Source organism: Desulfogranum marinum, assembly GCF_963675105.2.
GTDB classification, from domain to species: Bacteria; Desulfobacterota; Desulfobulbia; order Desulfobulbales; family Desulfobulbaceae; genus Desulfogranum; species Desulfogranum marinum.
In genome coordinates this window covers 346,029-402,500 of record NZ_CAXXRO010000005.1, presented here as the reverse complement: position 1 = coordinate 402,500, position 56,472 = coordinate 346,029, and the positions used below count along the sequence as shown (strand labels likewise).

At 45.4% G+C, this 56,472-nt stretch carries 55 protein-coding genes (2 of these 55 running past the window's edge); 19 read left to right on the top strand and 36 right to left on the bottom strand.

Features of this window, described 5'->3' with window-relative positions; genetic code table 11:
* Positions 1-1,635 carry the 3' portion of a B12-binding domain-containing radical SAM protein gene (locus ACHZCY_RS22310; protein WP_319550455.1) on the top strand. Its footprint begins 363 nt before the window's first position, so the window shows 1,635 of its 1,998 coding nt (coding positions 364-1,998); its start codon lies beyond the left edge, outside the window; its stop codon occupies positions 1,633-1,635.
* A 22-nt stretch (positions 1,636-1,657) separates the two neighbouring features.
* Here ACHZCY_RS22310 and ACHZCY_RS22305 read toward each other — a convergent pair whose 3' ends face one another.
* The 4 genes from ACHZCY_RS22305 to ACHZCY_RS22290 all read right to left on the bottom strand — a co-directional run bounded on the left by ACHZCY_RS22305 (position 1,658) and on the right by ACHZCY_RS22290 (position 6,608).
* Positions 1,658-2,845: a S1C family serine protease gene (locus ACHZCY_RS22305; RefSeq protein ID WP_205221110.1), complete on the bottom strand. Its 1,188-nt coding sequence runs from the start codon at positions 2,843-2,845 to the stop codon at positions 1,658-1,660.
* 216 nt (positions 2,846-3,061) lie between these two features.
* The gene (locus ACHZCY_RS22300) at positions 3,062-3,241 is read right to left on the bottom strand and encodes a rubredoxin (protein ID WP_205221111.1); all 180 of its coding nucleotides are present in this window, start codon (positions 3,239-3,241) and stop codon (positions 3,062-3,064) included.
* A gap of 2 nt (positions 3,242-3,243) precedes the next feature.
* On the bottom strand, positions 3,244-5,685 hold the full coding sequence (locus ACHZCY_RS22295) for a methionine synthase (protein WP_319550454.1): 2,442 nt from the start codon (positions 5,683-5,685) through the stop codon (positions 3,244-3,246).
* Positions 5,682-6,608 carry a homocysteine S-methyltransferase family protein gene (locus tag ACHZCY_RS22290; protein ID WP_205221113.1) on the bottom strand — a complete coding sequence of 309 codons (927 nt, stop codon included), beginning with the start codon at positions 6,606-6,608 and terminating at the stop codon, positions 5,682-5,684. Before ACHZCY_RS22290 ends, ACHZCY_RS22295 begins: the two co-directional genes overlap by 4 nt.
* A gap of 648 nt (positions 6,609-7,256) precedes the next feature.
* Here ACHZCY_RS22290 and ACHZCY_RS22285 point away from each other — a divergent pair.
* Positions 7,257-7,586, top strand: a complete 330-nt coding sequence (locus tag ACHZCY_RS22285; RefSeq protein WP_319550453.1) for a hypothetical protein — start codon at positions 7,257-7,259, stop codon at positions 7,584-7,586.
* Positions 7,587-7,849: 263 nt separating this feature from the next.
* Here the strand turns inward: ACHZCY_RS22285 and ACHZCY_RS22280 are convergent, their stop codons facing one another.
* Positions 7,850-8,197: a hypothetical protein gene (locus ACHZCY_RS22280; protein WP_319550452.1), complete on the bottom strand. Its 348-nt coding sequence runs from the start codon at positions 8,195-8,197 to the stop codon at positions 7,850-7,852.
* 90 nt (positions 8,198-8,287) lie between these two features.
* Between ACHZCY_RS22280 and ACHZCY_RS22275 the strand changes: the two genes are divergently transcribed.
* The 3 genes from ACHZCY_RS22275 to ACHZCY_RS22265 all read left to right on the top strand — a co-directional run bounded on the left by ACHZCY_RS22275 (position 8,288) and on the right by ACHZCY_RS22265 (position 11,720).
* Positions 8,288-9,235, top strand: coding sequence for a helix-turn-helix transcriptional regulator (locus ACHZCY_RS22275; protein ID WP_319550451.1), 948 nt, complete (start codon positions 8,288-8,290; stop codon positions 9,233-9,235).
* Positions 9,236-9,294: 59 nt separating this feature from the next.
* A complete protein-coding gene (locus ACHZCY_RS22270; protein ID WP_319550450.1) occupies positions 9,295-10,305 on the top strand; it encodes an NTP transferase domain-containing protein in 1,011 nt (336 codons plus the stop codon).
* Positions 10,306-10,430: 125 nt separating this feature from the next.
* Entirely contained in the window at positions 10,431-11,720 is a 1,290-nt protein-coding gene (locus tag ACHZCY_RS22265) for an IMP cyclohydrolase (protein ID WP_319550449.1), read from the top strand.
* Positions 11,721-12,041: 321 nt separating this feature from the next.
* Here ACHZCY_RS22265 and ACHZCY_RS22260 read toward each other — a convergent pair whose 3' ends face one another.
* The 10 genes from ACHZCY_RS22260 to ACHZCY_RS22215 form a co-directional block, all read right to left on the bottom strand.
* The gene (locus ACHZCY_RS22260; RefSeq protein ID WP_319550448.1) at positions 12,042-13,025 is read right to left on the bottom strand and encodes a Gfo/Idh/MocA family protein; all 984 of its coding nucleotides are present in this window, start codon (positions 13,023-13,025) and stop codon (positions 12,042-12,044) included.
* Positions 13,026-13,061: 36 nt separating this feature from the next.
* Positions 13,062-13,577: a hypothetical protein gene (locus ACHZCY_RS22255; RefSeq protein ID WP_319550447.1), complete on the bottom strand. Its 516-nt coding sequence runs from the start codon at positions 13,575-13,577 to the stop codon at positions 13,062-13,064.
* Between the two features lie 6 nt (positions 13,578-13,583).
* Positions 13,584-14,867: a glutamyl-tRNA reductase gene (gene hemA, locus ACHZCY_RS22250; protein WP_319550446.1), complete on the bottom strand. Its 1,284-nt coding sequence runs from the start codon at positions 14,865-14,867 to the stop codon at positions 13,584-13,586.
* On the bottom strand, positions 14,857-15,675 hold the full coding sequence (gene ccsB, locus ACHZCY_RS22245) for a c-type cytochrome biogenesis protein CcsB (RefSeq protein ID WP_205221122.1): 819 nt from the start codon (positions 15,673-15,675) through the stop codon (positions 14,857-14,859). Before ccsB ends, hemA begins: the two co-directional genes overlap by 11 nt.
* A complete protein-coding gene (locus ACHZCY_RS22240) occupies positions 15,672-16,337 on the bottom strand; it encodes a precorrin-2 dehydrogenase/sirohydrochlorin ferrochelatase family protein (RefSeq protein ID WP_319550445.1) in 666 nt (221 codons plus the stop codon). The genes ccsB and ACHZCY_RS22240 overlap by 4 nt, the downstream gene beginning before the upstream one ends.
* A 75-nt stretch (positions 16,338-16,412) precedes the next feature.
* Positions 16,413-17,102, bottom strand: coding sequence for a class I SAM-dependent methyltransferase (locus ACHZCY_RS22235; RefSeq protein WP_205221124.1), 690 nt, complete (start codon positions 17,100-17,102; stop codon positions 16,413-16,415).
* 50 nt (positions 17,103-17,152) lie between these two features.
* A complete protein-coding gene (gene uppP, locus ACHZCY_RS22230; protein WP_319550444.1) occupies positions 17,153-17,962 on the bottom strand; it encodes an undecaprenyl-diphosphatase UppP in 810 nt (269 codons plus the stop codon).
* Positions 17,963-18,034: 72 nt separating this feature from the next.
* Entirely contained in the window at positions 18,035-18,238 is a 204-nt protein-coding gene (extJ, locus tag ACHZCY_RS22225) for a selenite/tellurite reduction operon protein ExtJ (RefSeq protein WP_319550443.1), read from the bottom strand.
* Positions 18,239-18,360: 122 nt separating this feature from the next.
* Positions 18,361-18,858, bottom strand: a complete 498-nt coding sequence (locus ACHZCY_RS22220) for a TlpA disulfide reductase family protein (protein ID WP_319550442.1) — start codon at positions 18,856-18,858, stop codon at positions 18,361-18,363.
* 377 nt (positions 18,859-19,235) lie between these two features.
* On the bottom strand, positions 19,236-19,589 hold the full coding sequence (locus tag ACHZCY_RS22215; protein WP_319550441.1) for a flagellar basal body rod C-terminal domain-containing protein: 354 nt from the start codon (positions 19,587-19,589) through the stop codon (positions 19,236-19,238).
* 266 nt (positions 19,590-19,855) lie between these two features.
* Here ACHZCY_RS22215 and ACHZCY_RS22210 point away from each other — a divergent pair, with 266 nt between their 5' ends.
* From ACHZCY_RS22210 to recO, 3 genes are read left to right on the top strand one after another with little or no spacing between them, the layout of a single operon-like run.
* Positions 19,856-20,839 carry a peptidylprolyl isomerase gene (locus ACHZCY_RS22210; protein WP_205221128.1) on the top strand — a complete coding sequence of 328 codons (984 nt, stop codon included), beginning with the start codon at positions 19,856-19,858 and terminating at the stop codon, positions 20,837-20,839.
* A gap of 24 nt (positions 20,840-20,863) precedes the next feature.
* A complete protein-coding gene (locus ACHZCY_RS22205; protein ID WP_319550440.1) occupies positions 20,864-21,646 on the top strand; it encodes a helix-turn-helix domain-containing protein in 783 nt (260 codons plus the stop codon).
* Complete coding sequence (gene recO / locus ACHZCY_RS22200) at positions 21,646-22,404, top strand: DNA repair protein RecO (protein WP_319550439.1); 759 nt, start codon at positions 21,646-21,648, stop codon at positions 22,402-22,404. The genes ACHZCY_RS22205 and recO overlap by 1 nt, the downstream gene beginning before the upstream one ends.
* A 36-nt stretch (positions 22,405-22,440) precedes the next feature.
* Here recO and ACHZCY_RS22195 read toward each other — a convergent pair whose 3' ends face one another.
* A complete protein-coding gene (locus tag ACHZCY_RS22195) occupies positions 22,441-26,601 on the bottom strand; it encodes a DEAD/DEAH box helicase (RefSeq protein WP_232370860.1) in 4,161 nt (1,386 codons plus the stop codon).
* A 165-nt stretch (positions 26,602-26,766) separates the two neighbouring features.
* Positions 26,767-28,641, bottom strand: a complete 1,875-nt coding sequence (locus tag ACHZCY_RS22190) for a SurA N-terminal domain-containing protein (RefSeq protein WP_319550438.1) — start codon at positions 28,639-28,641, stop codon at positions 26,767-26,769.
* A 251-nt stretch (positions 28,642-28,892) separates the two neighbouring features.
* Between ACHZCY_RS22190 and ACHZCY_RS22185 the strand changes: the two genes are divergently transcribed.
* Positions 28,893-29,213, top strand: coding sequence for a TusE/DsrC/DsvC family sulfur relay protein (locus tag ACHZCY_RS22185; RefSeq protein ID WP_205221132.1), 321 nt, complete (start codon positions 28,893-28,895; stop codon positions 29,211-29,213).
* 92 nt (positions 29,214-29,305) lie between these two features.
* Here the strand turns inward: ACHZCY_RS22185 and ACHZCY_RS22180 are convergent, their stop codons facing one another.
* The 4 genes from ACHZCY_RS22180 to ACHZCY_RS22165 form a co-directional block, all read right to left on the bottom strand.
* On the bottom strand, positions 29,306-29,560 hold the full coding sequence (locus ACHZCY_RS22180) for a hypothetical protein (protein ID WP_232370861.1): 255 nt from the start codon (positions 29,558-29,560) through the stop codon (positions 29,306-29,308).
* 93 nt (positions 29,561-29,653) lie between these two features.
* Positions 29,654-29,935: an acylphosphatase gene (locus tag ACHZCY_RS22175; protein WP_319550437.1), complete on the bottom strand. Its 282-nt coding sequence runs from the start codon at positions 29,933-29,935 to the stop codon at positions 29,654-29,656.
* Positions 29,935-31,953, bottom strand: coding sequence for an NAD-dependent DNA ligase LigA (ligA, locus tag ACHZCY_RS22170; RefSeq protein WP_319550436.1), 2,019 nt, complete (start codon positions 31,951-31,953; stop codon positions 29,935-29,937). Before ligA ends, ACHZCY_RS22175 begins: the two co-directional genes overlap by 1 nt.
* Positions 31,954-31,958: 5 nt before the next feature.
* On the bottom strand, positions 31,959-32,144 hold the full coding sequence (locus tag ACHZCY_RS22165; RefSeq protein WP_205221134.1) for a tautomerase family protein: 186 nt from the start codon (positions 32,142-32,144) through the stop codon (positions 31,959-31,961).
* Between the two features lie 249 nt (positions 32,145-32,393).
* On the opposite strand from ACHZCY_RS22165, the gene ACHZCY_RS22160 reads away from it, so the two are divergent.
* Positions 32,394-33,848: a sensor domain-containing diguanylate cyclase gene (locus ACHZCY_RS22160; RefSeq protein ID WP_205221135.1), complete on the top strand. Its 1,455-nt coding sequence runs from the start codon at positions 32,394-32,396 to the stop codon at positions 33,846-33,848.
* A 95-nt stretch (positions 33,849-33,943) separates the two neighbouring features.
* Here the strand turns inward: ACHZCY_RS22160 and ACHZCY_RS22155 are convergent, their stop codons facing one another.
* Together ACHZCY_RS22155 and ACHZCY_RS22150 are read right to left on the bottom strand one after the other, a co-directional pair.
* Positions 33,944-34,318: a PDC sensor domain-containing protein gene (locus ACHZCY_RS22155; protein ID WP_205221136.1), complete on the bottom strand. Its 375-nt coding sequence runs from the start codon at positions 34,316-34,318 to the stop codon at positions 33,944-33,946.
* Positions 34,319-34,729: 411 nt separating this feature from the next.
* On the bottom strand, positions 34,730-35,254 hold the full coding sequence (locus tag ACHZCY_RS22150) for a hypothetical protein (RefSeq protein ID WP_205221137.1): 525 nt from the start codon (positions 35,252-35,254) through the stop codon (positions 34,730-34,732).
* Between the two features lie 123 nt (positions 35,255-35,377).
* Here ACHZCY_RS22150 and cmoA point away from each other — a divergent pair, with 123 nt between their 5' ends.
* From cmoA to ACHZCY_RS22125, 5 genes are all read left to right on the top strand, one after another.
* Positions 35,378-36,100, top strand: coding sequence for a carboxy-S-adenosyl-L-methionine synthase CmoA (cmoA, locus tag ACHZCY_RS22145; RefSeq protein WP_205221138.1), 723 nt, complete (start codon positions 35,378-35,380; stop codon positions 36,098-36,100).
* A 4-nt stretch (positions 36,101-36,104) separates the two neighbouring features.
* Complete coding sequence (gene cmoB / locus ACHZCY_RS22140) at positions 36,105-37,061, top strand: tRNA 5-methoxyuridine(34)/uridine 5-oxyacetic acid(34) synthase CmoB (protein WP_205221139.1); 957 nt, start codon at positions 36,105-36,107, stop codon at positions 37,059-37,061.
* 85 nt (positions 37,062-37,146) lie between these two features.
* Entirely contained in the window at positions 37,147-37,695 is a 549-nt protein-coding gene (locus ACHZCY_RS22135; RefSeq protein ID WP_394713464.1) for a hypothetical protein, read from the top strand.
* A 378-nt stretch (positions 37,696-38,073) separates the two neighbouring features.
* Positions 38,074-38,988 (top strand): M23 family metallopeptidase, encoded by a 915-nt coding sequence (locus ACHZCY_RS22130; RefSeq protein WP_319550434.1) that lies wholly within the window; start codon positions 38,074-38,076, stop codon positions 38,986-38,988.
* 17 nt (positions 38,989-39,005) lie between these two features.
* Positions 39,006-39,470, top strand: a complete 465-nt coding sequence (locus tag ACHZCY_RS22125) for a bactofilin family protein (RefSeq protein ID WP_205221141.1) — start codon at positions 39,006-39,008, stop codon at positions 39,468-39,470.
* Positions 39,471-39,515: 45 nt separating this feature from the next.
* Here the strand turns inward: ACHZCY_RS22125 and mnmE are convergent, their stop codons facing one another.
* The 6 genes from mnmE to rpmH form a co-directional block, all read right to left on the bottom strand.
* Positions 39,516-40,904, bottom strand: a complete 1,389-nt coding sequence (gene mnmE / locus ACHZCY_RS22120; RefSeq protein WP_319550433.1) for a tRNA uridine-5-carboxymethylaminomethyl(34) synthesis GTPase MnmE — start codon at positions 40,902-40,904, stop codon at positions 39,516-39,518.
* Between the two features lie 5 nt (positions 40,905-40,909).
* Positions 40,910-41,818, bottom strand: coding sequence for a Jag family protein (locus ACHZCY_RS22115; protein ID WP_205221143.1), 909 nt, complete (start codon positions 41,816-41,818; stop codon positions 40,910-40,912).
* Positions 41,819-41,842: 24 nt separating this feature from the next.
* The gene (gene yidC, locus ACHZCY_RS22110) at positions 41,843-43,492 is read right to left on the bottom strand and encodes a membrane protein insertase YidC (protein WP_319550432.1); all 1,650 of its coding nucleotides are present in this window, start codon (positions 43,490-43,492) and stop codon (positions 41,843-41,845) included.
* 64 nt (positions 43,493-43,556) lie between these two features.
* On the bottom strand, positions 43,557-43,805 hold the full coding sequence (gene yidD, locus ACHZCY_RS22105) for a membrane protein insertion efficiency factor YidD (protein ID WP_205221256.1): 249 nt from the start codon (positions 43,803-43,805) through the stop codon (positions 43,557-43,559).
* 14 nt (positions 43,806-43,819) lie between these two features.
* Positions 43,820-44,194, bottom strand: a complete 375-nt coding sequence (gene rnpA, locus ACHZCY_RS22100; protein ID WP_205221145.1) for a ribonuclease P protein component — start codon at positions 44,192-44,194, stop codon at positions 43,820-43,822.
* Between the two features lie 6 nt (positions 44,195-44,200).
* On the bottom strand, positions 44,201-44,338 hold the full coding sequence (gene rpmH, locus ACHZCY_RS22095) for a 50S ribosomal protein L34 (protein WP_205221146.1): 138 nt from the start codon (positions 44,336-44,338) through the stop codon (positions 44,201-44,203).
* A gap of 238 nt (positions 44,339-44,576) precedes the next feature.
* On the opposite strand from rpmH, the gene ACHZCY_RS22090 reads away from it, so the two are divergent.
* Together ACHZCY_RS22090 and trkA are read left to right on the top strand one after the other, a co-directional pair.
* The gene (locus ACHZCY_RS22090) at positions 44,577-45,410 is read left to right on the top strand and encodes a class I SAM-dependent methyltransferase (protein WP_319550431.1); all 834 of its coding nucleotides are present in this window, start codon (positions 44,577-44,579) and stop codon (positions 45,408-45,410) included.
* Positions 45,411-45,505: 95 nt separating this feature from the next.
* Entirely contained in the window at positions 45,506-46,912 is a 1,407-nt protein-coding gene (gene trkA, locus ACHZCY_RS22085; protein ID WP_319550430.1) for a Trk system potassium transporter TrkA, read from the top strand.
* A 15-nt stretch (positions 46,913-46,927) separates the two neighbouring features.
* Here trkA and ACHZCY_RS22080 read toward each other — a convergent pair whose 3' ends face one another.
* A complete protein-coding gene (locus ACHZCY_RS22080) occupies positions 46,928-48,385 on the bottom strand; it encodes a TrkH family potassium uptake protein (RefSeq protein WP_205221149.1) in 1,458 nt (485 codons plus the stop codon).
* Positions 48,386-48,622: 237 nt separating this feature from the next.
* Here ACHZCY_RS22080 and mnmG point away from each other — a divergent pair, with 237 nt between their 5' ends.
* Positions 48,623-50,506 carry a tRNA uridine-5-carboxymethylaminomethyl(34) synthesis enzyme MnmG gene (gene mnmG, locus ACHZCY_RS22075; protein WP_319550429.1) on the top strand — a complete coding sequence of 628 codons (1,884 nt, stop codon included), beginning with the start codon at positions 48,623-48,625 and terminating at the stop codon, positions 50,504-50,506.
* 16 nt (positions 50,507-50,522) lie between these two features.
* The gene (gene lgt, locus ACHZCY_RS22070) at positions 50,523-51,341 is read left to right on the top strand and encodes a prolipoprotein diacylglyceryl transferase (RefSeq protein WP_319550428.1); all 819 of its coding nucleotides are present in this window, start codon (positions 50,523-50,525) and stop codon (positions 51,339-51,341) included.
* A 10-nt stretch (positions 51,342-51,351) separates the two neighbouring features.
* Here the strand turns inward: lgt and ACHZCY_RS22065 are convergent, their stop codons facing one another.
* The 6 genes from ACHZCY_RS22065 to ACHZCY_RS22040 form a co-directional block, all read right to left on the bottom strand.
* Positions 51,352-51,630 carry an HU family DNA-binding protein gene (locus tag ACHZCY_RS22065; protein ID WP_205221152.1) on the bottom strand — a complete coding sequence of 93 codons (279 nt, stop codon included), beginning with the start codon at positions 51,628-51,630 and terminating at the stop codon, positions 51,352-51,354.
* A 221-nt stretch (positions 51,631-51,851) separates the two neighbouring features.
* Positions 51,852-52,520, bottom strand: coding sequence for a response regulator (locus ACHZCY_RS22060; RefSeq protein ID WP_205221153.1), 669 nt, complete (start codon positions 52,518-52,520; stop codon positions 51,852-51,854).
* Entirely contained in the window at positions 52,520-53,965 is a 1,446-nt protein-coding gene (locus ACHZCY_RS22055) for an exodeoxyribonuclease III (protein ID WP_319550426.1), read from the bottom strand. Before ACHZCY_RS22055 ends, ACHZCY_RS22060 begins: the two co-directional genes overlap by 1 nt.
* A gap of 197 nt (positions 53,966-54,162) precedes the next feature.
* Entirely contained in the window at positions 54,163-55,020 is an 858-nt protein-coding gene (locus ACHZCY_RS22050) for a CpsD/CapB family tyrosine-protein kinase (RefSeq protein ID WP_319550425.1), read from the bottom strand.
* On the bottom strand, positions 55,013-56,044 hold the full coding sequence (locus ACHZCY_RS22045; protein ID WP_205221156.1) for an ExeA family protein: 1,032 nt from the start codon (positions 56,042-56,044) through the stop codon (positions 55,013-55,015). The genes ACHZCY_RS22050 and ACHZCY_RS22045 overlap by 8 nt, the downstream gene beginning before the upstream one ends.
* Positions 56,045-56,091: 47 nt before the next feature.
* Positions 56,092-56,472: the end of a GumC family protein gene (locus tag ACHZCY_RS22040; protein WP_319550424.1), read on the bottom strand. 1,206 nt of this gene lie beyond the right edge of the window; only the last 381 of its 1,587 coding nucleotides appear in the window; its start codon lies beyond the right edge, outside the window — the gene reads right to left on this strand; its stop codon occupies positions 56,092-56,094.

The following is a 56,472-nucleotide window of genomic DNA, read 5'->3' as shown; positions in this document are numbered from 1 at the left end:
GATCCTGAAGAACCACTCCTTCACCTGCTGCAGGAAAAGCCGATTGGGAATATAGCCAACCTTACTTTTCGCAACCAAGACGCAATTACCACCAGCTCCCACGAGTGGCTCATAGACCAGCAACTTCTCAACACGATGTCGTTTGCCCGTATCGATCTTCTAGAGGATGCCAATCAATATTTTACAAAAATAAATGCAATATTAGGGTTCCCACTTTTTATCGGCAGGGGTTGTGTCTTTAATTGCGATTATTGCGGAGGGAGTCGCCAGGCATTCACGATACATTCTCACCGAAACCACCCTGTTTGTAGGTCAATCCCATCCATTATTAAAGATTTACACCACCTTAAAGAGGTAACAGACACTTTATATATCTGTTATGAAAACAACCCCCAATACATCATCTCATTATTTCGCGCTATCGCTGCTGACCAAAAATTACGCAACCATTTCACCCTCAACTACGGCGCATGGCATCTCGTTAGCGATGATTTTCTTGCGGCATATAAAAAAGCCTTTAACCGGCAAGGGGCCAAGCCCGTCTTTGAATTTTCTCCCGAAGTCATTGCAGACAAGAGTCGAAAAAAAATTAAAGGTGCTGCTACCTATGCTCTGGGTGATCTTATTGATAACTGCATCAAGCTCAGCAAAGAGCTGCAACATAACACGCGGATTGAACTTTTTTTCAGTCGCTACCATCCAACTGAAGCGACGAAAGAATTCCTGGACCGGGAAATTGAGCAAATATTTAGCTTGAAGCATACTTTATACACCTCAGGACACCACTCTATTCACGTCTGCTATGATCATCTCTCGACTGATGTAGCTTCCGGTTATTGGCATCAACAACCTGAACACTCCAATATTTTTTGTGATTTTCTTGTCCAAAAACAGCTTATTGATCAACAGCAACGGTATCCTTTTCCGGTCGACAATTTATGTTTGTATATGCCTCCATCACTCTCTGAAAAGGAACTGATGCACACCGAAGCACTTATTCAGTGCCTTGAGCATATCGAACAAAACTACCATGAACTTTTCCATATTCTTTTCTATTGTACCGGTACATTCTGGCTGAGGGCCCTCGCAACTATCATTCAACCCTGGGTTGAAAAACAACAGGCTGCTTTTTTTGCTCAACTACCGCTTGCGGCGTTATTGGATGAACTGGTGAAAATAATTAGAAACGAAAAAAAATATGAGCGTCTTTCGTTTTTCAATGATTTGGTAGCGTATAGTTTGAAAAAGGAGGAACTTCGTTTTTCCGGCTCCGAGCTAGCCGAATATAGCGAGTCAGATGATATCCTCTGCACCCTCAATCGACAAAGAATGAGTATACACCAGTATGATTATTCTGATTTGAGCAGTTTTCTTGACCTGCTCCAACAAATGGAGGGTAATGCTGCCATACCATATCAGCGCACAGTGTGTTTCTTTCTTCAAGATGAGGTCCTCTCCCTGCCCCACCGCAGTTATCGTCTGACCTTGCGACAATTTGAGCAATGCTTAAAGCCTTCCGTTTACCTCGAAACATTGCACAAAACAGTCCAGGTTGACGTAGCAGCACAAACTCAGATTATTGAACGCTTTAGAGAGGCCGGTGTCCTCGTTCCCTGTTATGACAACATCGAGTAAATTGATGATGGTTTGTGTCTGACTATTGTTCGTTCAAAACTCCTGGGAACTCTTCCAGTACAGTCTCAAAAGGAATGGCAAACCCGATGCCTTCCGTATTATTGATGATCATCGTATTCACACCTATAACGTGACCTTGAGCATTGATTAACGGCCCGCCACTGTTCCCGGGATTGATGGGTGCATCGACCTGAACCATTTTTTTTCCTTTAAGCGTCCTGTACCCTGAAATGACACCCGAGGTAACACTATGATGTAAACCGAGCGGACTCCCTATGGTAAATACAGAAGCTCCCTGCTTCGGGTATTCTGCAGCCTTAACTACAGGGATGGCAGGTGAATTATAGACATCAATTGAAAGCAAAGCGAGATCCTGCTCCGGACTGAGCTGAAATGTGCTCACAGCATATTCGCTCCCATCTACAAGAATAATTTTTCCGTCCTGTAGAAAATCACTCTGTTTAATCTTTGTAATCTGCTGCTCCATTTCCGTTAACTTTTGCTGATACTTGGTATATTGTTGTTCGCGTAAACCAATATTTTTCATTACCTGTTGTTTCACCCGGAGGTCGTTGACCTGTTTTAACTGCCTCCGCATCAAATCGAGATTTTCCCTTTCATTATGTAAACGATCTCGCAGAAGTTCAGCCTGCGATTCCATCCACTCTAATTGATCGACGTTATACTGAACCACGTGGCGATTGGTAATAATTGTTCCAAATCTATCGATAAAAAAACCAGAGCCGCTCCCCCATGGTGTGACAATGGAGACGGTGGCATTTCGGGCAGATTCCACGGGGCTCCCTGTCCCTGCAAAGTTCTGTGCAAGCTGACCAGCCAGCCCTTCGGGTTCCACCCCACGGCCTTGATCACTTCCCAAAAGAGGCTGTAGTCGCTCTATTTGTGCAGGTGCTGCACCTGGCCGCGGCTCCTGCGCAGCCACCAAATTGCTCTGATCAGTGCTCACCGATAACGTGTTATCGGCAGGCTTCTCCGCCTGCATCAAGTGCAATCCAACTGCGACTGACACACCAGCAACAATGACCATGCCGGTAATCAAAGAAAAAATACCTTTTCCACTTGAACGGTTATCCTGCAGAGAGACGCGTTTTTTTCTTTCCTGGAACGCTTCATATTTCTCAAAAATAATACCGCATTTAGTACATTCACGATTATCAGTTTGGATAAAGCCGCACTTTGGACATTTCATCGTATTTGCTTGACCTCAAGAAGTGGTATCCGACCTAGATTTCTTTTTGAACATGGTCATGAACAAATGCTGACACTCTCCAAACAGAAAGCCGGATGAATAAAAACAGTCAGGAAGGAAACATCATCTTTCCCGACATACGCCACTAGTTATAAGTGGATCGTATGAAGGGAAAGACAGTATGACGCGTAGCTGATGCCTCTTTAGAAAAGGGCATCAATCAAGGAGATCAAATTGGTCTTGGGTAGCATAACACATTGGGCAAACCCACGCTTCCGGAAGCTCAGCAAAGGGGGTATCGTCAGCAATGTTGTTCATTGGATCCCCCTTGGCAGGGTCATAAACATACCCACAATTTATACATATATATCTTTCGTTTAGTTCATCGCTTTCCATGGTTACACCGCAAAATATTTCGCTTGTGGATGATGAACAACAATCGCCGAGGTAGTTTGCTCCGGTACCATCTGCATATTTTCAGTAAGGCTAACACCTATTTTTTCAGGTTTAAGAAAGGCAAAAAGTGGTTTGTGTACGTCCATATCAGGACAGGCAGGATAGCCAAATCCATAACGTGACCCCTGGTATCCTTGGGTAACAACACCCTGCACATTGGTGTCACCGATCCCAAGTTCCTCCCTCATTTTGGCATGCCAATACTCGGCCAGAGCATCTGTCACTTCAACGCTAAAACCATGGAGCATTAAGTAATCATGATACGCGTCAGTATCGTAAAGCCGTGCTGTGGTCTCAGCCATTTTTTCACCAATCGTAACGACGAAAAACCCAGCGATGTCGCCACCCTCTTCTTTGGTCTTAAAATAATCAGCGATGCACAAATGAGGAGCCTCTGTCTGGCGTGGAAAGGCAAAGGGATATGTTGTACCATCGGCCTCTATGAAAACCGTATTATCTTTGGAGTAACAGGAAAAATACCCATAGGATACTTTGGGAGCAATCAGGTGTTGTTCAAGTGACTGCTCTATGAGCCCATCATAAATAGGCTGCACAGTAGTGGTTAGAAGTTCACTGTATTCCTCGGCTCCCATTTTTCCACGTCGATATCCCCAGCGCCCTCGAAAAAGAGCCTGGATGTTGACCAATGGGAAAAGTTCTTGCGGATCGATTGCTTCCACATACCTCTGCCCAATAAAAGGAGGGGTCGGCACCGGGACGTCCCGATCTATTGCGGCATCCTTCACTCCAGGTTTCATGGCCTCCACACTGGTGATACGATCAAAAACAGTGGAAGTTAAAGTACCATCTTCAAATTCCCGTACCGCTTTTAGTCCTGCAAACGCATCCCGGCAATACACCACAGGTCCATCATACCCGGGTACACAGGATTCAGCGACAAACTTAGGGGTCAATGCTGCACCGCCAAGCATGATCGGTGTTTTTAAACCGGCAGCCTTATACTGAGCCATGGACTCCTGCATCACAATAGCCGATTTCACAAGTAAACCACTCAGGCCGATCAAATCGACATCATACTCTTTGGCCTTCTCGATAATAGCTTCAGCAGGAATCTTTATCCCAATATTGTAGACCTTGTATCCATTATTGGAGAGAATAATATCGACCAGGTTTTTACCGATATCATGTACATCCCCTTGAACCGTGGCCAAAAGAATTTTGGTAGCGCTCTCTCCATCAATTTTATCCATAAAAGGCTCCAGCAAGGTTACTGACCTTTTCATAACCTCTGCGGACTGCAGTACAAAGGGGAGAAGGATTTCACCTTTACCAAACAGTTCGCCCACATGGCGCATGGCAGGTACAAGCATCTGGTTGATAATAGCAAGTGGCTTGTAGCGCTCCATCAGCACCGGCAGTATATCTTCCAGCCCATCCTTATCGCCGGTCACCACATGATGAAACAGTTGTTCTTCAGGAGTCCTGCCGCTGCCCTTCTCTTCATCGAAATCATCATCTGCTCGATCGCTGAAATGTTCAATAAATCGCATCAGCGGCTTAGGCTCCTGCCCTGCTGTTCTATCAAACAGCAGATCAAGGCACACTTCACGATCCTCTTGAGAGATCCTGGCTAAAGGCAAAATTTTTGCAGCATCGACAATGGCGGCATCCAGCCCTGCCTCAACCGCTTCATGTAAAAAGACAGAGTTCAGTATCCGGCGCGCCTTGGGTGCCAACCCAAACGAAATATTGCTCAACCCAAGAACTGTCAGGGTGCCTGGTAATTCTTTTTTTACCAGCTTAATACCTTCAATGGTATGTATGGCAGCATCGCGAAGATTTTCATCACCCGAGCCTACAGTAAAGGTAAGGCAGTCAAAAAGTAGATCGCTTGGTCGCAGGCCTAGTTCTTCCACAGCAATGGCATAGATCTCTTTCGCGATGGCCAGCTTATCAGCTGCCGTCATTGCCATTCCCTGCTCGTTGATGGTCAAAGCCACGACCGCCGCACCATATTTTTTCGCTGCACCGCAGATCCGGCGCAAATTGGCACCACCATCTTCAAGGTTGATCGAATTAATAATACATCGCCCGGGGTAGAGCTTTAAACAAGCTTCAATGCACTCAGGTGTAGTTGAGTCAATCATAAGCGGCGCCTTGACTGAACCAGCACACATTTGTACTAAAGTGGTCATGTCGGCCAGCTCATCCCGCCCGGCATAGGCTGTGCATAAATCGATGATATGGGCACCTTTAGCCTCTTGCTCTTGGGCTATTTTCAGACAGCTCTCAAAATCATCGGCCAGCAGTAGTTCTCTAAATTTTTTGGAGCCATTGGAATTGGCGCGCTCCCCTATTAAAAGTGGCGGAATTTCCTGCTGTAATTCCACTGCCTGGTACAGACTTGAAACTGAAGGCTTCATGCACTCACCTCCCTGCTCGCAGGCTTCACGTCTTTTAACTCCTTGACCAATGCACGGGTATGTTCAGGCGTTGTTCCACAACATCCGCCGACTATACTTACTCCGAATTCAGTAACAAAACGCTTCATAGCCAATGCATATTGTTTCGGTGAAAGCGGGTAACAGGTTTTGCCGTCCACAACCTCTGGCAACCCTTGGTTAGGTACGCAGGAAATCCGTCCGGCCCAATTCTGACTCAAATATCTGATGTGTGATTCCATTTCCCCCGGACCAGTTGCGCAGTTCAAGCCAAAGGAGAACAATGGAAAAGGCTCAAAAGTCACCGCCGCAGCCGCAATATCAGTGCCGACAAGCATGGTTCCTGTACGCTCAATGGTAACAGAGGCCATAACCGGAATATCCTTTTTCTCCATCTCTTCCAGAACTTGAAAACAGGTTGTCATGGCAGTTTTAATTTGCAACAGATCCTGGCAGGTTTCAATTATCAGCAGATCCACCCCCCCTCTTACTAAAGCACGTATCTGCTCGGCATGAGCGCTGGCGAGCGCGTCAACGGTTATATGGCCGAGCGAAGGCAGTTTGGTTCCCGGTCCCACAGAACCGGCAATATATGTATTAGGCTTACCGTTAATAGCTCTACGAGCGTTCTCCACCCCGGCAAGATTGATTTCTTCTACTTTCTCCTCTAGGCCGTATTCTGCAAGCACGATGCTGCTGGCACCAAAGGTATTGGTTTCTATTACCATTGCCCCGGCATCGACAAAGCCGGTGTGCAGTGCAACAATCGTTTCCGGGGAGGAAATGTTAAGCAATTCGTTACACCCTTCGCTTTCCCCCCAAGCTGACGAAGGTATATCCATCTCCTGAAGGTTGGTCCCACAAGCACCATCCAAAATAAGTATTTCGTGATCTGTTGGTTGCATTATTATCTATAGTTATTCAAAATCATCTATTAACAGTTGAAACCGCCATGAACTCGCACCTTTTCAGATGGGCATGAGGAGAGACACTGTACGCTTTACCCTGAATCAACATTCTTTTCGCTTTACCCTTTAATGGATTTATGACGGCTGCAAGTACAGCAACTTTACGCAGTGAAATGAATCATTTTCTTCGCCTACCTGCTCAAATGCATACAAAAGTATGTTTATATCCAAAAAGAGTAATCCTGGGTTCCTCTTTTCCTTTTTTACTTATTAGCGACAGCTAGTCTTGAAAACCAACAGTACAATTAATAATAAAAACAGAGAAAAACTTATCATCTTTCTGAAAATAAAGCCACATCAACAGTAACTCAGTGGGTTAAGTAAATACCCTCCAAAAAATAAAGCGTCGGTCCCAAAACCCCCTTTTGCCAGAAAATCATTGGCGCACAACCCTTTTAAGAAGCCCCCTCTTAATCTATCACCACTACGCCATAACACTTTGAAGTATATAGGTTTTTTCAACTTGACGAGACCTTCACAAGCCAGTAAGCATACGAATGGTTTCGAAGTATAGAATCTTTAAAAGTATATTTTTCATCCTTTGAGATACCCTATAGCTACATTTTGGGTGCACCAATAACTGTAATGACAAACAGTATGATCAAGGTCACCACATCCGCCATCACTATCTTAAAACGATACCTGGATAAAAAACAGGACACTCATGCTGTGCGCATTGATCTCGTTAGCTTGGGGAGTAACTGGAAATCCCTTGCACTCCGTCTCGATTCGCCAAGAAGAAGTGATCTTGTCTACCGCTACGATGAGGTCACGTTTCTGGTAGAACCAGCCCTACTCACAGCCTGCGGTTCCATCAAAATTGATTACAGCCCTTCTGATTTACGAATGAGTGAGTATCTGCAAGGTGGCTTCTCAATATCTTCCCAGACACCTCTTTCCTCCCCTCTAAAATAATTACTGCTTAACTTTCAGTAACATGCCACCAAGCCCTGGGCCTACTTGTGCGTACGACCAGGACGGATAAACGTAGCATGACTGCGGTTATCCTGCCTGAGTGTTTGCAACCGGAGCACTACTGAACAGTTAAAAATCGTGGAGGCAAGGTTATTTGTTATGTTGCTTAATAAACGATATTCCTGCCTTCCTTTTTTACAGCCTAAGCCTTGCAAAGACTCCAACAGTGCCCTTTGCGCCAATCAATCCTGTCGAGAATTCTGCTATTCATAAGCATAGGCTGCCTGCTGCGGTGATGAAAAATGGTGATAATCCATTGCCAGAGAATCGGCACCAAACCACATGGGAATCTTACCGTTACTCCCAGGTATATGGCCAAAAAAACGAGCAGCGGCAACCAGACAGGCAAACTGTTCTTTGGAAATTTTGGAAAGAGGGAGAGAGCCGGCAAGAAAAAAATCGACACTCTCTTTTTCTTTTACTATCAGCACATTGTTTTGCTCCTGCAACATTTTGTCGCTCAAAAAACGGACTGATTCCAACTGCGCCTTACCTTCAACAATTCCGTTAAATACAAACATTGCCCGACTCACTATCATTTTAAATTGCATAACACTCCTCCTGTTTGTCGTTTTTCTTGACTCTACCAGGGGAGGTTTGTCATATAGTGATCAACCCCCTTTTTTTTTGAAAAAATAATTATGAGCCTGCTTGAACGTATCTATTTTTTTCACTCTCGAATTGACAACAATGGTTTCCCCAATGCTTCCGAATTGGCTGCTGAGTTTGAAGTATCGACAGCCACGGCACATAGGGATATCAGTTATCTCCGTGACCGTCTTCTCGCCCCTCTTGCTTTTGATCAACAAAAAAACGGGTATTACTATACAGAAACCGGTTTTCGGCTTCCCTTTGAAGAAAGTTCCAAAATCATTCTTTTCCTCGGTATCCTGACTTCCATTGCCAAAGAAGCCGGCCTCTCAGAACTGCCGGAATTTGCCCAACTCAGCAATAAATTAACCTCCCTGGTTGTTCCAGGCCATCATAACCTGGAACAATATCTTCATTGTGAATGGGTGGAAACCGAACCTGTTGACCATGTTACTTTGATGTGTATAATTAATGCGCTGCTTGAGCAGAAACAGCTTGCCGTTGCATATACCAAAGAGCGTCATCTCTTGACCAAAAGAACGCTTGATCCTCTTAAGTTGCTGCATTATCAGGGCCGATGGTACCTTTATGCGTGGTGCTACCTGCGTGAATCCAGAAGGCTGTTTCATCTTTCACGAATACAAAACGCACAACTGCTTCCCCAACCTATTCAGCACCCCATGGATAAACGGGACAGGTCACTTACCGGCGTTTTCGGTATTTTCAAGGGAGCACCAACAAACACGGTGACCATTTCCTTTAAAGGCCAGGCAGCCGAAACAGTAAGATACCAGCAATGGCACCCGGAGCAGTCTGTGGATAAAAAGAGTGACAGATTACTCCTTACCCTGCCCGTTGCCGATCACCGTGAAATCATAATGAAAGTACTTCAATTCGGCAGCTTGGCGGAAATCATCTCCCCACAGCAATTGAGAGAAGAAGTCCATGTAGAATTGGGCAAGATGCTACACTTGTATGCAGCGAATCTTACTCCCTGATATATCCATTTCACGCAACGCGTTGAATTAACCAATTAAATATCGCCTTGAGGAAAAAGATGGTCCCTTTTATTACCGCTGTTGTCCTTGCCGCTGGCAAAGGAACTCGGATGAAATCCGATAAAGCCAAGGTGCTCCATGAAGTTTTTTTTAAACCCATGGTGCATCATGTACTAGACAGTATTCAACAGATTACCGTGCAACAAAGCATTGTCATTGTCGGCCACCAGCAAGAGCGTGTTGCAAGCTCCTTGAAAGAATACGAATACATCCCTGTAACCCAACAGGAACAACTGGGGACTGGTCATGCTGTACTGTGTACGGAAACAGCGTGCACAAATGCTGAACAGGTAATGATCCTCTGCGGCGATACACCACTAGTCCGACCTGAAATGCTCCAAGCTCTTCTTGAGCAACATCTGGACACCGATGCAACGCTTACCCTACTGACGACATCATTGGATAACCCCTTTGGTTACGGAAGGATAGTTAAAGATGCTCTACACAATGTAGTTGAGATTGTAGAACAAAAGGATGCCACTCCAGAGCAGCAAAAAATTTGTGAAATTAATGCGGGTATATATGTGGTCAAAAAAGATTTTCTGTTTTCCGCTCTTCATCAGGTAGGGACAGATAACAGCCAGGGCGAAGTCTACCTCACCGATATCGTCTCCATTGCCGTCAACAGCGGCCATAAAGTCCACAATTTTTCACACCCTGAGGCAATCGATGTACTTGGGGTGAATTCACGGGTGGAGTTGGCCCTTGCTCATCAAGAGCTGCAAAAACGATGTAACCACGAGTTCATGCTCACCGGCATCACTATGCTCTCTCCAGATACCACTCTGATAGCTCCCACCTGCTCAATTGGGGGAGACTGCATACTCTACCCGGGAATCCAGCTCACCGGAAAGACATCGCTTGGCAGAGGCTGCATTGTCAACACAGGGGCTGTGCTCCATGATTGCACTGTTGCCGACAGTGCTGTTATAGGTGCCCATGCAGTTCTTGAGAACTGTTCTATCGACCAAAATGAACGTATCCCGCCACTGGTCCACAGAGTAGGATAATAATCAGTGCCGATCATTTCACCACTGACTGAGTTTTCACTTTCTCAATGAGTAACTAAAGGGTAATATCCACCACTTTTCAGCGATTTCTACTCAGGCATTCAACACGACGGAGCTTCACAATCATGAGTAATATAAAAAAAATGTATTCATCTATCCTTGGCGATTCATTCCCCATGGAAATGACCATTTCCTTTGATAACCAGAAACTGGTCTATCGCAAGAAAACCTGGAACATCAAATCCGCTGACGGAACCGAGGAAGAAAGAGGTCTGCGTTATGGCGAAAACCCTAATCAGGAGGCAGCACTCTACGAACTGGTCAACGGTAACCTCGTCCTCGGCGAATGCAGCTATATTAATCCAGGTAATGGCCTGGTCAGCGCCATTACCGTAGATGATATGGTACAAGTAGGGAAACACCCTGGTAAAATTAATCTGACCGATGTTGATAACGGCCTGAACATTATCAAATACCTGGCAGATAAACCGGCTGCTGCAATACTAAAACACAACAATCCCTGTGGTGCAGCAGTGGGTGTAAATCTTGCTGATGCCTATAACAAGGCCAACCGGGTTGACAGAATTGCTGCATTTGGAGGTGCGGTTGTAACCACTCTCCCGGTTGACAGAGAGACAGCAAAATTGATGGCGGAAAATTATCTTGAGGTCGTATGCGCACCTGATTTTGAAGAAGGAACGCTTGATATCCTTGCCCAAAGAAAGAACCTGCGAATTATCAAGATGGCCGGGATTAACAAACTGGCTGATTTTGAACACCATCGTTTTATTGATTTTAAATCACTGATCGATGGCGGCATTATTGTACAGCAATCTGCTATTAACACCATCCGCACCCCTGAAGATTTAATGCCCGCAGAAACAGTGCGCAAAGGAGTGGAATATCGCTGTGAACGGCAACCCACCCAAAGAGAAATTGACGACATGCTTTTTGGCTGGGCAATTGAGCATGGTGTAACATCGAATTCGGTGCTGTATGTCAAGGACGGTTGTACTGCCAGTATTGGCACAGGCGAACAGGACCGAGTAGGTGTCGCTGAAATTGCAGTACACAAAGCCTACATAAAATATGCGGATATGCTTTGTTTTGATACGTACAATATTCCCTATGCGCAGCTGGCCCTTGAAATTAAACAAGGGAAAAAAGACAAGTCCATGCTGGAGGAAATTGACATCAAGGTCATGGCAGATAAGGCAGGCTTGTCAGGCTCTGTGATGATTTCTGATGCATTTTTTCCTTTTCGAGATGGCGTTGATGTCGGTATCAAGGAAGGAATAACGGCAATTCTGCAGCCAGGCGGCTCGCTGCGTGATTTTGAGTCCATCGAAGCCTGCAACGAAGCAAACCCAAAGGTTGCCATGATGTACACAGGACAACGTTCATTCAAGCACTAACCCGGGTTTCTCATCAATAAAGTTTTTCGCAGGGCAAGGCACAAGCCGCGCAGCAGGTAGCGAAGACTCCGGTAGTAAACTAGCGCAAGTGGTTTGTAACGCAGATCCTGCGAAAAAATCTATTGACCCGAAGGGGGAACTTTTTGATTGAAGACGAAAGACAGACTGTTAATTGCACAATTACTCTTTAATTAATAATATCAAACAATTGAGTTTAAAATCAAAAAGTTCATGAGAAATTCGGCCTAATCGTTAGACTCTACACAACCTGCCGTTCACGTACTTATTCCCAAGAAGTATTGATGGTCGGCAGGTCCCCTTTTACAGGGTCACCCATTGCTGCAGCCGGGCAGCTTCCAGACAGGCTTCACATATTCGAACAGACGCCAGCCCTTCAATCCCAGGAACAGGATTTGGCGCCTGCCGATGCAGATACTGTTCCCATTCACAGAGTAGCGGTACAATAGTACTTACAGGTTCCACCGGACTTAAGTCGGTTATTTTCTGCTGCTCTATTTTCGTGCATTTATTGTAGATCTGTTCACCTAGAAGTTGGCACTTATCGCCAACAAATTCAAACAAGCCGGACCTTGCATGGCCGACCTTGGAACAATCTACGGTACCGACCACACCGTTATCCATTTCAAGCAAAACAGCCAGTACATCCTCAAGCTGTTTATCCCCTTTTGAGCGAGTAACAGCTGCTACCTTGCCCACTTCCAGACCTGTAATGTAGCGAAGGGCATCAAAAACATGCACTGCTGTATGAAAACTTACCCCCGCTCCTGCCAACGAAGGATCTTCATGCCATTGAAGGGTGGACGGTTCCAGGCGCTGGTTGGCGGAAAAAGTGTGCAACGTTCCTACTTGCCCAATATTTTGCTTCAATGCCTGAACAACAGCATTGTAACGCAAAGTCTGGCCGGTCGTCAGTTGTAGCCCCTTTTCACTTTCCAAGGATACAATGCGGTGAGCATCCTCCAAACTACCTGCAAGTGGTTTTTCAATCAGCACCGGCTTGCTCACCCGAGCACATTCCTTTGCTATGGCCAAATTCATGGTCGGCGGCACCGCGGCTACCACACAATCAACATCACTACTGGCGATCAGATCCATCCAGTCGGCATAAAAAGAGCATCCCCATTGTTTTGCCTGACCTGCGCCTTTGGCGGCGGAGCGACGGGAGATTGCAGAAAGCTCCATACCAGGAATATCACGGACCAAATGGTTAGCATACCGGCTGCCGTGTTTTCCTGTACCAATCACCCCAACTCGAAGGATTGATGGCTTACTTTTTCCAGTCATGGCTATTCCTCCGGCATTCTCTGTTTTTGTCGTCTTTTATGTGGATCGTTTGGCAGGTACGCACAATCCCTGCCAATCCTGGGGAAGCTGATCAAGTGGGATGTGGAGTGCGCTAATAAAATCACAAAGATGCACAGATGAGCAATTAAAAGATTGAGACGCCTGTCCTGGCCGTTTTTCATTGCATTCTAGAGTCATAAACGCAATCAACGCCCGGGCAACATCCTCCCGATATATAGCAACATCAACCTGAACCCGCTTACAAAACCTCTGCAGTCTTGCCCAGTTGACTCTAGCCCGTTCCACACCTCTGAACAAGGAAAGGGAACGGTTATCTGCGGTCAAATCTCGACGAATAATTTCAAGATATCGCTTAATAACGGCTTCGTGCAATGCGCTGAGTTCTTCTTCTGTGAGCACCATTGCCGGTCCTTCACCATCACGAGTGAGATACTCCAAAGTTGAATGAAATGCTATTTCCGGTATTTCCCCGGAATCACGGATAATGAGCAATTCCTCCTCGATGATCAGCTCACGTTCTTCAGTAATCATAATGAACTATTTCATAGATTCATTGTTATCCAGGTTAAAAAGAGCCCTGACCACGGTAATTCTTTCAGTCTGATTTACGCAATGATGGTCTGTCTTGAGGTACTGCAAAGGGTGATGCATAAGTTTCTTGGCTATGGCCGATGCCATTTTTTCCATTGAACGTTTGTCACTTTCTGTGAGCCCGTTTATACGGTTAACAGTTTTTTGATACTCTCCCATAACGACCTCGTCCACCATCTTACGTAGTTCAATGATAGTCGGTGTCGTGACGAGATTTTCAAGCCATTTGGTGAACTTGAGTTTTTCCTCGGCAACAATCCGCTCAGCCTTGACAGCCTCCCTATCTCTTTCACTCTTGTTCATTTCTACGACATTATTCAAATCGTCAATATCGTAAAGGTAGACATTATCCAACTCGTTTATGCCGGCATCCAGATCTCTGGGGACTGCAATATCGATAAAAAAGAGCGGCCTGTTACGGCGCTCCCGCATGACACCACGAACGTCATCTTTGTTGAGAATAACCTCTGTTGCTCCGGTGGAACTGATGACAATATCAACTTGCTCAAGCTGGCCAAGGACTTCTTCGAGTGCAACGGCATAGCCATTAAAACAGCGAGCAAGGGTCACTGCCCGTTGTAATGTTCGATTGGCAACCACCACCTCAGCAACGCCCTGCCCCACCAAATTCTCTGCCGCAAGCTCTGCCATCTCGCCGGCCCCGATGAGCAGCACTTTTTTGTCGTGCAAGTCGCCGAATATTTTTTTAGCCAGCTCAACCGCAGCATAACTAATCGAGACGGCACTGGCGCCTATGCCGGTTTCCGTCCGCACCCGTTTTGCTGTTGAAAAAGCCTTGTGGAGCAGTTTGTTCAACACAAATCCAGAGCTTTTATGATCTGAAGCATACCGATAAGCCTCTTTCAACTGGCCTAAAATCTGTGCCTCTCCGACAATCATTGAATCGAGACTGGCCGCAACCATGAAAAGATGCTCCACAGCAGCTTCGTCCTGGTACTGATAGACATATTTTTCAAGGTCATCGCCGGTAGCCGCATCAGCAAAAAGCATTTCGAGCACCCCGTTACTGCACTCTGTCGGCTCCCGACAGGTGAACAACACCTCCACTCGATTGCAGGTGGAAAGCAGGTAGCATTCTTTAATGCCATCCAGCTTACTCAACACTTCCAGAGAATGATCATAACCCCCTGAAATGGCAAGTTTTTCTCTTATGGCCAGCGGTGTGGTTTTATGATTGACCCCCAGCAAAACAATAGTATCACGAGGCATAAGTATGAACCCCTTTCAAAAGAAAGGACACCCCCCACAAGGTAAACATGGCTGAAACAAAGGCTATAATACTGATGACGGCAATCCGTCGGCCGCGCCATCCAACTGTAAAACGCTGATGCATGACCCCGGCGTAGAGGAACCAGGTAATGAGCGACCACGTCTCTTTGGGATCCCAGTGCCAATATGCACCCCAAGCTTGCTTGGCCCAAAGTACACCGGTTACCAACCCTAAGGTAAGCAAGGTGAAGCCAACACTGAGGCAATGGTGGTTGAGTTTATCCAGTGCCTCCAAAGAAGGAAGACGGGAATAAAAAAGGCCGAAGCGTTTCTGCTTAATTTCTCTTTCCTGGAGCAGATACATAATACTACCGAGAAAGGACAGAGCAAGAAAAGCATAAGCAACCAGGGAAATGGATGCGTGAACAGGTAGCCACCAAGATTGATAGACAGGAGCAAGGGGAATAATGTGCCGGGAAGAAAATGCAGCGACCAACATTAAGACAACCACTAGAGTACTAACGAAGGTGCCGAGATTTTTCACGGTATAACGCCAGCGAAAGGAGAGATAACTCCATGCCGTTGCCCAAGCGAAAAAAGATATGGTTTCGTGATGACTGGTTATGGGCGTATGCCCAGCCTCAATATATCTGAAAAGAATATTAAGGGTATGAAGAACAGCAGCAATAAAAAAGAGCCACCGGGCAACTTTCCGAAATTTTTTTTTCTCTGAGAGAAAGAAAAAAAGATACGTAGCTGCAGATAACAGATAGATAATACAACTGACTTGAAAAAGTAGAAAACTCATAGACGGTTCTCTCTGATGTCCTTCCAGTCAACCTCAACGGTTGTCCCCAGGACGTTATTTATATGCTCTTCAACCAATTCCCATTGGTCGTTTTTTATCCAGCCGATTATATCCTGATGAAGAATTTTCTGGAATAGAATTCTTTTTTGCTGCTGCCCTTCATCTCCGGCTAAAATTTGACTCCGAATAGCGGCAACAAGATTAAGTAGAACCCCGTACTCTTCTCCAATGGTATGTTCCAGTTGTTTTCTCACCATGGCCGACATGGCTGGGCTTTTGCCGTTTGTTGAGATAGCAAGGGTAAGATCTCCCCTGTGGATAGAAGCTGGAACATGAAAGCTGGACCCTTCGGGATCATCAGCTATATTGATGAGCTGATTTGCAGCGTTGGCATCTCGTTGAATACGTTTCTGCACGGCTCGACTTGAAGTGGCGGCATAGACGAGAAAGGCACCATTTAAATCTTCCGGCTCATATTCTTTCCTCAGCCAGACGACCTTGTCCCCTGAAGCCATTCTTTGAAGTTTGGGACTAAGTGCAGGGCTTACAAGTCGAACCTTGCCTTGTTGGATAAGAATCTCTCGAACTTTGCGTTCAGCCACCCCACCGCCGCCGATGACCACACAAAGCTTATCTTTTAACTGCAGACAAACAGGATACACGTTTTTTTTAAGGCTCAGATTTTAAAAAGGTCCAGACAGCAGGCTACTCTTGGTGCCGACACTAGTGAGGTTAACTTATTTCCTTAATAAACGGGCAAGCAGGATAACTTTATCACCTTCCAGACTTTTCAATGTTCGCTTGACTACACTAATTCTAAAATCCTGCTGCGCCAGTTCAAAAAATGGGGCTATATTGCGACGGCCGGCATCATGAGAGAGCACGATAACACCGCCGGGGCGTAACGCAGTTTTAAAAATGTGAATAAGCGGCTCAAAAAACTCATCGCGATACAGAATTTCTGAACCGGCAATCACATCATACTGCCCTATATCTGATGGCTTGAACCAATCAAGAAATTCGAACCGTACTCCTGATAAATTGCTTGCCGCAGCATTTATTCGCTGAAATTGCTGAATGCGCTCTTCAAAATCAGTGAGAGTTACCTCATACCCTGCTGCTGCGGCAACGAGTCCGCTAGCTCCCAACCCTGCACCAAGTTCCAGCAAGCTCGTGCCGGGTTGAGGCTTTTGTCCTGCAAAATAATTTGCAAGAACGATGGCAGCCTCCCACAAACGTATCCACAGGGGAAAGGCGGAAACATCCTTCAAAGGGTCTTTCCCCTCTAGAATCTGTTCCAGATCTGTACACTTCAGAAGATTGAGACGATAATCCTGCACCTTGAGCGGTTCAAAAGCAAGTTTTAGTTGTTTTCTCAGTGAGGTATAGAGGGCCAGCTCTTCAGCCGGCAAGGTTTGTGGGTCCATAAAATTCACAATTACCAATCAGGTAGAAATATTTTTTGCTCAAACAAATTTTACTGCAGGGCATACCAGCTAAACCCTACAAACGAAAGACAGAGACAGTAATAACCAAACCAGTGCAACTGTCCCCTACGCACAAATCGCATTAACAATATAATAGCAAAATATCCAGAAACAAGAGAAGCTGCCGTCCCAACCATGACATGCCACATCTCACTGCTACTTGGCGGTGCTGCGATAAGCTCACTTATCTGCAATACAGCAGCCCCGAGGATAGCCGGAATAGACATGATAAAAGAAAACCTGGCGGCTGTCTCCCGATGAACCCCCAGTGCCATTCCGGTGAAGATGGTGGAACCACTTCGCGACAACCCCGGCAAAATCGCCATGGCCTGGGCTACGCCCATCCACAAGGCTCTTGTTCCGTTTATCTGTCCTTTTTGTTTTTTCAGTTTTGTCGTTAACAACATGATGCATCCGGTAACCGCAAGCATCGTAAATGTCACAAGAATATTGCTAAAAAAGTGCTCAATGGAATCTTTGAGAAACAAACCGACAAAAACGGCAGGAAGGGTTGCAAGGATGATATATATATTCCACAAAAATGACCGCTGCAGTTCCGCGTCATCCTTACGCTGGGATGGCGTGGAAAAAAGCGAACGCACCATATGCAGTAAATCTTTGCGAAAGGCTATCACCACGGCTAGCAGTGTTCCTACATGGAGAAAGACCTCAAAGGCAATACCAGGATCGTTGAAATTCAATAATTCCGACCCTATCACAAGATGGCCGGAACTTGAAACAGGTAAAAATTCTGTGAGCCCTTGGATGATCCCAAGGAGGATGGCTTTAAAAAATTCCATAGCAGGGTCAGCATAAAAAAAGAGCGGGGCGGTGAAGCACCGGCCCGCTCTAAAAAAAATGGAAAGAGTCTACTAGCAGCCTTCGATAGCTTTCTTTTTCTTGGCTTTTACAGAGACGTTGTCGCCTACTTTCAATGTATCAGCGTTTTTACAGGTCATGGTGACCGTATCGCCTTCAATTGCGCTGACCTCACAGGTAACCTTGGCAGCCAAAACAACACTGGCACTCATCACAAAAGCAGCAACCACTACAGCGGAAATAACCTTTTTCATCATATCCTCCTTTAATTAATTGGAACTTAACTCAACATCTTTACTGCAATCTTTGTAGCGAAAGGTAAGGGAAAACACACCAGTTGTCAACAACAAACCCAAGCAAATTCTTCAGGCAGAAACGTTTAAAGAATTGATTTAATATCCTTTTCCAATAGGCCGCGAGGTATGTACCCTGGATATTTTTTGACCACATGCCCTGCCTTGTTGATTAAAAAAGAGGTTGGGATACCAATAATCCCTCCAAATTTCCGCGGTGTTGATCTATCTGCCATGAGCACCGGGTAATTTATCTTTGCCTGTTCTACCAGTTCCGCGACAACCCCAGGCCCTTTTTCATCGACGGAAAGCCCGATAACGGAAAAGCCTTGCCCTTCAAATTTCTGATGGAGTTCTTTGAGAACCGGTACTTCCTGCCGACAGGGAGCACACCAGGTTGCAAAAAAAGTAACCAGTAAAACTTTGCCGGCAAAAGAGGAACTCTCTACAACTTTTCCATCTGTTACTGACGGCAAAGAAAACCGGGGCATATCTACTGCGCCCAAAGTGGTCATGGGCAAGCCGAACAATGCTATACTACAAACCAAACTCAGAACCCGCATCCTCAACCCAACACTCAACATTATTTTCTCCCTGAAGGCCTCCTCTCAACACTATCGACAAGCAGCCTTATTCCAAATAATAAATTTATGACTCTTGTACAGAAGAATGCACTGTACCATAAATTTCAAGGCCAAATGATATCTATCGCAGCTCAAGCTACTCTTTTTTAAAAACTAGAAAACTACCGCAAGATGAAAAGAAACAACGCAATGTACTTCTGATTGGCCAGTATAGGCTGATACTTCCGCAGGATCGAAACCAGGAAAAGTGCTAATCTGTTGTTTGTGAAAAAAGGTACACAGTGCATCCCCGAAAGATAGAACAAATTGCAAATAAGTAATTCAAAACTCGAATATGTCAGTCACTGACGAAACTCTATGACTATGCCCAGAGAGCGTCATGCCTTAATATCAAGAAGAGAGGCTGTCATATCATCGGCAACCTGCAGTGTTTTAAGGTTTGCATTGTAGGAGTGCTGATTGACCATCATTTGCGGCATTTCTTCGCTTAGATCAACATTTGACTTTTCGATGAGAGCCTGTCCCTCGGACGTATCTTCTATGGCATATGCTCCTGGTGTCTCAACCTTTTCGACAATTGTGCTTACTCCTTGCGGACGTTGTTCGGCCTGCAGTACTCGCCCCTTTTTAAATCCGTCTGAGTTCAGATTTGCAACATTATTTGCTGTATTAGCCGTTTGAACGCCCGCTGCGGCCAGGCCGGATAAGGCTGAATGTATTCCGCCGATCATGATTATATCTCCAAAAAATAAAAGGTATTGAATCTTAGCATAAGGATACAAAATCCGGGCCATTTTCTGTAATCTTAAAGTGGAGGCTTTTCTCTCCGAGGTCGTTTTCACCAAAAAATATTGCGCCTTTACCTCCTACCGATTAGATAGTCAGGTAATACAGTTATTCTTTTCGTAATTATTTACCGACTCTGAACACTACCGTTTTTACACACCTCGCCAAAGTCTTACATTCCAGCCAATTCTACCAACAACTACAATCATATATGACTGGGAAAAAATTCGCTCTTTTATTGTTCTTCTTCTGCTGCTGCACACCGTACAACGTACCCGCAGAACTCGTTGACCGAAGTGTAGCTATTGTCAACAATGACATTATCACGCTCTCAGAAGTCAACGAACTAGGTCAGCCTCTCTTTCAAAAAGCTGCCTCTGAGGTTCCGCCTGAGAAATTACAAGAAGTTATGGAGCAGATACGTTCAAGCGTCATCCAAAAACTCATTGATAAAAAATTACTGCTTCAGGAAGCGGGGAAAATGCAAATAACCGTCTCTGAGCAGGAAGTTGAAAATGCTCTGCAACGTATCCTCGTTAACAATAAAATTTCACGCCAACAATTCCTGGAAGAGCTCAAGAGCATGGGCATGACCGAGCCGCTCTATCTAGAAGACCTCAAAGGGCAGATATTACGTTCTAAACTCGTCAACTATGAGGTACGCTCTAAGGTTATCATCCCGGAAGAGAAAATTATTGATTATTACGATTTACATTACACCGAGCAAGTCGGAGCGGGAGGATATTATATACTGCAAATTGGTGTTTCCAAAAATACGCTGGGTGCCGACGGCCGAAAACTCAGTCAAAAGAAGGCAAAAGAAAAAATTACCAAAGTGCATAAACTTGCTCAGCAAGGGGGAAATTTCAAAGAGCTTGCTCAGCAGTATTCAGACCTCCCATCGGCAAAAGATGGAGGAGACCTAGGCATTTTCCAAGAAAAAGAAATGGCACCTTTTATGCGGAATGCTATTGTTGGTCTTAAACCTGGCCAGATAAGCAAAATAGTTGAAACTCCCTCCGGATATCAATTTTTTACTATTTTGTCTAGCCAAGAGGGGCAAATTATCACCAAAGTACCATACGAATCCGTCAAAGAAGAAATACGGGAAAAGCTGTATCAACAGGAGATGGAGTTGTTGTATAAAAGCTGGATTGAAAGTATCCGGAACAAGGCATATATAAAAATATTGTGAACGTTGACCATTGCAGTAGAAAACATGCGCGTAAAAGATAAAAATAATCATCCCACAGAACAGAAAGTCGTCGGCAGCCACCTCAAGCACCTTCGCGAAGAGCAAGGCCTCAGCTATGAAGAGGTCTCGACCGAAACCAAGATTTCCGTGTCCAACCTAAAAGCGATGGAAGCCCATGATTTTGCCAACCTGCCTGCAGACACCTTCACCCGAGGCCTGCTTACTCTATACGGCAATTTTTTAGGCATTGACGGGCAGCTTGCTGCCAACCGTTTCATCAAGGAACGTAATAATGGTAAAAAGCCTGATCGTTTTAACAAAACACTGATGAGCGGTCACTCTCTTGCTCCTAAAAAACTTGCAGAACCCTCCCATATACCTTCTGCAACGGTAGCGGCGTTTCTGTTGGCGCTGATCGCCCTCACCTTTACCGGATTTTGTCTGTATACGTCATGGAATCCGTTTGCATTTTTCACCAACACCACCAAAGATATCACCTCAACAATCATGGCAGCTTTCGACGATTCGCCCCCATCAGTAATCGAAACCATTGAAGGTGACCAAATCCTGCTCAAAGCTCATTTTCTGGACAATGCCTCGGTTGAGGTAAGTATTGATGATCAGCCGACAGTGCATCAGGAATTTATAAAAAATAAAAAGACAGAATGGCGTGCAAGCTCCCGCTTACTCTTACGATTCTCAGAGCCGGCAAGTGCAAAACTGACGTTAAATGGCAAACCATTTCCATTTGATGATGCACATTCAGGCGAATTCCAGCTACAGCTGAAAAAAGGTCTGGAAAAATAATGAATGTCTCCAGTACCCGTTGCCTGGTACTGAAAACAGCTGATCACGGAGAATCAGATAAAATCGTCACCCTTTTCAGTGAAAACCTTGGCAAGGTAACCGGAATCGCCAAAGGCGCCAAGCGCAGTAAAAAACGCTTTGTCAACAAACTGGAACCCTTCTCCAGAATTCTCGTTTCCTATAAACCATCCCGCACAAGTACCCTCCTGTTTATCGCTGAGGCCGAGTTAGAGCACGCGTTTCTCTCCCTTCGCCAGTCTTATCAAAAATATGCAGGAGCCATGTACCTTTGTGAACTCATTCTTCGATTTACAAAAGAAAAAGACCCTGAATGCGGACTTTTTTCTTTGTTAACCTGGGCCTTACACGCTCTTGACCAAGGTGATCGCCCCCTCAAGATAGCAGCACTTTTCCATATCAGGTTACTTGACATTGCCGGGTATAGGCCTGAATTGGAGTGTTGCAGTCAATGTTGCAAGCCCATATCCCCCAAAAACACCTACACCATGCAACCTGGTATAGGTGCCCTCCTCTGCAATCAATGCCGGTCGGGCAACACCATGCTCACGCGGCAGCTCTCTGTGCAGACATTGAAATTTTTAGAAAAAGCGCAAGGCGTTAGCCTCGGACACCTCAGTCGTCTGCAGCTTCCAGACAAAGCCGCCAGAGAAACGCTGTATACTCTCCATGGTTACTCGTGTTCACTGCTGCAACAAGATATCCATTCCTGGAAAAATCTCATGGCAACACTAAAATAGGAGTGTTGGAGAGCTTGCTCTTTTTGCACACCAGCCTCAAGAGTTACGAATCAGCGACAGGAGTTCATCAGCACTGATACGTGCACTCACATCCGCCCCTTCAAGCAACGAATTAGCGAGGTCTCTCTTTTCCTGATGCAGGCGAACAATTTTTTCTTCAATTGTCCCTGAGGTTACCAGACGGTAAACCGTTACCGGCCGTTTCTGACCTATACGATGCGCCCTGTCAGCTGCCTGGTCTTCTACTGCCGGATTCCACCAGGGATCCATATGAATCACATAATCGGCAGCGGTCAAATTCAACCCGAGCCCGCCGGCCTTGAGGCTGATTAAAAACAGATCACCCTCACCGGCTTGAAAACTTTCGACCTGCCGCTGTCTTTCTTTTGCAGGTGTTGTTCCATCCAGATATTTATAGGAAATATTCTGTTCATCCAGAAAAGCACGAATCAGGGCAAGGTGACCGGTAAACTGACTGAATACCAAGGCCTTATGCCTGCCTCCTAAAAGCTCTTCCACCACTTCCTGAAAAACTTTCAGCTTGGTGGAAGGAATTTGAATATTCTCATTAATCAATTTTGGATTACAACACGCCCTTCTCAGCCGCATGATCTCGGCAAGAATACGTAAATGACGTCCGTTTTTCTCTGCACTTCCCTCTATATTTTCGATTGCCTGCTGTCTCAATGCTTCATAAAACTGCAATTCCTCCGGCTGCATCTCAACTCTTAATGTAATCTCGGTTCTTGGGGGCAGTTCATCCAGAACCTGGGATTTAATACGACGCAACATGAATGGACGAATCAATTTTTTAAGGGACCTGCGTGCATCTCGATCATGGTATTTCTCGATCGGAATTCCAAATCGTGAATTAAACTGTTTATAGGTGCCCAACAGTCCACGATTGACAAAGCTAAACAGATTCCACAATTCACCCAAATGATTTTCAATGGGCGTACCAGTGGTAATCAACCTGAACCTGGCATTGAGCCGCATTGCAGCACGTGATCGCTTGGTTGCTGCGTTTTTTATGGCCTGCGCCTCATCAAGCACAACCGATTGCCACTGGACCTTTTCCAAAAGGTCTATTTCCTGTTGCAGCAGAGTGTAACTGGTAATGAGCAAATCAAACTTACCCAGGTTTTCGATGGTATCTTCTCTGTTCTGGCTTAAAAACTGATGAATCTTAAAGGTGGGGGCAAACTTAGTCACTTCTGTTTCCCAGTTCATGCACACAGAAGTAGGAGCAACAACCAATGTCGGCCCTTTGTCAGCAAGACTTAAAATAACGGTTATTGCCTGCAGAGTCTTGCCCAGCCCCATATCATCAGCAAGACATGCGCCGATACCCAGGCTGGCTAAACGGCTCATCCAAGTGAAACCATCCTGCTGATAATCCCGCAGTTCCGCCTTAATGGTTGAAGGAATCTGCGGAATTGCCTCCTGAGAATCTGCAATGGCTTTAAGTTGTCTTTGCCACCCCTCGTCGACGTTTGTTTGCGCCTGCTGGGTAAATTCATCAAGTGCAATTGCAGCAAGGGGATGAACGGCAACTTCATCATCGTCACCAAACTCACTGTTTCCAAACAGAATCAGTTCCTCCAGCCGGTTACGAAATTCTTGGGTTAAAGCCAAAAACTGGCCGTCCCCCATGGGAATAAAGCGACTTTGAGCCTCACTGACCTTTTCCAGTAATGTTTTCAGGCCAATGACCTCGTCCTGATCAATCTGCAGTTGCCCCGAAAGCGCAAACCAATCCTGTTGGCTTGTGCGAATATTAAGGTTCAACTGATTGACACTTATCTGTCGACGGATGGCAATCTTTTCGCCCTCAGGCCACTCAAGGACAACCTTGTCCTTAATTTCCTCCAGCTCAAGCAAAACCTGCAGACACTCCTCAGGGTCAAACAGGTGCCATTCCCGCTTATCTTCCTGCTCCAGATCAATTGCCAGGTCAAGCATTGGGCAACTTTCTTCAATTTCTCTGGCTTTCTCCTCTTCCAGCGACAGATTCCTACGTGTCTGCAATCGCTTGCCGCCAATTTCAGACATCAGATTGGAAACACCAACACCGGGTTTTAAATAGGGTCCTCCTTGAGAAAATGGCCTGACAAACATTTCCAACCTGAAGCCACTGCCATAGGGAATAATATGAATGTGAATCGTTGGGTCACTCTCTACCAACTCGGCCTGCTCTCCTTCACTCACCATCTCTATGGAAGAATGTACGGTCATGAAAGACGCGATATTGCCGATTGCATCAAGAACCTGCTGGCTGGCTTCAAGGGGCACATGCAATCCACTTTTCCCCGTAATTTCGGCAACTTTTCGATGTTCATCCCTGATTTTTATAATACGAAATCGGGTTGGGGTCTCTTTCCAGATGGCAATATTGCCATCGCCTATATCTTGAGAAAAATGAATAAAAAGGGTGTCCCCTTTTTGCTCGACGACAAGCTCTGGTTCCCCGTTTACGAGTTCAACGGGTGTTCGCTGTGCTTGTTCCAAAAAAACATGAGGATGGCCGACCAGCAAGGGCAGAGCCTTGTCTTTGTCGAAATCACACCCTCCATTTCGTCCTGTGACTTCGCCAACTTGGTGTATGGTTTCACACACCTGACGGTCCTGGCTTGTGAGATAGGCAAAGTCTTTAGTGTGCATCAATCGATTTAAGGCAACAGAACGCCCCTTTGTCCAACCACCGGAACTGGTTCGCTTCTGTTCCTTTGGCTGCACAACCAATTCATTAGGTTCATATCGAACAAACCACGCCAGCCTGGTTGTTCGTTCCGGTTCGCCCACCTTTCTCGTTATCTGAATCAACTCCTGCAAGCTTTGTTTCCAGGAATTTTGCGGAGAAATGATATGGGTGAGAAATCGACACTGCAGGTTTGCCGCCAGTTCATCGGCAATTAGTTTTTTCTCGTCCTGCCCGTCACCCACAGTAGCAAGCAGCTCTGCAGTTTCCATTGCCAACCAGTCAAAGGTGTTGAGCCTGGCCTGTTCATAAAGAGCGGAAAGCGAACTTTGAAAGTCAGCCGGTATTTCGACACCGATCCAATACAATGAAAGGACTGCAACCAAAGTTGTCAAGCTCCTCTCTTCAGCTGCAAGTCGATCAGTCAGTGCCATCATGTCCGGCAGGGTCCCTTCCGGAGCACGGATCACTGTTTCAAGAAAACGATACGGCACTTCTTCAGGACAGCCCTGGCAGCGCTGTAATACAGTAGCTACCGCGTTCTGAATAGCCTGTCTATCTCCCTCCTCGTTTCTTGCAAGCAGGGCAAAAATAGAAAATAATCCAGGGAGACCGAAGAAAAAAACGGGATTATCACCTGCATATTCCTGCAGCCGTTGCCGATCCTCTTCAAAAAGACGCAATGCCTCACTGACATCACCACACAAAAAAGTGACACTGCCGGCATATCCTGAACCCTGAAAGGAGTCACCATGCTTTTCAAGCAATGTATTGAGATCAGCAAAACGCCCCTGAAGCAAATAATAATTAGCAAGCAATCGATGAAAGGGTACCATCTCTATGCTGGATACCGACAAGGTTACTTCATTCTCGAGATAGGCAAGAACATCTGGAAAATGCTGCAGGCTTTCCAGGGAATGCCTTACCACCTGCTCTAGTAGGTAAAACTGCAAGGAACCAGGCAAAGTACTGAGCCATTCAGGATCAAAGGCCCGCGCCGTCACGATCACTGCCGGAGGATCTGTCTGCACCTCCTGGCCGCACTCCTGATCAAGAAATGCCAAAGCCTCATCAATCCGATCAAAATCTTCAAGGTACACACCGATACGAAACTGCCTGAGGGCGCGCCAACAACGCGTTGCCCGCTTGCCTGAATGATAGGAAACCGGAGCTTCCTTTTCGATAAAAGCCACAAACCGTTCAAAACGTTTTTCACTTATTGCCGACCGGGTCAGATACTCTGCACTTACCTGCTCACATTGATTTTTATTGTTTAGGTATCCGTTTGCCCGCAAGCTCTTTATGGCGGCACCAACGTCGTCCTTGCCGGGCTTCTTAGCACCTGGAAAGGGACCTCCTACTTTGGCAATACATTTTGTTAAAAAAGTTTTTGAGACAGGCTCATAAATAACTGAGGCTAGTTGCAGCAACAGCTTCTCCAAAAAGGTGAGTTCTGCAAACGAGTTAAGAATATTTTTTCCGTGGTTTGTCACAGGCATGAATTTTACCAATCAGGTGCCCGGAAATGGGCGACAACGATGTTAATACACTTGGGAGTGTAAGATTTGAGCACTAAACAGACTAAAAAAAACACCCCGGCGAAATTGCCAGGGTGCAAATGAAATTATGAAATGGGCAGTGAGAATATGCTAAAGCCACCAGGCTTACGGTATCAATTGGTCGTTGACCCATATTTTTGCATCAGCACGAAGTCTTTCCACCCAACTGGCAACCAAACGGTTCTGCTGGTTTACCAATAATTGCTCAGCGAGCTGTTTTTTCTGGTCAGCTTCCATGGCAGTCGGATCTTGGCGATGTTCAAGGACCTCAAAAACATAGAACATATCACCCACAGCCACAACTTCACTGCTCAATTTTTCGCCTCCTTTGAGGGCAAATGCCGCCTCCACCAACTGCGGAGGGATATCACCATCACCGCCCCCTCTTTTCAGGTATCCTGACTCCAGGCCTTTACCTTCCGGCATCAATTTTCCTGCATCTAGAGCAATTGCGAGAGCTTTGTCTGCAGCTGCATGGGCTAATGTTATACTTTGCTCATGCTTGTAATCACTGACAACCTTATCTTTTACGGTGGCTAAGGGTGGCACTTCCGGCTTTTTGATATCTTTCACATAACCAATGGCATATCCGTCTTCCACTTCAACCAGTGAGCTAAGTTCACCTTTGCTCAACCCAAAGGCAACGTCGAGGAGCGCACCTGCTTTGGCAAGAGAATCCGGTGGCAGCTTACGGGCAAAAAGGTCGGTTGTTTGAACGGCCTTCCCTCCCTGTTCCATATATTTTTCAAGGCTGCCGGCCCGAATAATGTCTTCATACGCGTTGGAGACATTTTGAAATGTCAATCCCCTTACCCGTTGTTTTTTCAACAGCCCTTCAATTTCAGCGCGAACATCTTCCATTTTTTTGGTTATTGCAGGTTGCACATCTTCGACCAAAATCAAGTGATACCCAAAAGAAGTTTCAACCAGATCAGATAAATCGCCGGGCTCCATTGAAAAAACAGCCTCCTCAAATGCAGGCACCATAGAGCCACGTTCGAAAAAACCTAATTCCCCGCCCGACTCCCGACTCGGCCCTTCTGAATATTCCTTGGCAAGGGTTGCAAAATCTCCACCATCTCGCAAAAGCTGAAGAACATGCTCGGCCTTTAACCTTTTTTCTTCTTTAACCTCCGCAGAGTCTGTATCGCTCACCTTAAACAGAATATGACGAGCCCGACGCTTTTCCTTTACGCTATATCTGTCAATATTATCATTATAGAATTGCTGTACCTGCTCATCTTCTAGGGTAACCTTACCCATGTCAGCAGCAAAAGGAAAATAGAGGTACTGCAACGCAATTTGCGGATCAGTTACATAGTCCTGCTGTTTTTTCTCATACCAGGATGCCAACTTATCGGCTTCCACATTCACCTCATCAAGATAGTCACTGCCTTTAAAACTCAAGTAGACAAGTTTAAGCTCGGTCTTGGCAAAATCGATCCAGGCCTGCACGGCTGCAGGCGGTACATCAGCAAAAGAGCCAATAAGTTCCACAACTCTCCCGGTGATCAAATCGCTCTGCAAGCCAGCCTCAAAAGAGGTAGGGGTAAGTCGGTTTTGCCCTAAGACGTCTTTATATCTGCTCATTACAAACTGGCCGTTTTCCTGAAAAACGGGCATATCCTGGATACGACGCTGGGTTTCTTCCCGACTGACAGCAAGGCCGATTTTGTCAGCACTCTGTCGTAACAGTTCGGACTGGATAAGTTGATTAATCACCTGTTTCTTGAGCCCTATCCCTTCAAAAAAACCTTCCGGCACCTGCCCACCAAGCTGTTGCCTATAGGTATCTACAGCTCGGTCATAGCTTTGCTGAAACTCTTGAAAAGGAATTTCTACATCATTGACAACCGCAGCCGCATTCCGATTATTATCAAGGTTGCTCCCCACACCCCAAAAAATAAAGACGACAGCAATCAGTAGCACCAAAGCCTGAATAACAACAGACTGGGCTCTTTTTCGTAAAATATTCAACATGGTACACACACTCCTTCAACAAATCGGACATTTGGTAATTTCCTGGAGAAAGGGCCCATTATGTTCAATTTTCCTGCAACTTACCAGTGAAAAATGCATCCAACCCACGAACAAAAAATGATTGGCCGTTCACTCAAAAAAACCAAGACCTTTGCTTGACAAACGCACACCCCTATAGTAAGAAACTGGTGATTTTTACAATTAGCATTCAACTTCTCACTCATATTAATCACATATTCCAGGAGGAACACATGGCACAAATCGAACACAATGGCACAACCTACGAGGTGGATGAAGACGGCTTCCTGTTGAAAGGCGCTGACGACTGGGATGAAAACTGGATCGATTACGTAAAAGGCGTAGAAGGTATTCCAGAAATCACCGATGAACATCAGAAAGTTATCGACGCCCTTCAAGAGTACTACAAGAAGAACGGCATCGCACCTATGGTTCGTATTCTTTCCAAAACCACCGGTTTTCCTTTGAAGCGAATTTACGAACTGTTCCCTTCAGGACCAGGCAAAGGCGCTTGTAAAATGGCTGGCCTTCCTAAGCCTACCGGTTGTGTATGATATAGATTTACTATAGCATACTGCAGTTATAAAAAAGGGGTTGCTTTTAAAGCAACCCCTTTTTTATTGACTGTAGCGGAACCTGACACACTCTAAAAAGACATCTCCAAAAAATGTGCGTGATACCGGGTGAGGTCCTCACCACATTTACCGCAAAGAAATTTAACGCCGCCAAAGACCTCGGTATCATTTTCTTCAGGGGTAAAAGAACCGTCACCATTTTGCTTGTAACGAGTTGTTACAAGAACATTCTCAGCTATCTCAACAAAATCGGTTTTATTACCGCAGGCATTACAGACAACCCTGCCAGCCGGTTCCCCTGCCGGGATCTGTACTTTTTTTATCATATTATTTCACTTTTGTGGGTCACAGACTTCGTCTGCGTTATATTACAACACTGTTAATCATAAAAAACTACCATCCCAACCCTATCTTTTCTATCAATATCGAACAACAAACGATACTTCACTGCCAACCGGCTGCTCTTGGCGAATAACAACCTCATCCACTCTTGCTGCAGGGGGGCCATGGTGCAGCCAATGCAACATTTCCGCTACATTGTCAGCATTTCCCTCTATAACGGCTTCCACCGTTCCGTCACAACAGTTTCTGACCCACCCCTTTAAGCACAACCGCTCTGCTTCTTTCCGCGTGAAATCTCGAAAAAAAACTCCCTGCACTCGACCATAAACCACAACATGAACACGCTTGCGCCCAATCATTATCTACCCTGCAGATCGCGTATTAACCCGACAAAAGCCTCCTCTGCTAACAAGCCCAGCCCAAGCTTTTGTGCCTTTTCCAGCTTTCCACCTGCCCTCTCGCCGGCGACAACGTCTGTCACTTTGCCGCTTATAGAGGAAACCACTTTACCACCAAGCGATTTAACCAACTGCTTTGCCTCATTTCGTGTCATATGGTTTAAAGAACCGGTAAAAACAAATATCCGTCCATCTAAAGGCCGTGCTGATTTCCCGGCAGCCTGAACAACAACCCCAGCCTGATCAAGCTTAATCAGCAGCTTTGCAAAAGGTTCTGAACGCAAAAATGTAACTAATGATTCAGCTACCTGCGGGCCAACACCTTCAATTGCCATCAATTCGCTTGCCTCGGACTGCACAAGTTCATCAAGCGATTCATAATGACCAGCTATGAGTTCGGCGGTGACTTCGCCAACATAACGAATGCCCAACGCCCTGATAAAGGTATTTAATGGAGGCGCTTTCACCTTGTCTATCGACTGGATCACTCCTTGGGCTGATTTCTCTCCCCAGCCGTCTAAAAGGATCAACTGGTCTTTTTTCAACAAAAAGAAATCTGCAATATCTTCTATCAACCCAGCACTATACAATTGCTCTACATGCTTTTTGCCAAGTCCTTCAATATCCAGCCCGCTTTTCCCTGCAAAATATATCAGCCTCTGAATTTTCTGTGCAGGGCACAAGAGATTAGTGCAACGTATAGCAGCCTCCCCTACACCTTGCTCCAATTGTCCATCACACTCAGGGCACCTCTCAGGAAAGACGATAGCCTCCTCTTTGCCGGTACGATTCTCAACTACAGCCTTAACGACTTCCGGGATCACGTCACCAGCTCGTTGAACCAAAACAGTATCATGAAGACGCAGATCTTTTTTGTTGACTTCGTCCCTATTATGCAAAGTTGCTCGCCGGACAATCGCTCCATCCACTTCCACCGGCTGCAAATGAGCTACCGGGGTAACCACTCCCGTGCGACCTACTTGGAACTCTACCCGTTCTATGATAGTTGAAGCCTGAACAGCTGGGAACTTCCAAGCAACTGCCCACCTGGGCGCCCGCGCTGTATTCCCAAATCTTTGCTGCAAAGAAAAACGATTCACCTTGACCACCATACCGTCAATTTCGTAATCGAGCCCATGACGTTTCCGGACAAGAAGATCAAACTGGCCTCCGACATCATCAACGCTCTTGCAATGACACACCAGTGGACTCACGGCAAAGCCCAGGCTACGCAAGTAGGCCAGCAGGTCGAACTGAGTATTACACTGCACTCCTTCGGTCGTAGCAACACTATAAGCATAAAAATGAAGAGGCCTTTGAGCTGTTACTTTAGGATCAAGCTGCCGAAGGGAGCCTGCCGCAGCATTCCTGGGGTTGGCAAAAAGCGACAAGCCCTCTTCCTTTCGCCGTTGATTGAGCTGCTTAAAACCTTTTTTGGGAAGAAAAACTTCGCCACGGACAATAAGTTGCCGCGGAATAGCGACCTCTCCTGTAGCCAGCAGACGTAACGGGATGGTTGGTACGGTTTTTAACTGTTCTGTGACATCTTCCCCGATTAGGCCGTTACCTCGGGTGGAACCGGTGACCAAGCGGTCATTCTCGTACACCAGCTCAACGGCAAGACCATCTAATTTCGGCTCGGTAATATACTCCAGCACAGTGTCGCCTTTTAGATACCGCTTGAGCTTTTCTTCAAAATCAAGGAGTCCTTGCCTTGAAAAAATATTATCCAAACTCAACATGGGATAAATGTGCTCTGCCGTTTTAAATCCTTTAAGCGGCTTACCCCCTACCCGCTGGGTTGGCGAATCAGCAGTTATACTTTCAGGATATTGCGCCTCCAAATGCAGCAATTCCTGAAAAAGCCTGTCATATTCTCCGTCGCTAATGACTGGGTCATCCAGCACATAGTAGCGATGTCCATGGGCATGCAACTGCTGGCGAAGTTCTTCTATGCGTTTTTTAACATCACTAGTCATAAACGCTACATATCCCCTATAAGTACGCCGCCTTTGGCAATATTATCACGACTTTCTTCATCAATAAAAAGTAATACGGCTTCTTTGGGCTTGTTTGTCACCTCAGAAATAATCTCTGTCACGCCTTTGGCAATTTTCTGTTTCTGCTCTTTGGATAAGCTTCCTGCGACTCTAATATTTACATATGGCATGCTCTACTCCTGCAATACAATTGCACTAAAAAACAATATAGTCTTTTTCCACGCTAAAAATACCCGTAACTCATATCAAAATTTTACTTTTACGTCGATCAGGTTATGATAAAGGCTGCGTAATTTTGTTTTCTAATTTTTCCATGAGCATTTCTAGAAAAGGAATTCACGCACCCCCCAGATACACGTTGAGCCATAATTCAAACAAAATACAAAATCTCACTTACTCTATAGACAGGAAATTAGGGAATGCTGCTAAAAAAAATCCCAAAAAAGAAAAGACTCATTATTTTCATTGGCGTGCTTCTGGTATTGGGTTTTACAGCAACGAGTCTAATCAGCTACTTTGCAGCAGCAGGAACCTTACGCATAGAAATGACTGAGGACATCCTGCCGCTCACCAGTGATAATATTTACTCTGAAATCCAAAAGGATCTGGTACGCCCGGCTTTTATTGCCTCAATGATGGCTTCGGACACATTTCTAAGAGACTGGGTACTCAACGGAGAGAAAGAGAGCAAACAAATCACAAAATACCTTGCCGAGATAAAAGAAAAATATGGCTTGGTCAGCAGTTTTTTCGTCTCTGAATCAACCCGAACCTACTACTATGCAGGCGGAAAACTTAAAACAGTTAACCCAACAGACAGTCGTGACCGCTGGTACTTCAGGGTTCGCAACATGGAGCACCCTTACGAAATTAACGTCGATTCCGACATGGCTGACCGTGATAAACTCACCATTTTCATCAATTACCGTGTAGTAGATTATAACGGTAACTACATTGGGGCTACGGGGTGCGGCCTCACGGTAACAACTGTACAAGCACTGCTCGACAGCTACGCGGATCGTTACCAACGGACTATTTATTTTGTCAACAAACAGGGCCAGGTTACCCTCACAGGCACGAATACACCACCTCCATTTACCACGATTCCCAAGAATATATCACTGCCGGATAACGCCCAAAATACTGCTAGATCGAAAACAAAGGCGATCTCGTACACACGTAACGAAGAAACCTACCTCCTCAACACACGCTTTATCCCGCAACTCGGATTGTATCTCTTTGTTGAACAATCGATCCAGAGACAGATACGGCAGATGCGTAGAATCCTCCTTAACAACCTTGCGGTCAGCATCGTTATTTCCGTCTTGGTACTTTTCGCCATCTCCTCAACCATTACTCTTTACCAAACAAAACTGGAATCAATGGCAACAACTGACAAATTGACACAGCTGCTCAATCGACATGCTTTTGAAATTCTTTTTGATCAGGCTGTGCAAGAGGCAGAACGCGTAAAACGACCGATAACGGCTATCCTTTTTGATATTGATGAATTCAAAAAAATTAATGATCGACACGGCCACCCAGCCGGCGATGCCGTTTTGGTAAGTGTTGCTGCCACGGCTGCGGAAGCTATTCGCAAATCAGACGGCATTTGCAGGTGGGGGGGTGAAGAATTTCTGCTGCTTCTCAAAGACTGCTCCCTTGAACAAGGAGAGCTGCTGGCAGAAAAAATCAGGCAGTCTGTTGCAGAAACAATTATTTATTATGACGGGAAAGCGATCCAAGTAGAAGTAAGCCTTGGCATCGCTGAGTTGCGCAAAGGGGAAAACCAGGAAAATTTATTACACAGAATAGACCAGGCACTTTACCTGGCTAAAGAAAAAGGAAGAAACCGCTTTGAATCTGCTCTTTGAAGCAGACCAGACTCTTGCCCGGATGAAAACAATTGGACACTGAAACCAGAGCTCCCTCCACAGTAGAGGGAGCCTAGCCCCACAGCTAACAATGCTTAATAACCGCTCGCAACTATAAGATCATTTTTTGTCTTTTTGGCATAGGAATTCTTTTCTTTACCTTTCCACTCATACTGCAACCACACACCTTCGGTAGTAGCAGCCTGAAGCGCCTCGTAAATCGGCATTGCCTTTACTTTCAGATCTTCCCCGGCAAGGCTTGGATGAACTAGGAGTTTACCGTCTTTTTCCATAATAAAGGCATAGGGGGTGTACGCATCTGCGGCAAAACTGGACGCTTCTTTTCCGCTGTCTATTGCAGCTACAATCTCATCAACATTCTTGCTGATGGCAGCCTTGTCAGCAGCGAGTACCTGGGTAGAGAAACAAGCGATTGCAACCATTGCCAGCACGAAAAACAGACGTTTCATAATCTCCTCCAACTTGTTATTATACTGGGTCTTTGTCCAACACAAAAACCACCCTTGAGATAACAGCACGGTGGAGGCAAAACCTTATTGCTCTCTCCTTTGCCGTCCACCTCTTCAAGCAAAATATACACCAGGAACCAAAAGAAAATAAAAAATCACCCTAACAACCTATTTTTAAGGAAAATATCCATCAATGCTCCTTTATTTTCGTCCAGTAATAGCCTCTACAAAAGCCTACTTCGTTCTTTTTTGTCGCAAAAAAGATACTCCATTTTTTCCTCTCTCTTGCTTACCCGCTGAAACCCTTTATTTTCCTTAAAAACTCTCAACACCGTAAGTCTCCCAAAAGCGACACACTCAATTCTTTAACAAGCCCAAACCACACCTACGCTGCAAAAAAAGATGGACCTCTTAGTGCTGTTCTGCAGCCTTTTCCGCAGCATGGTCATTATGCTCGTTGCCATGCTCCACATCAGTTCCATGTTTTCCTGAATGGAAGCCTCGAATCAACTCATACCGAGTAAGATGACATTGAAAATCTGTCGCTCGGGAGTGGATAAATTTTCGTTGTAACGAGTTATGCTCCATTGTTTTGCCGGCTGGTACAACCCCAGCCAACAACCACTGTTTACTATCCAGGTACTGTGCTTGCGGATCGTAAAACTCACACACCACTCTGACATTTTTAACGTCCTCTGCCGACACATTGCTGACAACAAACTTCGCCCTTACCCATCTGTTCGGATCCTGTTCAAGATCGTAGCTGCTTAATTGCACATCACCCGCCAACCCAGTCTCACTTTCCTGCCCATACCTATTATCTTTCACAAATACCCCTTTGGGAGTAAGTACGTTCCGTAGCCCAACCAGTCCCCAAAAAAAGACTAGACCAAGAAACAGACACAGAATAACATTTGCCGATTTTTTCATATTCATAACAAGCTCCGCTATGGTAAGTAGAGTTGACATCTTTGCCGAGGTTATACTTTTGACTCCCCCAGAGTTCGAGGCACTTTTCTTTTAACACCAATACCAGTGATTTCTTTAGAACCATAGACCATGCAGCAGGATAGACTCTTTACCAGTGGAAAGATAGAGGAAGATTTCACGTTTAATAAAAACGTAGCCGATGTTTTTGATGACATGGTCAACCGATCCATACCGTTTTACGAAGCAGTGATTGATGCCATTGCCGATTTGCTTGAACTGCGCCTGAAAGATGGCGACACCATCGTGGACCTTGGGTGCTCAACCGGTTCAACTTTGCTTGAACTCAGCAGAAGACTTGCGGGTACATCAATAAACTATATCGGTATTGATAATGCCGACGCCATGCTGGATAAAGCGCGCAGAAAATGTGAACTTTTCTCGAAAGGTGACACCATCTCATTTACCAGCGATGACATCACCACCTGTGACCTTTCCTCAGCCAAGGTCATACTCTGTAATTACACATTGCAATTTCTACGGCCAATGACGAGACAATCTTTTTTGGATCGTCTCTACCATAACCTCCCCCACGGCGGTATACTTATTATAAGTGAAAAAACCATTTCCCACGCCAAGCAGCTCAATCGCGATTTCATTACCCTCTACCACCAATTTAAAAAGACACAAGGCTACTCGGAACTGGAGATTGCCAACAAACGTGAAGCCCTTGAAAATGTCCTGATCCCATTCTCATTCCAGGAAAACCTGCAGTTACTTGAGCGAGCCGGATTTAAAGAAATAGAGATCTTTTTCAAGTGGTTTAACTTCAGTTCTTTTATTGCCATCAAATAATACTATGTCTAACTATTCGCATATTTTCCCCAACGCCGACCACGCCGGATTACATACTTTTCTGCAAGACAAACACAATTGGCTCTCCCAACCGAAAAAAGGCTTCCTTCGCTACCAGGAACCATTAAAAAAAATCAGCCACCTCCGGGCATCAAGCTGCTGCTTCAAAGAAGATATAGTGACCATTGGCACACCGGAAGAACTCAATGCCGACGAGGCTCTCTTGGTATCCAGGACAATGCAAAACCTGATGCCCTGGCGAAAAGGCCCGTTTTCTATTTTTGGTATCGATATAGATGCAGAATGGCGCAGCGAAAAAAAATGGAACCGAATTGCCCCTCAGCTTCCTGAGCTTAAAGGAAAGCTCATCGCAGACATTGGTTGTAACAACGGCTACTATATGTTTCGCATGACAGAGTATAATCCTCGCTTTGTCCTGGGGTTCGAACCATATGTTCATCACTATTATACCTTTCGTACCCTCAATACTTTTGCCAATCAAAAAAACCTTGACGTCGAGTTACTTGGCATAGAACACCTCCCCTTCTTTCCTGATAGTTTTGATGTTATTTTCTGTCTCGGTATTCTCTACCATAGACACTCACCCATTGTATCGTTGCAGGATATGCACAACGCCTTAACTCAAGACGGAACATTAATCATAGAGTCTCAGGCTATCCCTGGAGAAGAATCCCTAGCCCTGTTCCCTGAAAAAACATACGCCAAAGTACCAGGTACTTGGTTTGTGCCCACTGCTTCCTGTCTGAATAACTGGCTGCAAAGAACAGGTTTTAGAGATATATCCCTTTTCTGTCAACACCCCATGAGCTCTCTTGAACAACGCAGAACCAAATGGATGACATTTGAATCATACGAAGATTTTATTGACAAGCAGAACCCTACGCTTACTATAGAGGGGTATCCAGCTCCACACAGAGTTTTTTTCAAGGCAACAAAATAAAAAATAAGCTGTTCTTGGCTGCAAGATATGTATGCAGTCAAAAATATTGTTATTTCGACAACGACTCATATCAAGGTGACAAATGATGAACGCAAATGAGTGTACACTCTACCACGGCGGCCTAAAAGGCGCAGAATCAGCTTTTGGCGAACAAGCCGAAAAATATGGTATCAATGAAGTGATTTTTACTTTTGAAGGACACCGCCTTAACAGGGACCGCAACACAGAGCTTTTAAGTGAAGATGATCTACAACGTGGTAATATCAGTATGGAAATTGCGTCCAGAATGATGAACCGCACCTATTATGAGACCGAAAAAATTCGTAAAGTCCTGCAGGTCATTTTCCACATGGTCAACAAAGGGCATCAAGTATTTGTAATTGGAAGCATTCTGGATGACAACTCCGTAAAAGGTGGCACCGGCTGGGCTGTTGAACTGGCGAAACTTTTCAACCGACCACTGCATGTGTACGACCAAGACAAGAAGCAATGGTTTACCTGGAAAGACAATTCATGGCAGGAAGACACTCCCACCATCACCTATAACACCTTTGTCGGTTCCGGAACCCGCTATCTGAGCGATGACGGACAGGCAGCCATAGACAAACTTTTTTCCGACTCCTACGGCGAATAACTTCTTTCCAATTCTGCTTTCAAAGGGTACTCCTGCCACTTTTGCTTATCGTATTTACTGATTTCCAAGAGGGCAGGAAAACACCTGTCGTGCCCCTTTATCTTGCATTTCCAACAGTCTCCGTGTATACGGTACATCAATGGTAACTGCTTACAGGTTTTAGGTATAATAAATCAAAGAGTTATCCCCCCGCGAGCAGTTACCATCAAAGATAATCAATTCGTCTGATCTAAATGTTTAAATGGCAAATAGCAAGAGTTATGGTCTCCTTTGCGTTTCCCGTAACATTTCTCCTGTTATTTATTGTCTGCAGTTCTGCAGCTCAAACTGCACACACTTGTCCAATGCAAGCAATCACAGCCACGTACACATACCATCATGCAAAATAAAAACCTTCATATCCTGGTAACCGGCGAAAGTGGGAATGGGCGTGCATATGTTATCTCCAAAAAGGCATTGCGCAATAGCATCACTGGATGTCTTATAGGTGCGCTTGTGCTCAGCTTAGGCAGCGCTCTCAGCGTGCGTCTATTTTCATCCAACTATACCCTAAAAAAAGAGGTTGCCGCTCTCCGTACAGACATTAAAACCAATACCGAATTAGCCACCCAACTCGCTACCGCTACCTCTCAGCTTGAGGAGTATCAACAACAAATTTCTCTCCTCCGACAGCAGCAGGAAAACCTGGTTGAAAAAAGTGTGAGCCGACTTGATGAACGCTCTAAAATTATCGAGTCAGTCATGGACTCCATTGGGGTCGAGGTGATCATTGAAGAAGATCCGAAACACAGTGGTGGTCCTTTTATCTCTTCCGGTGAAGGTTCCTATGGTGAGCAGTTGCTCCTCCATACAGACAAGTATCTCAGCATCCTGGAAAAGACCCCCATCGGCCGCCCGCTACCAACAAAAATCAGTTCTCGCTTTGGCCGAAGAAAAGATCCTCTCAATAAAAAGAGTGCCTTTCATGAAGGATTGGATTTCAAAGGAAAAACAGGCGATAAAATTCGAGCAACTGGTGGTGGTACTGTCAAGACATCGACCTACTCAAGAGGATGGGGTAATTATATTGTCATAGACCACCATAACGGTTACAAAACCCTTTTCGCGCATTTAAGTAAAAGATTAGTCAAAAAAGGTGAAAACGTTACTCGGGGTATGGTGATAGGCCATGTTGGTAATACAGGAAGAAGTACAGGTTCCCATCTTCATTACGAGATACAGCTTCATGGCAAGCCTATTGATCCAATGAAATATATAAAAATAGCAAGCTTATCCATGAAAATCAAAAATTAAGCTTTCACACACTCATTATGGCTTTATTTAAAAGCAAAAACGCTCCTTCTCACAAAACTGTTGACCATCCACCTAAAAAAGCATTGTCCAAGGACGTTATATCCTCAATTATTTCCCAGGAAATGCAAATTACAGGCGAGATCTCTTTTGCAGGCAAAGCTAGAATTGACGGTACAGTGGAGGGCAACCTTACGGGGGAATATCTCATCCTCAGTGAAGTTGGTAAAATAAAAGGGGACTTACAGCTGGAAGCCCTGGTCTGTCACGGTCAAATCGAGGGCAATATTTACGCAAAAGTTGTTACCATTCACGCGACTGCTGCAATCAAAGGCAAACTGATTGCCGAAAGCCTGACAGTTGAACCCGGCGCTTTATTAAGCGGTGAGATTAGTGCGGCAGATAAAGGAAAACCGACAAAGACGCCTGAGATTTCACAGCCTCAAACAAAAACAGTACCAGCAGAAAGCAAAAATAAGAAGTAATACAATAAGTGCACAGGTGCACATCGGTGAACGAAGAAAAACGTTTTATTTTCCTATACAAAACTCATTAAAGATAGCATCCAAAACATCTTCAGGGGTTGTCAACCCAATAATATCTCCCAGATAATCCAATCCATCCTGGGCATCAACAGCCAGCAGATCACACGGCGCACCATCGCAAATTGCAGCCAGCAGTCTCCGACAGGCTTCTGCTGTTTTCTGCAATGCAGCTAAGTGCCTTACATTAGGTGCGCACAATCCGATTTCTGCAGCCTGGTCATCACTGAGAGCGGTCTTAAAAATGGTTTCACGCAAGGTGTCGATTCCCACATTTTCCTTGGCTGAAATTTCGACCCGCGTTGCCTGCTCAAATTTTCGATGCAGACCATCTAATTCCTGCTCGTTACCCCTGTCCGTTTTATTAAAAACCACTATAAGCTGCTTATCTTTAATCGTTGCATAGAGGTCGAGATCTCGCTTGGTCAACGGCTGTGAGGCATCGAGCAAAAACAGGACCAAATCAGCAGCATCCATCTTGCGCCTGGCCCGTTCCATTCCCAGCTCTTCGACTACGTCATTATGGGCCCGAATGCCTGCAGTATCGACAAGATGTACAGGGATACCCTCGATGACGATACTTTCTTCAATAGTATCTCTTGTGGTACCCGGTAACGGTGTGACGAGCGCACGTTCTTCCCTGAGCAGTGTGTTAAGCAGGCTGGATTTACCCACATTGGGACGACCGGCAATGACGACACTAATCCCCTCTCGAATAATTTTAGCACTGGATACCGAACGGATCAGTGCTTCAATCGGCTTTAGAATATTAACCTTCAGTTGCATCTCGATTGCTTTTTTATCGAGCAGTTCCACATCATCTTCAGGGAAATCTATCGCGACTTCAAGGAGTGCCAGAATGGCGATCAACTCCTTACGGACTGGCTCAAGTTCATCGGTCAAACGGCCTTGCAGTTGGTTAACTGCAAGGTCGATCCCTTTATCCGTTTGAGCCTGCAACAAATCAATAACAGCTTCAGCCTGGGTAAGGTCAATACGGCCGCCAAGAAAAGCACGCTTGGTAAACTCTCCAGGCTCAGCGGGCCTAGCCCCCAAGGCAAAAACTGTTGCCAACACCTTCTGCAACAATATATATGAACCGTGGCAATGCAATTCGACCACATCTTCAACCGTGTATGTCGCTGGCCCCTGCATGAAAACAGCAAGGACCTCATCTATAACTTTACCGGCAGAATCGGCTAGTGTGCCATAATACATTTTATGGCTTTCAAAATGAGAAATGGGGTACTTTGGAGTAAAAATCTGCTCAAGAATGGTTGCAGCAGTTGCACCAGAGATGCGAATAATACCGATGCCGCCAGTCCCAGGTGGCGTGGCAATGGCAGCTATGGTATCTGTTGAACGATGGTACCCCATCCGTGCTATCCTCTCTTTTTTCTGGATCCGGACCGACGTCCTTTGCCGGGCTTATAAATCAGCACTTTTTTAAAGAGTCCATCTCCGACCGAACGGCTCCGGATCCCTTTATCCTCTTGCAAGATCATGTGAACAATACGACGCTCCGATGGGTTCAAAGCTGGAATTGCCTGGGTTTTTCCATCTTCTTTTACCTTTTCGGCAAGCTCAACTGCTCGTTGTTTTAAATCTTCTGCACGTCGCTGCCTGAAATCGCCGGCATTGAGCGACAAAAGAAATCTATCCGGCAAACTTTGCAACATCATCTTACGAATAAGATATTGGAGACTATCAAGCGTGCGCCCTTCTGAACCGATTATATCTTCCTCGTATTCGCCATTGATGTTGCAGGTGACAGTATTACCCTCAAAGGTAACATCAACCTGTGACGGAAACTTCATGAGAGAGAGCATCTCACTTATGGTCGCTTGAATAGCATCCAACGCTTCTTGCGACGGCTCTTCGTAGCTCATTTCAGCAGATTCGGTAGCCCCCCGCCCTCCTCCTTTAGCAGAAGGAATTTCTTTCTTGATTTCAACATCATCATTGGCTGTGTTTGTAGTTTTTGCGCTTTCTGCCGAATCGTCTTCCTTTTGCTCGTGTCGGGCATCACCGGCCAGGGCAGCGTTCTCTTGACCTTCTGGTTTTGTGTCAGCGACAGGTTCCTGCTCAACGGGGCGCGGCTCAACCTTCTCTTGCTGGGTTTTTTCTTTCACCCGAATATGGGCTTGTTTTCGGCACAAACCAAAAATCCCGGCTGACCCCGTTTCAAGGATCTCAATCTCCAAGTTGTCTTGTGTTGTAGCAAACTCCTTACAAGCCTGATCAATAACATCTGTTATATCTTTTCCAAAAAAATCTTTGTCTTTTGTCATAAGAGTTTTCCTTACAGCCCCGAGTTATGCCTTACTTTGCCGGTTGATGAGTTGTTGCTGAAGAATGGAAAGAAGATTATTTATAAACCAATAAAGTACCAGACCAGAGGCAAAATTAATAAACATAAAAGTGAAAATTATCGGCAAAAACTGCATAACTCTCGCTTGTGTTGGGTCAGCAGTTGTAGGAGTCATTTTCTGCTGCAGATACATGGAAGCCCCCATCAGCAAGGTCAACACAGGCAACCCATGCAGATAAGGAATATCCACCCCTATCCAAAGCCGATCTGGTGCAGAAAGGTCATTGATCCATAGCATGAACGGAGCATGGCGCAGCTCAATTGCAGCCATCAAAACACGATACAGGGCGAAGAAAAATGGAATCTGGATAACCATGGGCAGGCACCCGCCCACAGGGTTGACTTTGTACGTTTTGTACATAGCCATCATTTCCTGATTCATTTTTGCAGGATCATCCTTGAATTTCTCTTTCAGCTTTGCCACTTTTGGCTGCAGTTTCTGCATGTTCTTCATGGACTTCATACCCTTCTGGGTAACAGGCCAGAACACCGCTTTAATTAAAACGGTCACCAAAATAATAGCTATTCCATAATTTTTTGTATAATCATAAAAAAAGTTCAACAGCCACAGCATGGGCTTTGCCAAAACATCAAACCAACCGAAATTCACCGCCTTAGCAAGTTCTCCCCCTGTAGCCTGCAGGATCTTAAGTTTTTTAGGACCGAAATATATGGAATATGCGTGCTCACTGGTTTCGCCAGCGCCAAGTGTCTCTATCCCTTCTGAAATGACAGTGCGAACACTTTCCTCATTACCTTGCAGGCTTACTACCAGGGTTTTATCTGATTTCGGCACAATGGACGTCATAAAGTAGTTATCCACATACCCAGACCAGCTGACATCTCCCTGTAGAATAATTGGGCCTTCGGCTATCTTTTTAGGTTTCGTTTCTACCAATTCGCCATTGACGTACGCTGCCGGTCCAGAAAAGAGGAATCGGCTGGTCGCACTGGCATGGGAAAACGACTTATGAATCATACTCATCGCAGGTGATATCTGTAGCGGATTCCCCCCCACATTTTCCACCTGATACGTATCATCGATTAAGTAGGTATTCCCCCGAAACTTGAGCGTCCTAACTATTTTGGTACCATCATCAAGGGTTGCTTGCATTACCAGAACAGCTTCTTCCTGCTCATCAGTAATCACCACCGCATCGTTTTCCGCCGTAAACATCGGCAACACTTTTCCGGCTCCGTTATCAAGCGAAAAAAGAACCGGTAAGGTGTTGGGTGTCTGGGTAAGAACTAACTGCATTGGACCTGATTCAAGCTCAATGTCCGTTCGATACTTTTTGAGGACAAAACTTTTAAAACCACCCCCCTGCTCACTGATAACAGCCGTGTAAAGTGGTGTATCTATCCTGATATCCCGCGCATCAGGATTCACAGGGACAGCAACCATACTGTTGCTTGCCTGCGACGCTACCACTGGTTGTGCCGGTGCAGTGCTCTGCCCTGCACCTTGTTCCTGGCTACTGACGGTTTCCTTAACAACTGGTTGTTCAGCAACCGGTTTAACAAAAAAATATTGGTACCCGACAAGAATCAGGAATGAGAGAACAATAGCCAGAAAGGCTCTGAATAAGTCCATTTTTTTTCACACCTCGTAAAGACACTCTCGGCTGCACATGTATTTAATGCCCAAGACAAAAGTATTATTTCACAGGGTCGTAACCGCCCTGAGAAAAAGGATGACAACGCAATATACGCCAAAGGCCTTTCAACCCTCCGCGAATTACGCCATATTTTTGTACCGCTTCAATTGCATACTGAGAACAGGAGGGAGTAAATCGACAGGTGGGGGGGAATAGTGGCGAAATAACATATTGATACCCCTTGAAAAGCAGCACCAGAAACTTTTGGGGAATCGACGTCACAACGGCAAAAACATCTCTGATTTGCATCACATATTTTCTTTTCAACAAAGCTCCCCATCGTTTAAATCATCAGGGAAGGACTTCGCATCCATTACGGCTGAAACCATATGCTGGAAGTCGCTGGAACTACGCGCAGAAAAACCTGGACGAACAGTCACAACGACATCCGCATTCCGGGGAAACAAGTTTCTGTTCTTGCGAAAGACCTCACGTATAATACGCTTAATCCGGTTACGTTGAACCGCCCCCCCTACCTTTCGCTGTACACTTATGCCTAATCGACTCCATTGCTTCTGATTCGACATATAAATTACAGCAAAGCCATCACCGTACAGTCGATTTCCGTACCGGTAAACCCGATTGAATTCCCTGTTTTTTCTTATCAGACTTGTTTTAGGGAGTCCATGGGGTTTCATGTTTTCCTATGCTGCTAACTGCTTGCGCCCTTTTGCCCTTCTACGCTTGATTACAGCTCTTCCACCATGGGTTTTCATGCGGCTGCGAAAACCATGGGTACGGTGACGCTTGATGTTACTGGGTTGAAAAGTTCTTTTGCTCATAACTCATTTCCTTTCATGGTATAATATGTTTAATAAAAGCAGTTGTGAAACGGAGCTGAACCTTTCCAAGTAACGTATAAACCTGTTCGGTAAGATGTACAATGGTCGATAGAACATATGGTTTTTCGAAAAAAGTATCTACTCTGTCTGCACACACTACAGTTGTTTCACGAAACTGCGTATTTTAATCACAGCATAGTCTATCTGTCAAACCATTTCATCTCAACAACGAAAATGTATGGTCAAATTGGATTATAATAGTGTCGATTGGGGCAAACTTTGGCAACAAGCGCAACAAAGTAGAGCAAAAAAAGAAAAAAAGGCAAAAGACTGGGATAACCGGGCCCACTCTTTTGCCGCACGGACTGCGACCTCCATCTACACCAAGCACTTCCTGCAACTCCTCCGACCTGAAGCACACTGGACAGTCTTGGACGTCGGATCCGGGCCTGGGACACTGTCACTGCCCCTTGCACCTCGTGTGAGACATATCACCTGCCTTGATTTTTCAGGCAACATGCTCGATATACTTAACAAACGAGCACAACAGTACAAGATAGCAAACATTACGACCTGCAAAGCCGCTTGGGAGGATGACTGGAGGCAACTGGGTATCCGTCCTCACGAGCTTGCCATTGCTTCCCGATCGCTTGCTGTCAGAGATCTAAAAGGTGCGATCAAACAACTCTGCTGTTTTGCAACTGAAAAAGTAGTGATCACTGACAAAGTTCGCCATGGTCCTTTTGACCCTGGCGCCTTCAGAGCTCTACAAAGGCCTCTACAGACCGGACCTGATTATATCTATACCGTTAATCTCCTCTATCAAATGGGCTTTCTAGCCTCGATAGAGTATATACGCCTTGATGAGCATCCAACGTATCGCAACTTTGAGGATGCCATGACAAGCTACAGCTCCATGTTTCCCTCAATCAATCCCGATGAAAAAAAGCAATTGAAAAAATACCTTCAATCCATTACCACCTCCAATCAAAATGGAGGGGTTACAGTTCATAGGCAGCATGTTCCAACCTGGGCCTTCATTTCCTGGAACCCTAATGAACGTAATCTGTAATCCAAAACTTTGCTAACATGTTATCAAAATAGTCATCTGTGTAAAAAACAGGGGCACAAGAATTTGCAGCTGATCTGCAACACATCATTGAGCATATGATTTTTAAAAAAAAAGGTGCCAGCGAAAATATCCTTATCCTTGGTCTTGGCGGCATTGGTTCTTACCTGGCTAAACGACTCCTCCATGAAGGGTATGCGATTACCGTAATTGAGCCTGACAGCGACCTTGTCCGTTACGCCGACGGGGCTATGGATGCCCGCCTGATACAAGGCAACGCCATGTCAGTGTCCTGCTGGAAGGATGCGCATGCAAAAAATATGGATTACCTGATTGCGGTGACAGACAACGATGCGATCAACATGCTCTCTGCAATGGTTGCTGATCGCTTTGACATACCTACTAAGATTGCCCGAGTAAGGTCCCAAGACTTTGGCCATAGCAACTCCCTGCTGAAAGGAGAAGACCTCAAAGTAGACCTCTTCATTCACCCTGAAGAGCTTGCCGCCCAAGAAATTGTCCGCATGATCAAAAGAACTGCCGGTGATGAGATCATTGACATAGCTCTTGGCCAAATGCAGGTAATGGCCACCAGGATTACCCAAACATCCCCTTTTGCATTTAAGAATTTAATCGATATATCGAAAACCTACAGTGAGTTCCCGTTTCGAGTTGTGGCCATTGCCAGGGGGATCAGTACCGTTATCCCCTCCGGCGAGCACGAAATCCTTCCCCAGGATCAAGTCCTGATTATGGCAGACAAGAAAGACCTGCCGAAATTGATGGAGCTCACCGGGGTAAAGCAACATCGACGACACCGGGTGATGATCCTCGGCGGCGGCTTGGTTGGCTCCCGGATTGCCGAACTTCTTGGAAAAACTTTTCGCGTCACCCTGCTGGAAAAAGACGGGAAAAGAGCGGAAGAATTGTCTTCTATGCTCAGAGACACGGAAGTACTCCATGGAGACGGCTCTGACAAAGAAATTTTGGAAGAGACAGGCCTCAAGGACATTGACACGTTTATCGCTGCAACAGGAGAAAATGAAACCAATATCATGAGCTGCATCCTCTCTAGACATCTCATGGCCGCTCATGATGGTGAGACGCAAGGAATGCAGAGAAAGACGATCTGCCTTGTCACCAAGGAGGAATATCTTGTACTTGCCTCCACCAGCGGACTCGACATAGTCCTTAACAAAAAGATCCTGGCCGGAAACGAAATTCTTACCTTTATTCGCGGGAGCGAGTTACTTTCCATCTCCCACATGCATGGCTTTGATGCTGAAGTTGTTGACCTGATCGCGGCCCCCAACTCTCCTATCACCCGAAAACCGCTCGCTAATCAGACAAAGGCACTTGCCGGGCATATCATTATCGGTAGTGTCTTTCGGGACGGGCAGTGGAAAACTGCTGTAGGAGATACACATATTCATAGTGGTGACAGGGCGATCGTCATCTGCAACTCACTCTACCTAAAAGATGTTCGGAAGCTCTTTTCAGCCTGACAGTAGAAATGCCCTCTATTTCTTCCAAAATGACGGATAAAAAATAACCAAAGCGGAAAACATTTCCAATCGTCCAACCAGCATATTCCAGGACAGAAACCATTTGCTGGCATCAGATAAAAAAGCAAAATTTTCACTGGGACCGACAGCACCAAAGCCAGGGCCGATATTCATCAGAGCTGAAATAACTGCGCTCATAGCACTAATATAGTCAAGCTCCTCCAAAAGAGACATCAAGCATCCGCCCCCCAGAACCATAAAAATATTTACTATAAAATAGCACAAGGCTAGATCGACCACAGAAGAATCTACAGCCTTCTGATTCAGACGAATCGTAATCACAGAGCGGGGCTGAAAAAATATTTTGCGAATGGAATTGTACATGTATTTACAAATAATCACATAGTGCACCACCTTAATCCCACTTGTTGTAGAGCCGGCACAGGCACCAACAAAACAGACGGCAAAAAGAAACATCTGCGCAGCTTGAGGCCACAGTTCATAATTTGTGGTCGTAAAACCAGTGGTCGTTAAAAGTGACATTACCTGAAAAGTGCCGAACCGAAATGCATCAGCGATCGTATTATAGGTGCCGTTTTTGAGCAGTATGAGTGATACCATTACCGAAAAGAAGAGAACCAGCACCACGTACCACTTGAATTCCGTATTCCTGTAAACAGCTTTCCACTCCCCTTGCAGCAACAGAAAAAAAAGAAGAAAAGTTGTCCCACCCAAAAACATGAACAGGATGGTTACCCAATCAAAATAAGCACTGTTATAGTGCCCAATACTTAAATTTTTGGGAGAATAACCAGAGGTGGAAATCGTCCCAAAAGCTGTGCAAAGGGCATCAAAAATCGACATATCGCCGGCCCACAATAAACCGGCCTGGAGAAAATTCAAACAAAGATAGATCCACCAGAGACTGATCATGGTGTCACGATTGCGCGGCTTGAACTTTTCTTTAGTGATGACTTGACCAGGGCTTGACTCCGCCCTGAACAAACGGAGGCCTCCCATTCCTTGGGGAAGTAAGATGACGGTTAGAGTAAGAAATCCCATCCCGCCGAGCAGATGGGTCTCACTGCGCCAGAACAATAAGCCATGGGGAACACACTCTATGTCGGTGAGCACTGTTGCTCCGGTGGTGGTATACCCGGATATCATCTCAAAATAGGCATCGGTAAATGAAGGTATTGAACCATGAAGCATAAATGGGAGGGCGGAAAAGGCAGAAACGATAAACCAACCAAAAACTGCAACAATAATCCCGTCCTTCATATTCAGTTCGTAATTTTTGCGACATAACCACCACGCAGGAAGCCCTAGAAAAAAAGTCACGGCAGCTGACACCACCAAGGGAATCAGATCCCCCTCTCCGTAATACAAAGAACAGAGAGCAGGGAACAGCATGGTGCTACCGGTCACCATGAGTAACAATCCAAACACGTGAATGATTGATGCAAAATGCATAACGAGAGGAAAGGTCCTTGTAAAAAAGTAGGCTCTACTATCAGCAAAGATGGTCACGGTAAAGAATAGCGGCTCCACTTTATACGCGCTAATTCTTCGTCAATTGATGCTTCCCATTGCAAAATGGAACTGTGCTCTCTATAATAAATGTTTTATTGCAGAGTCAATAGCTGATCACTTCGCTTCGCTATGCCGCAGTTTCAGTATACTCTTCATTCCTTCTACCCAGTTAATCATATGACAGATTTTGATATTGCCGTAATCGGTGCCGGTCACGCCGGTTGTGAGGCAGCTCTTGCTGCCGCCAGGATGGGGTGTCGCACCCTTGTGTGTGTTATTAATGTAGACACCATAGGTGCTATGTCCTGCAACCCTGCCATTGGAGGACTTGCCAAAGGTCACCTCGTTAAGGAGATCGATGCTCTTGGCGGAGAAATGGCAAAAAATATAGATGCAACCGGTATCCAATTTCGTCGACTTAACACCAGTAAAGGACCTGCCGTACGATCCTCGCGGGCCCAAGCCGATAGGCTGCTGTATCGACTGCGAATGAAGAATATTCTTGAAAACCAGGAGAATTTAGAAATAAGACAAACAGTAGTTGATGAAATTCTTGTAGAAAATGATCAAATTGTCGGCATCAGAACCTCTCTAGACGAACATCTCACCGTCAAGGCCGTGGTTGTCACCACCGGAACCTTTCTCAACGGGCTTATTCATGTTGGCCTGAAACATTTCCCGGCAGGAAGAATGGGTGATGTTCCATCGCTGAAACTTGCAGAGTGGTTCAAGGCATATGGCTTCACGGTGGGTAGGATGAAAACAGGGACAACGCCCCGTATCGATGGCAACACCATTGACTATTCGCAACTGGAGGCACAGTATTCTGATGAGCCGCCAAATCTATTCTCTTTTTCCTCTTCCGGGGCACCTCCGCTTGAACAACGTCCATGCTATATTACCTACACCAATGAAAGGACTCATCAAATAATCGGCGACTCCATAGACCAGTCACCATTGTTTGCAGGTATCATAGAAGGGGTTGGCGCTCGTTACTGCCCTTCCATTGAGGACAAAGTAATGCGTTTTCCCGAAAAAAACAGACACCAAATTTTCCTTGAACCGGAAGGGCTTGACACTGTAGAGGTGTATCCTAACGGAATTCCGACCAGTCTGCCATTGAGCACTCAGATTGACATGATCCACTCAATACCAGGCATGGAAAATGCTCGTATTATACGCCCAGGGTATGCCATTGAGTACGACTATGTTGATCCACGGGAGCTTAAACCGTCCTTGGAAACTAAAAAAATCCAGGGGCTCTTTCTGGCAGGCCAGATAAACGGCACCTCCGGCTATGAAGAAGCTGCGGGACAGGGATTGATCGCTGCAATCAACAGTGTCAAATTTGTTCGCAATCAGGAGCCATTAGTGCTCGACCGCTCACAAGCGTACCTCGGCGTACTGATAGATGATCTGGTTACTCTGGGTACCAAGGAACCCTACCGCCTCTTCACCTCCAGAGCTGAATATCGGTTGCTCCTCCGCGAAGACAATGCCGATAGAAGGCTGAGGGAAATCGGCTATAATCTTGGCCTGGTAGACCAAGACACATGGGAGTCTTTTCTTGCCAAAAAGAAAAGTATAAATGAAGCAGTCAATGCGCTGCATGAGACCAGGATAAAGCCGTCAGCAGAGGTTAATCACTTTCTACAAGAGTTTAACTCTACGCCCTTAAGCCAGGCATTATCCATGGGAGACCTTCTTCGCCGACCGGAAATCAAACTTGCCGACCTCACCCGGCTGGTCTCAGAAACTGAGGTGGGCTTACCAGCGGCACTTGAGGGCCTGGAGTTTGTAGAGGAAGTAGAGCTCCAGGTCAAATACGCCGGCTATATCAAACGTCAGGAAGAACAGGTCCACAGATTCAAAAAGCTTGAACAAATGGCCTTACCGGAAAAAATGATATACAAAGGACTCCCCGGACTCTCCAATGAAGTAGTTGAAAAGCTAACCAAAGTTCAACCGCAATCACTTGGACAGGCTTCGCGTATCTCAGGAGTAACACCTGCTGCGGTATCAGTTCTCCAGGTCTATCTGAAGCAGAAAGGACTCCTCTAACCTGAGAATTGTTTGCATGCTCTCCTATCCTCAGCTAGACCCAATCATTTTTTCCGTCGGCCCATTGTCAGTTCGCTGGTACGGCTTGATGTACGTGATTGGGTTTGTCGCCGCATACCTGCTGGTTGCCTACCAAGCCAAAAAATTTGGCTGGCACAAGTTAACAAACCATCTGGACAATCTTAACCTCTCCCTCATTATTGGGGTTATTATCGGGGGCAGATTGGGATATGTTTGCTTTTACAACCCAACGTATTATCTTCAAAATCCTTTGGATATTTTCGCCATATGGCACGGGGGGATGTCGTTTCACGGCGGCTGCACGGGTGCACTGACAGCAGGGGTTATTTACTGTTCCCGCAATGGGCTCCAATTCTGGAAAGCAGCAGATCTTTACGTTGTTACGGTGCCGATTGGTCTTTTTTTCGGTCGCTTAGGTAATTTTATAAACGGAGAACTCTATGGTCGAGCCACAACAGTTGGCTGGGGCATGATCTTTCCCGGTGGGGGGCCGCTGCCGCGCCATCCTTCACAACTATATGAAGCTTTTTTGGAGGGAATTGTTTTATTCGCTATCCTGTGGGGCATAAAAGGCAAACCATGGACTAAGCATCCGAAAACATTGTGGCCCCATGGATCTCTTTTGGCTCTTTTTTTGATTTGCTACAGTGTATTTCGTTTTATTGTGGAATATTTTCGTGAACCTGACCCACAGTTAGGATTGCTGCTTGCTGGTTTTTCTATGGGTCAGGTGCTCAGCTGTTTCATGAGCGCGATTGGGATAGGTATTTGGTATTGGCGAAGTATAGTCTCAACGGGCAGCAAGCTGCCGTAGGCGCGAGTGCTTAATACTCGCCAAGCTTTCGTGAAAGATGTTTTCCTGGTCTGAACCTGACCGCCTTACGTGAAGGGATTGGGACGACTTCGCCTGTTTTCGGATTTCTCCCAGTGCGAGGGGCACGATCAACAACGCTAAAGCTACCAAATCCAGCCAATGTAACTCGCTCACCACCTTCCATGGCGCTCGACATCATAGTTAACATTCCGTTCAGGCCTCGTTCTGCTGCGGCTTTACTGATCCGTGCTGAACTGGCTATGGTTTCGATGAGATCACTTTTATTCATTCTTCCCCCTTCTTCTCTTTGGATAGTAATCAAAGGCATTAAAAATGCGATCTTTCCATTTTTTATTTGATTAACTAAAACGCAGCAGAAGTAAAAAAACAATTGGGGGAACTACTGACCGGCATTAGGTATTTTTACCTAAAAGACCAAAAAATAATATAAAAGAAGGGAAGTTAAGAGAAATGGAAAAACCTAAAAAAAAACACGTTGCCTATCTTTTTTTAGACATCTTCTAAAAATAAATTATTTCGAACAACATAATTCACCAAGTCGACCGTGTTTTTCATGTTGAATTTTTTGATAAGACTTGCCCTGTGATGATCGACGGTACGTGGGCTTAAGGTTAACAAGGCGGCAATTTTCTTACTCGTATATCCCTTGACAACCAATTGCAGCACCTGTTTTTCACGCGGTGACAAAGTAACCATCGGTACACTTGCCTGTTCTCTAAAGGCACCGATCATATCCCCGGATATTGCCTCCTGCAATTGCGGAGAAACATAGGTTTTCCCTTTTTTTATTCTCTCTATGGCTTTTATCAGCTCAGCGTCGGAGTCTTCTTTGATCAGGTAACCATGCACCCCGGCAGCTATGGAATGGTAAAAGTATTGATTATCTCCATGCATGGTAACAATCAAAACTTTGATATCAGGATAACGTTGTTTTATCTTTCCGACAGCCTCGATCCCGTTCATATCAGGCATTGAAATATCAAGAATAACCATGTCAGGATTATGCTCTTTGAGCAATTCGAGCAATTCAATGCCGTTTGCAGCTTCCGCAACTACACTCATCCCATCATTATCAGCAATAATACTTTTTATACCTTGTCGAATGAGACTATGGTCGTCTGCTATGATTATTCTATAGTTTTCTTTTTCAGTGTCCATTATTGATACTGTATGCTTACGGGACAATGATCAGACCCCATTATATCATCATGGATGGCAGCTGCAACAAGCCGACGCCGACTACCGGGATCAAGCAAAAAATAATCAATCCGCCACCCTATATTTTTAGCACGAGCATTAAAACGATAGCTCCACCATGTATAGTTTCCCGGTTCATGGTTAAATTCTCTGAAAGTATCGATGTAACCCGCTCCAATAACCTCATCCATCCATGCTCGTTCATGAGGGGAAAACCCAGGATTCTGCATATTAGATTGTGGATTTGCCAAGTCCATCGGTTTATGAGCGACATTCAAATCCCCACACAGAACCACCGATTTACTCAACTGCAGATCATGTATAAATGAAAAAAGGGCTTGGTTAAATTGCAGTTTATAGTCAATTCGTTTGAGAGCCGGTTGGGCGTTGGGGAAATAAGCATTAATAAAATAAAAATCATCATACTCCAAAGCAATAACTCTACCCTCTTCATCAAATTCTTTTTTACCCAAACCATACAGGACATTAAGAGGCTCTTTTTTAGAAAATACGGCTGTTCCCGAATACCCCTTCCTTTGAGCCGGATTCCAGTAGATATGATAGCCCGCTATGTTGCGCACCGATTCGGGTAACTGTTCAGGCATGGCTTTTATTTCCTGGACAGCAAAAATATCAGCATCAAAGGCATGGAAAATTTCCATGAATTCTTTGTTCAATGCTGCCCGTAGGCCATTGACATTCCAGGACACAAAACACAACCCTTTGTCGGATTTTTTCCGCTCAATCTGTTTTCGCTGTCGGGGAGTCACTCCTATCTTTGGACAAGGTGCCTCCAAAACGCACTGATCACAGTGTGGTCGTTGTGGTTTGCAAAGTCCCTGGCCAAAAGCAACAAGAAGAGAATTAATATCAAGCCAATACTGTTGAGGTAACTTCCTCCGCAATTCCATTTCGGTCTGTAATGGCGTTTTAGTAGTAACATACCCCCAAATATTCATTATCCGATGAACGTGGGTATCAACGCAAATTGCAGGCTTTTTAAAGGCAACAGCCACCACCAAATTTGCCGTTTTCCTCCCTACACCAGGCAGACGCAGTAACTCTTCCACACTTTGCGGCACTTCCCCTTTAAACTCATTTTCCAGTACTTGAGGCAGAGTATGCAGATATTTAGCTTTATTTCTATAAAAGCCAACAGGGTATATTATTTTTTCCAATTGAGAGACAGACAGACCGGCTAACTGCTCGAGTGTTTCAGCCTTGGCAAATAACCGTTGCGCGGCTACGGCCGTCACCTCATCTTTTGTACGTGCTGAGAGAATGGTGGCAACTAAAACCTTAAAAGGATCTTTGGTTTGCACGGCGATGAGATCGACTACAGGGACCTGGTAGTTAACAACCTCCTTTTTCAGAAGGGAAACAGCTTGATCAATATTTATAGCCACAGCACTTTATAATGTGAGAAAGAATGAAATACATAGCAGTTCTAGACACCATAGACTGATGTACACTAGCATAACAAGGAATAAAAGAGCAATCGGTTAACGGTGGGAATCAAAAGAAGAAGGCACTATTGGAGGAGTATAGGTTAGCTGCTAATATGCAAAATATGACACGTAATCGTACAACAACATGGCACAATCTATTTTTCTTGATAATAGTAGCCAGCCTTATAATCCTGGTAACCAAAAATTTTAGTGTCCAGCACGTTTGTCTGGTGTGCATTGAACACGACGCTAATAATTTTATCTCTGCCTATTGTATCAGCCAGCGCCTTTACGTGCTCTCGCCGGGATTTACCTTGCCGAATAACAAGAATAACCCCATCAACATGTTGAGCCAGCACAGCGGTTTCAGCTGCAGCGTGGAGCGGCGGGCTATCCAACAGAACAAATCGATCATCGTAGCGCTCTTTCATCTCATGAACGAGCTTGATCATAGAATCAGAACCTGATAATTCCGCAGGATTAACCGGAGGTGGACCTGCTGGTAGAATAGAAAGCTTATCAACACCTGATTTTATGATCAATTCCTCTGCAGCGATTTTCTGTTGAAGATGATTGACCAACCCGCGTTCATTGGAGACCCCAAACATCTGATGCTGAGAAGGACGCCGCAAGTCACAGTCCACCAGTATACAATAATCATCCACCCCTTGAGCCAGTGAAATCCCAAGGTTTGCACAAATAAAACTTTTCCCCTCCCCCGGCGATGCACTTGTTATTAACAAAGTACGTGGAGTGTTGCCAATAACCGGATATAAAATTCGGGTTCGCAGAGTACGAATACTTTCCGCCACTGCTCCTGTGGTTGCAGTGGCCAAGACCAGTCGCTCGTCCCATGGGGCGTTTGGTATTGCTTGTTCTTCAGCCTGCAACAAACCAAACTCTTCTCTTTTTTGGTCGGTCAGTTGCGAAGAAAACTCACCAGAATACTCACAGCCAGATGAAGGTCGTTCAGATACTGCCGTTTTACGCAAAACTTTGGAAAACTTACCCACTTTGCCCTCCGAAAAAACTTTCAAATATCGTTCGCAGCCATTGCTGCACAGGGGCAGGAAGAACCTTTTCCATCAGTGTCCCCCCTGAAGAATGCGGCAGAAAAGCCAATAATAACAACAGGCTCAAGCTTGCCAAAAATATACCAATACTGATCAATAACGCTCTTCTATAATCACGATCTTTTCCTATTGATTGCCCAACTGGCAATGGATTTTCCTCTCCAGGAAAATGTAAATCCTCTACACACTCTTGAATCAGATCTGCATTAATCACCGGTCGGTCTTCTGCAAAACCAGTCAACAGAGCATGATCACAAACAATATTAATCAAGCGAGGAGTACCTTTACTGACTCTATGAATCTGCTCAATGGCTTCATCGGTGAATATATGCAAATGTCGGGCCCCTGCATGCCGCAACCTGAAAAGAATATATTGTTTAGTTTCATTCAACCCAAAAGGTTTAAGGTCAAATCGAATCCCTATACGCTGCCGGAGGGGAAGTAAACGATCATCGCTCATTAATGCGTTTAGTTCAGGTTGTCCGACCAGAAAAATAGATAGAACATCCTGCCCCTTGACATCGAGGTTCGACAACAACCGTATTTCTTCCAAAAGATCAATAGGCAGAACGTGGGCCTCGTCAACAATCAACAAAATGCGCTCACCAGCAGCATAGGCATTTTTCAGCATTTCATCAAAGGCAATAAGAAACATTGCCTTGTTACCGTCCCAAGGCAGATGAAGCTTCGCTGCCAGGTAGGAAAAAAATTCATCCCGATACAGAAGCGGATTATTCAGCAGACAAAGCTTTACGTCTGTGCCAAGGGATTCCACCAAGGCTTCGAGTAGGGTAGTCTTCCCAAGACCTACATTGGCTGTTAAAACAAGAAAGCCCTTTTTCCCCAAAACCCCATACTTCAGAATGGCGAGTGCTTCCTGGTGGGCTTCACTCCGGAACACGACCTTGGAATCCGGTGTGAGTTTAAATGGTTTTTTGGTAAGCCCGTAATACGCCTTATACATTAAAGAACTGTCCTCGATAAATTGATTGAGATACGTTCAAGCGAACGTCATAATATCACAATACCACGGCTCCATAAGTAATAAAGAGCTGCAGTTATTATGGCCAGTCCTGTTATAAAATAGAGAATAAAACCTATACTCTTCAAACGGGAGAGCTTTTTTTCCTTTGGCAGTGGCAAATACGGGACAGAGCAGGCGACCGACACGCCTAAATACTCTTCAATCTCCAGGGGGTCTTTAAAGGAGGTGTCCAACAGATCCAAGCCCAGCGCCAGCCCCCCCCCGAGAGCACAACCCAGCCCGATGGCCAGTACCATAATTTTCATAAAATCAGGTTTTACCGGTTTTTGTGGTAAACGGGCAGGATCCATTATCTTGAACTGACTTCCCTGCTGTTTTTTCTCAAGGTTCTCAACTGAAGACGCTTG

What these genes read in the sequence shown, in the direction of transcription:
- ACHZCY_RS22275 (WP_319550451.1), top strand. Translation starts at nt 8,288, where the DNA reads ATGAGCCTGCTTGAACGTATCTATTTTTTTCACTCTCGAATTGACAAC.
- ACHZCY_RS22135 (WP_394713464.1), top strand. Translation starts at nt 37,147, where the DNA reads ATGAACGCAAATGAGTGTACACTCTACCACGGCGGCCTAAAAGGCGCA.
- ACHZCY_RS22065 (WP_205221152.1), bottom strand. Translation starts at nt 51,630, where the DNA reads ATGAATAAAAGTGATCTCATCGAAACCATAGCCAGTTCAGCACGGATC.
- uppP (WP_319550444.1), bottom strand. Translation starts at nt 17,962, where the DNA reads ATGGAATTTTTTAAAGCCATCCTCCTTGGGATCATCCAAGGGCTCACA.
- ACHZCY_RS22305 (WP_205221110.1), bottom strand. Translation starts at nt 2,845, where the DNA reads ATGAAATGTCCAAAGTGCGGCTTTATCCAAACTGATAATCGTGAATGT.
- extJ (WP_319550443.1), bottom strand. Translation starts at nt 18,238, where the DNA reads ATGATGAAAAAGGTTATTTCCGCTGTAGTGGTTGCTGCTTTTGTGATG.
- trkA (WP_319550430.1), top strand. Translation starts at nt 45,506, where the DNA reads ATGATTTTTAAAAAAAAAGGTGCCAGCGAAAATATCCTTATCCTTGGT.
- mnmE (WP_319550433.1), bottom strand. Translation starts at nt 40,904, where the DNA reads ATGGGGTACCATCGTTCAACAGATACCATAGCTGCCATTGCCACGCCA.
- cmoA (WP_205221138.1), top strand. Translation starts at nt 35,378, where the DNA reads ATGCAGCAGGATAGACTCTTTACCAGTGGAAAGATAGAGGAAGATTTC.
- rpmH (WP_205221146.1), bottom strand. Translation starts at nt 44,338, where the DNA reads ATGAGCAAAAGAACTTTTCAACCCAGTAACATCAAGCGTCACCGTACC.
- ACHZCY_RS22060 (WP_205221153.1), bottom strand. Translation starts at nt 52,520, where the DNA reads ATGGACACTGAAAAAGAAAACTATAGAATAATCATAGCAGACGACCAT.
- ACHZCY_RS22280 (WP_319550452.1), bottom strand. Translation starts at nt 8,197, where the DNA reads ATGCAATTTAAAATGATAGTGAGTCGGGCAATGTTTGTATTTAACGGA.
- lgt (WP_319550428.1), top strand. Translation starts at nt 50,523, where the DNA reads ATGCTCTCCTATCCTCAGCTAGACCCAATCATTTTTTCCGTCGGCCCA.
- ACHZCY_RS22205 (WP_319550440.1), top strand. Translation starts at nt 20,864, where the DNA reads ATGCGCGTAAAAGATAAAAATAATCATCCCACAGAACAGAAAGTCGTC.
- rnpA (WP_205221145.1), bottom strand. Translation starts at nt 44,194, where the DNA reads ATGAAACCCCATGGACTCCCTAAAACAAGTCTGATAAGAAAAAACAGG.
- ACHZCY_RS22090 (WP_319550431.1), top strand. Translation starts at nt 44,577, where the DNA reads ATGGTCAAATTGGATTATAATAGTGTCGATTGGGGCAAACTTTGGCAA.
- ACHZCY_RS22150 (WP_205221137.1), bottom strand. Translation starts at nt 35,254, where the DNA reads ATGAATATGAAAAAATCGGCAAATGTTATTCTGTGTCTGTTTCTTGGT.
- ACHZCY_RS22190 (WP_319550438.1), bottom strand. Translation starts at nt 28,641, where the DNA reads ATGTTGAATATTTTACGAAAAAGAGCCCAGTCTGTTGTTATTCAGGCT.
- ACHZCY_RS22080 (WP_205221149.1), bottom strand. Translation starts at nt 48,385, where the DNA reads ATGCATTTTGCATCAATCATTCACGTGTTTGGATTGTTACTCATGGTG.
- cmoB (WP_205221139.1), top strand. Translation starts at nt 36,105, where the DNA reads ATGTCTAACTATTCGCATATTTTCCCCAACGCCGACCACGCCGGATTA.
- ACHZCY_RS22295 (WP_319550454.1), bottom strand. Translation starts at nt 5,685, where the DNA reads ATGAAGCCTTCAGTTTCAAGTCTGTACCAGGCAGTGGAATTACAGCAG.
- ACHZCY_RS22155 (WP_205221136.1), bottom strand. Translation starts at nt 34,318, where the DNA reads ATGAAACGTCTGTTTTTCGTGCTGGCAATGGTTGCAATCGCTTGTTTC.
- ACHZCY_RS22160 (WP_205221135.1), top strand. Translation starts at nt 32,394, where the DNA reads ATGCTGCTAAAAAAAATCCCAAAAAAGAAAAGACTCATTATTTTCATT.
- ACHZCY_RS22260 (WP_319550448.1), bottom strand. Translation starts at nt 13,025, where the DNA reads ATGACTGGAAAAAGTAAGCCATCAATCCTTCGAGTTGGGGTGATTGGT.
- ligA (WP_319550436.1), bottom strand. Translation starts at nt 31,953, where the DNA reads ATGACTAGTGATGTTAAAAAACGCATAGAAGAACTTCGCCAGCAGTTG.
- ACHZCY_RS22115 (WP_205221143.1), bottom strand. Translation starts at nt 41,818, where the DNA reads ATGACAAAAGACAAAGATTTTTTTGGAAAAGATATAACAGATGTTATT.
- ACHZCY_RS22125 (WP_205221141.1), top strand. Translation starts at nt 39,006, where the DNA reads ATGGCTTTATTTAAAAGCAAAAACGCTCCTTCTCACAAAACTGTTGAC.
- ACHZCY_RS22210 (WP_205221128.1), top strand. Translation starts at nt 19,856, where the DNA reads ATGACTGGGAAAAAATTCGCTCTTTTATTGTTCTTCTTCTGCTGCTGC.
- ACHZCY_RS22180 (WP_232370861.1), bottom strand. Translation starts at nt 29,560, where the DNA reads ATGATAAAAAAAGTACAGATCCCGGCAGGGGAACCGGCTGGCAGGGTT.
- recO (WP_319550439.1), top strand. Translation starts at nt 21,646, where the DNA reads ATGAATGTCTCCAGTACCCGTTGCCTGGTACTGAAAACAGCTGATCAC.
- ACHZCY_RS22255 (WP_319550447.1), bottom strand. Translation starts at nt 13,577, where the DNA reads ATGATTACTGAAGAACGTGAGCTGATCATCGAGGAGGAATTGCTCATT.
- yidD (WP_205221256.1), bottom strand. Translation starts at nt 43,805, where the DNA reads ATGCAAATCAGAGATGTTTTTGCCGTTGTGACGTCGATTCCCCAAAAG.
- ACHZCY_RS22165 (WP_205221134.1), bottom strand. Translation starts at nt 32,144, where the DNA reads ATGCCATATGTAAATATTAGAGTCGCAGGAAGCTTATCCAAAGAGCAG.
- ACHZCY_RS22045 (WP_205221156.1), bottom strand. Translation starts at nt 56,044, where the DNA reads ATGTATAAGGCGTATTACGGGCTTACCAAAAAACCATTTAAACTCACA.
- ACHZCY_RS22175 (WP_319550437.1), bottom strand. Translation starts at nt 29,935, where the DNA reads ATGATTGGGCGCAAGCGTGTTCATGTTGTGGTTTATGGTCGAGTGCAG.
- ACHZCY_RS22185 (WP_205221132.1), top strand. Translation starts at nt 28,893, where the DNA reads ATGGCACAAATCGAACACAATGGCACAACCTACGAGGTGGATGAAGAC.
- ACHZCY_RS22215 (WP_319550441.1), bottom strand. Translation starts at nt 19,589, where the DNA reads ATGATCGGCGGAATACATTCAGCCTTATCCGGCCTGGCCGCAGCGGGC.
- ACHZCY_RS22270 (WP_319550450.1), top strand. Translation starts at nt 9,295, where the DNA reads ATGGTCCCTTTTATTACCGCTGTTGTCCTTGCCGCTGGCAAAGGAACT.
- ccsB (WP_205221122.1), bottom strand. Translation starts at nt 15,675, where the DNA reads ATGAGTTTTCTACTTTTTCAAGTCAGTTGTATTATCTATCTGTTATCT.
- ACHZCY_RS22195 (WP_232370860.1), bottom strand. Translation starts at nt 26,601, where the DNA reads ATGCCTGTGACAAACCACGGAAAAAATATTCTTAACTCGTTTGCAGAA.
- ACHZCY_RS22235 (WP_205221124.1), bottom strand. Translation starts at nt 17,102, where the DNA reads ATGGACCCACAAACCTTGCCGGCTGAAGAGCTGGCCCTCTATACCTCA.
- ACHZCY_RS22290 (WP_205221113.1), bottom strand. Translation starts at nt 6,608, where the DNA reads ATGCAACCAACAGATCACGAAATACTTATTTTGGATGGTGCTTGTGGG.
- hemA (WP_319550446.1), bottom strand. Translation starts at nt 14,867, where the DNA reads ATGCCTCGTGATACTATTGTTTTGCTGGGGGTCAATCATAAAACCACA.
- ACHZCY_RS22130 (WP_319550434.1), top strand. Translation starts at nt 38,074, where the DNA reads ATGCAAAATAAAAACCTTCATATCCTGGTAACCGGCGAAAGTGGGAAT.
- ACHZCY_RS22300 (WP_205221111.1), bottom strand. Translation starts at nt 3,241, where the DNA reads ATGGAAAGCGATGAACTAAACGAAAGATATATATGTATAAATTGTGGG.
- ACHZCY_RS22265 (WP_319550449.1), top strand. Translation starts at nt 10,431, where the DNA reads ATGAGTAATATAAAAAAAATGTATTCATCTATCCTTGGCGATTCATTC.
- mnmG (WP_319550429.1), top strand. Translation starts at nt 48,623, where the DNA reads ATGACAGATTTTGATATTGCCGTAATCGGTGCCGGTCACGCCGGTTGT.
- ACHZCY_RS22220 (WP_319550442.1), bottom strand. Translation starts at nt 18,858, where the DNA reads ATGTTGAGTGTTGGGTTGAGGATGCGGGTTCTGAGTTTGGTTTGTAGT.
- ACHZCY_RS22285 (WP_319550453.1), top strand. Translation starts at nt 7,257, where the DNA reads ATGACAAACAGTATGATCAAGGTCACCACATCCGCCATCACTATCTTA.
- yidC (WP_319550432.1), bottom strand. Translation starts at nt 43,492, where the DNA reads ATGGACTTATTCAGAGCCTTTCTGGCTATTGTTCTCTCATTCCTGATT.